Source organism: Sphingomonas floccifaciens (assembly GCF_042681125.1).
Taxonomy (GTDB): Bacteria; Pseudomonadota; Alphaproteobacteria; order Sphingomonadales; family Sphingomonadaceae; genus Sphingomonas; species Sphingomonas floccifaciens.
On record NZ_JBHUFC010000002.1, the window covers coordinates 223973 to 281006 of the forward strand.

General features: G+C 66.8%; 50 protein-coding genes and 2 tRNA genes (2 of these 52 cut by a window edge). 28 read left to right on the forward strand and 24 right to left on the reverse strand.

The window, feature by feature from the left end; genetic code table 11:
- The 4 genes from ggt to ACFSC3_RS03965 form a co-directional block, all read right to left on the reverse strand.
- Positions 1-1074, reverse strand: the 5' portion of a protein-coding gene (gene ggt, locus ACFSC3_RS03950; RefSeq protein ID WP_380938961.1) for a gamma-glutamyltransferase. Its footprint begins 648 nt before the window's first position; 1074 of the gene's 1722 nt are visible here — the first part of the coding sequence; it begins with the start codon at positions 1072-1074; its stop codon lies off the left edge, out of view.
- 100 nt (positions 1075-1174) lie between these two features.
- Positions 1175-4315, reverse strand: a complete 3141-nt coding sequence (locus ACFSC3_RS03955; protein WP_380938963.1) for a TonB-dependent receptor domain-containing protein — start codon at positions 4313-4315, stop codon at positions 1175-1177.
- A gap of 199 nt (positions 4316-4514) precedes the next feature.
- Positions 4515-6611 (reverse strand): RelA/SpoT family protein, encoded by a 2097-nt coding sequence (locus ACFSC3_RS03960; protein ID WP_380938965.1) that lies wholly within the window; start codon positions 6609-6611, stop codon positions 4515-4517.
- A gap of 164 nt (positions 6612-6775) precedes the next feature.
- Positions 6776-7075 (reverse strand): CC_3452 family protein, encoded by a 300-nt coding sequence (locus ACFSC3_RS03965; RefSeq protein WP_380938967.1) that lies wholly within the window; start codon positions 7073-7075, stop codon positions 6776-6778.
- Positions 7076-7212: 137 nt separating this feature from the next.
- Here ACFSC3_RS03965 and ACFSC3_RS03970 point away from each other — a divergent pair, with 137 nt between their 5' ends.
- The gene (locus ACFSC3_RS03970; RefSeq protein WP_380938969.1) at positions 7213-7698 is read left to right on the forward strand and encodes a winged helix-turn-helix transcriptional regulator; all 486 of its coding nucleotides are present in this window, start codon (positions 7213-7215) and stop codon (positions 7696-7698) included.
- Positions 7699-7850: 152 nt separating this feature from the next.
- On the opposite strand, the gene ACFSC3_RS03975 is transcribed toward ACFSC3_RS03970, so the two are convergent.
- The 5 genes from ACFSC3_RS03975 to ACFSC3_RS03995 form a co-directional block, all read right to left on the reverse strand.
- Positions 7851-8627 carry a sulfite exporter TauE/SafE family protein gene (locus ACFSC3_RS03975; protein WP_380938971.1) on the reverse strand — a complete coding sequence of 259 codons (777 nt, stop codon included), beginning with the start codon at positions 8625-8627 and terminating at the stop codon, positions 7851-7853.
- Positions 8628-8778: 151 nt separating this feature from the next.
- Positions 8779-10170, reverse strand: a complete 1392-nt coding sequence (locus tag ACFSC3_RS03980; protein ID WP_380938973.1) for a TolC family protein — start codon at positions 10168-10170, stop codon at positions 8779-8781.
- Positions 10167-11231, reverse strand: a complete 1065-nt coding sequence (locus tag ACFSC3_RS03985) for an efflux RND transporter periplasmic adaptor subunit (RefSeq protein WP_380938975.1) — start codon at positions 11229-11231, stop codon at positions 10167-10169. Before ACFSC3_RS03985 ends, ACFSC3_RS03980 begins: the two co-directional genes overlap by 4 nt.
- Positions 11215-12897, reverse strand: coding sequence for an ABC transporter transmembrane domain-containing protein (locus ACFSC3_RS03990; RefSeq protein WP_380938977.1), 1683 nt, complete (start codon positions 12895-12897; stop codon positions 11215-11217). Before ACFSC3_RS03990 ends, ACFSC3_RS03985 begins: the two co-directional genes overlap by 17 nt.
- Before the next feature lie 555 nt (positions 12898-13452).
- The gene (locus tag ACFSC3_RS03995) at positions 13453-14661 is read right to left on the reverse strand and encodes an LL-diaminopimelate aminotransferase (protein ID WP_380938979.1); all 1209 of its coding nucleotides are present in this window, start codon (positions 14659-14661) and stop codon (positions 13453-13455) included.
- 104 nt (positions 14662-14765) lie between these two features.
- On the opposite strand from ACFSC3_RS03995, the gene ACFSC3_RS04000 reads away from it, so the two are divergent.
- The 5 genes from ACFSC3_RS04000 to ACFSC3_RS04020 all read left to right on the forward strand — a co-directional run bounded on the left by ACFSC3_RS04000 (position 14766) and on the right by ACFSC3_RS04020 (position 19432).
- Positions 14766-16508: a PHA/PHB synthase family protein gene (locus ACFSC3_RS04000; RefSeq protein WP_380938981.1), complete on the forward strand. Its 1743-nt coding sequence runs from the start codon at positions 14766-14768 to the stop codon at positions 16506-16508.
- A gap of 113 nt (positions 16509-16621) precedes the next feature.
- The gene (locus tag ACFSC3_RS04005) at positions 16622-17395 is read left to right on the forward strand and encodes a phasin family protein (protein WP_380938983.1); all 774 of its coding nucleotides are present in this window, start codon (positions 16622-16624) and stop codon (positions 17393-17395) included.
- Between the two features lie 134 nt (positions 17396-17529).
- Positions 17530-17874, forward strand: coding sequence for an ATP-dependent Clp protease adapter ClpS (clpS, locus tag ACFSC3_RS04010; RefSeq protein ID WP_380939663.1), 345 nt, complete (start codon positions 17530-17532; stop codon positions 17872-17874).
- A gap of 479 nt (positions 17875-18353) precedes the next feature.
- Positions 18354-18587: a hypothetical protein gene (locus ACFSC3_RS04015; protein WP_380938985.1), complete on the forward strand. Its 234-nt coding sequence runs from the start codon at positions 18354-18356 to the stop codon at positions 18585-18587.
- 272 nt (positions 18588-18859) lie between these two features.
- Positions 18860-19432, forward strand: coding sequence for an FxDxF family PEP-CTERM protein (locus ACFSC3_RS04020; protein WP_380938987.1), 573 nt, complete (start codon positions 18860-18862; stop codon positions 19430-19432).
- Between the two features lie 203 nt (positions 19433-19635).
- Here the strand turns inward: ACFSC3_RS04020 and rlmB are convergent, their stop codons facing one another.
- Both rlmB and ACFSC3_RS04030 read right to left on the reverse strand, forming a co-directional pair.
- Complete coding sequence (gene rlmB / locus ACFSC3_RS04025) at positions 19636-20400, reverse strand: 23S rRNA (guanosine(2251)-2'-O)-methyltransferase RlmB (protein ID WP_380938989.1); 765 nt, start codon at positions 20398-20400, stop codon at positions 19636-19638.
- The gene (locus ACFSC3_RS04030; RefSeq protein ID WP_380938991.1) at positions 20397-22016 is read right to left on the reverse strand and encodes a M20/M25/M40 family metallo-hydrolase; all 1620 of its coding nucleotides are present in this window, start codon (positions 22014-22016) and stop codon (positions 20397-20399) included. Before ACFSC3_RS04030 ends, rlmB begins: the two co-directional genes overlap by 4 nt.
- Positions 22017-22177: 161 nt before the next feature.
- On the opposite strand from ACFSC3_RS04030, the gene ACFSC3_RS04035 reads away from it, so the two are divergent.
- Positions 22178-22264, forward strand: a tRNA-Tyr gene (locus ACFSC3_RS04035).
- 296 nt (positions 22265-22560) lie between these two features.
- Here ACFSC3_RS04035 and glf read toward each other — a convergent pair.
- On the reverse strand, positions 22561-24924 hold the full coding sequence (gene glf, locus ACFSC3_RS04040) for a UDP-galactopyranose mutase (RefSeq protein WP_380938993.1): 2364 nt from the start codon (positions 24922-24924) through the stop codon (positions 22561-22563).
- A gap of 94 nt (positions 24925-25018) precedes the next feature.
- Here glf and ACFSC3_RS04045 point away from each other — a divergent pair, with 94 nt between their 5' ends.
- From ACFSC3_RS04045 to ACFSC3_RS04070, 6 genes are all read left to right on the forward strand, one after another.
- Positions 25019-27265, forward strand: coding sequence for a sugar nucleotide-binding protein (locus tag ACFSC3_RS04045; protein WP_380938995.1), 2247 nt, complete (start codon positions 25019-25021; stop codon positions 27263-27265).
- A 125-nt stretch (positions 27266-27390) separates the two neighbouring features.
- Positions 27391-28245, forward strand: coding sequence for a manganese catalase family protein (locus tag ACFSC3_RS04050; protein WP_380938997.1), 855 nt, complete (start codon positions 27391-27393; stop codon positions 28243-28245).
- Positions 28246-28267: 22 nt separating this feature from the next.
- Positions 28268-28810, forward strand: a complete 543-nt coding sequence (locus ACFSC3_RS04055; protein WP_380938999.1) for a DUF4142 domain-containing protein — start codon at positions 28268-28270, stop codon at positions 28808-28810.
- Positions 28811-28864: 54 nt separating this feature from the next.
- A complete protein-coding gene (locus ACFSC3_RS04060; protein WP_380939001.1) occupies positions 28865-29719 on the forward strand; it encodes an MBL fold metallo-hydrolase in 855 nt (284 codons plus the stop codon).
- An 11-nt stretch (positions 29720-29730) separates the two neighbouring features.
- Positions 29731-30006: a hypothetical protein gene (locus ACFSC3_RS04065; RefSeq protein ID WP_380939003.1), complete on the forward strand. Its 276-nt coding sequence runs from the start codon at positions 29731-29733 to the stop codon at positions 30004-30006.
- A 217-nt stretch (positions 30007-30223) separates the two neighbouring features.
- The gene (locus ACFSC3_RS04070; protein ID WP_380939005.1) at positions 30224-30394 is read left to right on the forward strand and encodes a hypothetical protein; all 171 of its coding nucleotides are present in this window, start codon (positions 30224-30226) and stop codon (positions 30392-30394) included.
- A 7-nt stretch (positions 30395-30401) separates the two neighbouring features.
- On the opposite strand, the gene phhA is transcribed toward ACFSC3_RS04070, so the two are convergent.
- A complete protein-coding gene (phhA, locus tag ACFSC3_RS04075) occupies positions 30402-31271 on the reverse strand; it encodes a phenylalanine 4-monooxygenase (RefSeq protein ID WP_380939007.1) in 870 nt (289 codons plus the stop codon).
- Positions 31272-31295: 24 nt separating this feature from the next.
- Between phhA and ACFSC3_RS04080 the strand changes: the two genes are divergently transcribed.
- Both ACFSC3_RS04080 and ACFSC3_RS04085 read left to right on the forward strand, forming a co-directional pair.
- Positions 31296-31940, forward strand: coding sequence for a TIGR02117 family protein (locus ACFSC3_RS04080; RefSeq protein WP_380939009.1), 645 nt, complete (start codon positions 31296-31298; stop codon positions 31938-31940).
- On the forward strand, positions 31937-32677 hold the full coding sequence (locus ACFSC3_RS04085) for an esterase/lipase family protein (protein WP_380939011.1): 741 nt from the start codon (positions 31937-31939) through the stop codon (positions 32675-32677). The genes ACFSC3_RS04080 and ACFSC3_RS04085 overlap by 4 nt, the downstream gene beginning before the upstream one ends.
- A gap of 272 nt (positions 32678-32949) precedes the next feature.
- On the opposite strand, the gene ACFSC3_RS04090 is transcribed toward ACFSC3_RS04085, so the two are convergent.
- Both ACFSC3_RS04090 and ACFSC3_RS04095 read right to left on the reverse strand, forming a co-directional pair.
- Positions 32950-33240, reverse strand: a complete 291-nt coding sequence (locus ACFSC3_RS04090; protein ID WP_380939013.1) for a hypothetical protein — start codon at positions 33238-33240, stop codon at positions 32950-32952.
- Between the two features lie 21 nt (positions 33241-33261).
- Positions 33262-34272, reverse strand: coding sequence for a glycerophosphodiester phosphodiesterase (locus tag ACFSC3_RS04095; protein ID WP_380939015.1), 1011 nt, complete (start codon positions 34270-34272; stop codon positions 33262-33264).
- 70 nt (positions 34273-34342) lie between these two features.
- Here ACFSC3_RS04095 and ACFSC3_RS04100 point away from each other — a divergent pair, with 70 nt between their 5' ends.
- The 5 genes from ACFSC3_RS04100 (at position 34343) to ACFSC3_RS04120 (ending at position 39656) form a co-directional block, all read left to right on the forward strand.
- Entirely contained in the window at positions 34343-34843 is a 501-nt protein-coding gene (locus ACFSC3_RS04100) for a 2Fe-2S iron-sulfur cluster-binding protein (protein ID WP_380939017.1), read from the forward strand.
- Entirely contained in the window at positions 34840-35817 is a 978-nt protein-coding gene (locus ACFSC3_RS04105) for an FAD binding domain-containing protein (RefSeq protein WP_380939019.1), read from the forward strand. The genes ACFSC3_RS04100 and ACFSC3_RS04105 overlap by 4 nt, the downstream gene beginning before the upstream one ends.
- Entirely contained in the window at positions 35814-38033 is a 2220-nt protein-coding gene (locus tag ACFSC3_RS04110; RefSeq protein ID WP_380939021.1) for a xanthine dehydrogenase family protein molybdopterin-binding subunit, read from the forward strand. The genes ACFSC3_RS04105 and ACFSC3_RS04110 overlap by 4 nt, the downstream gene beginning before the upstream one ends.
- Before the next feature lie 101 nt (positions 38034-38134).
- On the forward strand, positions 38135-39058 hold the full coding sequence (locus ACFSC3_RS04115) for an XdhC family protein (protein ID WP_380939023.1): 924 nt from the start codon (positions 38135-38137) through the stop codon (positions 39056-39058).
- Positions 39045-39656, forward strand: a complete 612-nt coding sequence (locus ACFSC3_RS04120) for a nucleotidyltransferase family protein (RefSeq protein WP_380939025.1) — start codon at positions 39045-39047, stop codon at positions 39654-39656. Before ACFSC3_RS04115 ends, ACFSC3_RS04120 begins: the two co-directional genes overlap by 14 nt.
- A gap of 136 nt (positions 39657-39792) precedes the next feature.
- On the opposite strand, the gene ACFSC3_RS04125 is transcribed toward ACFSC3_RS04120, so the two are convergent.
- The 4 genes from ACFSC3_RS04125 to ACFSC3_RS04140 all read right to left on the reverse strand — a co-directional run bounded on the left by ACFSC3_RS04125 (position 39793) and on the right by ACFSC3_RS04140 (position 44882).
- Positions 39793-41001 (reverse strand): ABC transporter permease, encoded by a 1209-nt coding sequence (locus ACFSC3_RS04125; protein ID WP_380939027.1) that lies wholly within the window; start codon positions 40999-41001, stop codon positions 39793-39795.
- 210 nt (positions 41002-41211) lie between these two features.
- Positions 41212-41910: an ABC transporter ATP-binding protein gene (locus ACFSC3_RS04130; protein WP_380939029.1), complete on the reverse strand. Its 699-nt coding sequence runs from the start codon at positions 41908-41910 to the stop codon at positions 41212-41214.
- A 126-nt stretch (positions 41911-42036) separates the two neighbouring features.
- The gene (locus ACFSC3_RS04135) at positions 42037-43437 is read right to left on the reverse strand and encodes an efflux RND transporter periplasmic adaptor subunit (protein WP_380939031.1); all 1401 of its coding nucleotides are present in this window, start codon (positions 43435-43437) and stop codon (positions 42037-42039) included.
- Positions 43437-44882 carry an efflux transporter outer membrane subunit gene (locus ACFSC3_RS04140; RefSeq protein ID WP_380939033.1) on the reverse strand — a complete coding sequence of 482 codons (1446 nt, stop codon included), beginning with the start codon at positions 44880-44882 and terminating at the stop codon, positions 43437-43439. Before ACFSC3_RS04140 ends, ACFSC3_RS04135 begins: the two co-directional genes overlap by 1 nt.
- Before the next feature lie 155 nt (positions 44883-45037).
- On the opposite strand from ACFSC3_RS04140, the gene acs reads away from it, so the two are divergent.
- On the forward strand, positions 45038-46969 hold the full coding sequence (acs, locus tag ACFSC3_RS04145; protein ID WP_380939034.1) for an acetate--CoA ligase: 1932 nt from the start codon (positions 45038-45040) through the stop codon (positions 46967-46969).
- Between the two features lie 290 nt (positions 46970-47259).
- Here acs and ACFSC3_RS04150 read toward each other — a convergent pair whose 3' ends face one another.
- The 3 genes from ACFSC3_RS04150 to ACFSC3_RS04160 all read right to left on the reverse strand — a co-directional run bounded on the left by ACFSC3_RS04150 (position 47260) and on the right by ACFSC3_RS04160 (position 49900).
- The gene (locus ACFSC3_RS04150; protein ID WP_380939036.1) at positions 47260-48036 is read right to left on the reverse strand and encodes a MipA/OmpV family protein; all 777 of its coding nucleotides are present in this window, start codon (positions 48034-48036) and stop codon (positions 47260-47262) included.
- A complete protein-coding gene (locus ACFSC3_RS04155; protein WP_380939038.1) occupies positions 48026-48202 on the reverse strand; it encodes a hypothetical protein in 177 nt (58 codons plus the stop codon). Before ACFSC3_RS04155 ends, ACFSC3_RS04150 begins: the two co-directional genes overlap by 11 nt.
- Before the next feature lie 99 nt (positions 48203-48301).
- A complete protein-coding gene (locus ACFSC3_RS04160) occupies positions 48302-49900 on the reverse strand; it encodes a peptide MFS transporter (RefSeq protein WP_380939040.1) in 1599 nt (532 codons plus the stop codon).
- Between the two features lie 100 nt (positions 49901-50000).
- Between ACFSC3_RS04160 and ACFSC3_RS04165 the strand changes: the two genes are divergently transcribed.
- Together ACFSC3_RS04165 and ACFSC3_RS04170 are read left to right on the forward strand one after the other, a co-directional pair.
- Positions 50001-50579 carry a nitroreductase family protein gene (locus ACFSC3_RS04165; RefSeq protein ID WP_380939042.1) on the forward strand — a complete coding sequence of 193 codons (579 nt, stop codon included), beginning with the start codon at positions 50001-50003 and terminating at the stop codon, positions 50577-50579.
- A gap of 30 nt (positions 50580-50609) precedes the next feature.
- Positions 50610-50960, forward strand: a complete 351-nt coding sequence (locus ACFSC3_RS04170) for a GntR family transcriptional regulator (protein WP_380939044.1) — start codon at positions 50610-50612, stop codon at positions 50958-50960.
- Between the two features lie 127 nt (positions 50961-51087).
- Here the strand turns inward: ACFSC3_RS04170 and ACFSC3_RS04175 are convergent, their stop codons facing one another.
- Complete coding sequence (locus ACFSC3_RS04175; RefSeq protein ID WP_380939046.1) at positions 51088-51528, reverse strand: DUF2059 domain-containing protein; 441 nt, start codon at positions 51526-51528, stop codon at positions 51088-51090.
- Positions 51525-53594 carry a S9 family peptidase gene (locus tag ACFSC3_RS04180; protein WP_380939048.1) on the reverse strand — a complete coding sequence of 690 codons (2070 nt, stop codon included), beginning with the start codon at positions 53592-53594 and terminating at the stop codon, positions 51525-51527. Before ACFSC3_RS04180 ends, ACFSC3_RS04175 begins: the two co-directional genes overlap by 4 nt.
- A gap of 215 nt (positions 53595-53809) precedes the next feature.
- On the opposite strand from ACFSC3_RS04180, the gene ACFSC3_RS04185 reads away from it, so the two are divergent.
- The 5 genes from ACFSC3_RS04185 to ACFSC3_RS04205 all read left to right on the forward strand — a co-directional run.
- Positions 53810-55624, forward strand: coding sequence for an aminopeptidase P family protein (locus ACFSC3_RS04185; RefSeq protein ID WP_380939050.1), 1815 nt, complete (start codon positions 53810-53812; stop codon positions 55622-55624).
- Positions 55585-55725 (forward strand): hypothetical protein, encoded by a 141-nt coding sequence (locus ACFSC3_RS04190; RefSeq protein WP_380939052.1) that lies wholly within the window; start codon positions 55585-55587, stop codon positions 55723-55725. Before ACFSC3_RS04185 ends, ACFSC3_RS04190 begins: the two co-directional genes overlap by 40 nt.
- A 221-nt stretch (positions 55726-55946) precedes the next feature.
- Positions 55947-56021: transfer RNA gene (locus ACFSC3_RS04195), tRNA-Thr, on the forward strand.
- A gap of 208 nt (positions 56022-56229) precedes the next feature.
- Positions 56230-56508 (forward strand): hypothetical protein, encoded by a 279-nt coding sequence (locus ACFSC3_RS04200; RefSeq protein ID WP_380939054.1) that lies wholly within the window; start codon positions 56230-56232, stop codon positions 56506-56508.
- A gap of 101 nt (positions 56509-56609) precedes the next feature.
- Positions 56610-57034, forward strand: partial view of a glycoside hydrolase family 43 protein gene (locus tag ACFSC3_RS04205; protein WP_380939055.1) — the start only. It continues 616 nt past the right edge of the window; the window shows 425 of its 1041 coding nt (coding positions 1-425); it begins with the start codon at positions 56610-56612; the stop codon falls past the right edge of the window.

Below are 57034 nucleotides of genomic sequence, written 5' to 3' on the forward strand. Positions count from 1 at the left end.
TTTGCTGGCCAGCCCCTTGGTCGGCGAGCGCCAGTCGGGTCCGCCACCGACCAGGCGACGGTCGGCTGACACCAATTTCATCGTTTCCGACAAGAGGTGCAGGTTGGCGACGGAGCCCCAGCGCTGTTCCTTCACGGGGAAGCGTTCGAGGATGTTCATCGCCTCCGCGACCGACGCGCCCGACGCGGTGGGGGGCATGTAGGCGATCTGGTTGCCGCGATAGCTCGACCAGATCGGCGCGGACACGATGGCCTTGTAGTTCGCCAGATCCTGCGCATCGATCACGCCGCCGCCGGCCTTGATGCCGGCCGCCAGTTTCTGCGCGAACGGGCCGGTGTAGAAAGCGTCGCGGCCACCGGCGGCGATCAGCTTCAGCGTCGCGGCGAGGTCGGGCTGCTTCCACGTTTCGCCGGCGGCATAGGCGGTGCCGTCGGGTTTGAAGAACATCGCCATCGCCGCGGCATCGTCCGACATCGCCTTGCGTTGGGCGGCGTTGGCGGAGGCTTCGTCGTCGGACAGGGCGACGCCGTTCTCGGCCATCGCGATCGCTGGCGCGATCAGCGTGCCCCAGGGCAGCGAGCCGTAGAGCTTGTGCGCCGCCCATAGCCCCGCGACGGTGCCGGGAATGGCGACGCCCTTCATCGAATAGCCCTTGTCGGGGTCGACGCGGCCGTTGGCGCCTAGCAGCAGGTCGGGCGTCGTGTTGCGGCTGGCCTGGCCGTAATAGTCGATCGCGATGGTCGATGCCGGCTTGTCGCCACGCGGCGCCATGTGGATCAGCATATAGCCGCCGCCGCCGATGTTGCCCGCGCGCGGCAGAGTGACGGCGAGCGCGAAGCCCATCGCCACCGCCGCGTCGACGGCGTTGCCGCCCTTGCGCAAGATGTCGGCGCCGACTCGCGAGGCGATGGCGTTCTGGCTGACCACCATCCCGCCGCGGCCGACGGCGGGTTTGTGAATCTGGTCATAGGCGACGATGTCGCCGCCGCTCCCCCGGCGCGGGGGTGGGGCGGGGCCTTCCTCCTGCGCGGCAAGGGGACTTGCGAGCGTAAGGAGTAGAGTCGCAATTCCCATCCCCGTTCGCCCTGAGCTTGTCGAAGGGCCGTTCTTCTTTGCGAGGAAGTGCGGTGCTTCGACAAGCTCAGCACGAACGGCGGTGGGGGAGTTCATAACCTCAGAACCTCGACTGAATGTTGGCGTACCAATAGCGGCCATAGGGCTGGTACAGCGCGCCCAGGAAGCCGTCGGTGCTGAGTGGTGGCTGCTTGTCGGCGAGGTTGCGGACGCCCAGGCGGAAGCGGTGGCGGCCTTCGCCATCGGTGCGGCTGCCGAAGCTGACCTGACCGTAGAGGTTCACGGTCGTGCGCCCGTCGACGAACCACGGCACGCCGTTCACCGTCCCGCCGGTATCGTCGACGTCGCTGATGTAGCTGGTGAAGGTGCCGATCTGGAACGGCCCCTTCGACCAGGTCAGCGAGCCCGAGACGCGCCATTCGGGCTTTCCGTTCAGGCGCACCTGATCACCACCGTCGGAGATGACGGTATCCTTGTTGATCGTCCCTGCAGCGCGCGCGTCGATCAGCGTCTGGACGTCGGCCGAGGGGGTCAGAAAATAGGTCTTGAGATAGGCCGCGTTCACATTCGCCGAGATGCGGCCGATCCCGAAGTCGCGGACGCGCCAGTTGAAGCCGAAGTCCCAGCCCGACACCGTCTGCGGCTGAAGGTTGCGATACTGGTCCTTCACGAACAGCACGCGGCCGGCGGGCGCCAGGTTCGATCCCTGGAACAGCGCGATGTCGTCCGCGGTCGGATCGGCGCGGATTACGTTGGGATCGGTCTTCCCCTGAACGCGCAGCAGATAGTCGTTGATGAGCGCATTACCCTCACCAAAGATGCCGACGATGTCGCGCTGCTTAATGTGCCAATAATCGGCGGTCAGCGTGATGCGGCCGATCGACTGGTCAAGGAAATGCGGCTGAAGCACGATGCCGCCGGTGATGTTGGTCGACTGTTCGGGCCTCAGGTCCGGGTTGCCGGCACGCTGTGCGGTGGTCGCGAAGCTCTGCGTACAGGAGGTGAAAGCGGCGAGGTAGAGCGGATTGGCCGATCCGTTCGCCAGCAGTCGCGGCTGGCGAAGCTGTGCTTCGCAGCGGATCGGGTCGAGACGGGTGTTCGAGCGGGTGACGAGCCGCGCATTGACCTGTTCGAGGTTCGGCGCGCGGAAGCTTTCCGCATAGGACCCGCGCAGGCGGATGCCGTCCACGATGTCCCAGGCGCCGGCGATCTTGGGCTTCGCCACCGAGCCGGCGTCCGAATAATGTTCGGCGCGGCCTGCCAGCTGAAATTCCAGCCGGCTGACCAGCGGGATGTTCATGTCCGGCGAGACGACGGGCACTGCGAGTTCGATATAGGCGCTGTGGACATTGCGCCGGCCGCCGGTGTCGGGCGAGTTGCTGGTGCCGACCAGATCGGACGGGTTGACCGCGCCGGTCACGCTGTCGGTGAACTGGATCGTGCCGTCGACGCGGGGATCGCGATCATCGAGCTGCGTCTCGCGACGGACCTCGACCCCGAAGGCGATACCGAGATTGCCGCCGGGTAGGGCGAGCAGGTCACCCTTCGAGCCCTTCAAGTCGATCAGTGCCAGCGTCGCCTTGCTGCGTCGGATGGTGTTGATGCGAATGGCGTCGAGTGCGGCCAGGCTGGACGGCACGCTGTCACGCAGACTGGGGTTGGTGAGGTCCGCGCCGTTGAACGGATTATAGGCGTCGGGGGTGTTGAGCGCGAGCTGGCGCTGGAGCAACGTCGCGCTGATGCCGGTCGAATTGTCGATGACCTGCGCTTCCGAATAGAGCGCGGCCGATTCCCAGTCGATGCCGTAAGCCTTGAAGCGCAGACCCGCGAGCGCACGCCATTGGTCGTTGTCGACCTTTACGATGTTGGGGCCGAAATCGGAAAAGTTGTAGCTCGTCAGCGTGACGGGAAGTCCCGCGGCGGGCGTGTTCAGGCCCGGGATGCGGAACGCGCCGCCGGTGGGGCCGAACGGGTTGTAATAGTTGCTTGCGGGCACCGTGATCGGCTGCGACGCGAGGGTGCCGGGCGACCCCTGGATGCTGGTGGTCGAGGCCTTGTAATAGCCCGCTTCACCGAACAGCTGCACCTCGTCGGTCAGATCGTAATGGCCGTTGGCAAAGAAATTGTAGCGTTCGACCTGCGGCACGATGGTCCGGTTGTAGGCCTGGGTCGCGTCGAAGCGCAGGTTGCGGTCGGCAGCGGCGGTGTTGGTGCCGTCGTCGATGCAGATCGCTGAATTCGATGGGATGGAGGCCGAGCAGCCGCCGTTGGCGGTCGGCTGGATATGGAACACGCCGGCGCTGCTGGTGACCAGCGCGCCGCTGGTGCCCGTACCGGTACGCACCGCGGTGCCGCCGCGCGTGGTGAAGACGCCCCACGGCGTAATCGTCGAGCGGCCGTCGACCAGCGTCGAGCCCTCCAGCGCGGTGCCGACGAACAGCGGCTGCTTGTTGTCCGACGCGGTATAGTCCTGGTCCGCGGCGCGCTGCATCGTGCGGCTTTCGCGGCTGGCGTAGACGGTGATGTTGCCGCGTCCGCCGAGATTGGTGCCGGCCAGCAGGTTCAGGCTGGTTTCCAGCAGATTGGTGTCCTCGGCGAAACCGATCTGCCCCTCCAGCTGGACGCCCGAATAGTCGGACTGGAGCACGGTGTTGACCACGCCCGCGACCGCGTCGGAGCCGTAGATCGGGCCGGCGCCGTCGCGCAGTACTTCCAGCCGCTCGATGCCGAAGCTGGGGATGGTGTTGCTGTTGACGGTCAGGACGGGGACGAGGTTCTCGTTCGCGCGGCTGGTCGGGTGGTTGACGACGCGACGGCCGTTCAACAGCACCAGCGTGTTACCGACGCCTAAGTTGCGCAAATTGACCGAACCGACGTCGCCGCGCGCGGCGTTCGAGCTGTTGGGCAGGTAGCTGGCGTTGAACGTCACGTCGCCGAGCTGCGGGATCGCGCGAAGCAGGTCGTCGCCCGACGTCGCGCCGATCGCGGCGAGATCGTCCTGGCTGACGACGGTGACGGGCAGCGCGGCGGTGATCGAGCTGCCGCGGATCTGCGAGCCGACCACGACAACGTCGGTCGTCGCCGACTGCCCATCGCTAAGCGCCTGTTCGACCTGTTCGGTGCTGGGAGTGGGCGTCGAGCTTTCGGCCGGAACGGGCGATGCCGGGGCGGTCTGGGCCGACACCGGTGTCGCCGCCAACAGGGCGCTGCCGGCAACGGACAGCAACAGCATATGCTTCATGATCTTCCCCTCAGAATCTCTTTGGTTTCACCGCCCCCGCGGTGATGCGCGTTCGTGACGCGGGCGGAATCTTCCTCGCGCCGGTTGACGGTCAGGTCCAGAGCGGATGTGACGCTGCGCAGATATTTCAAATAGCTGCGTGGCTAAGCGGCAACAGTTTATTGCGCGAGGTTGCGCTGGAGCGTTCGAAATGATGCGGTCAGGCGCGCTGGGCGTCGCTGACCGCATCGGCGGCGCGCAATGCGGCGAGCAGCTTGGTCAGGTGCGCGGCGTTGCGGACTTCGACCTCGATCAGGTTGGTATGGAAGGTGGTGTCGCGGTCGTCCATCCGGAGGCCGAGGATGTTGGCCTTGTGCGCGCCGATGACGGTCGCGACTGCGCCCAGCGCGCCGGGTTCGTTCTTCAGCGTGACCGAGATGCGTGCGATGCCGCCCTCCGCCGTATCGCCCCAGGCGAGGTCGACCCAGTCGCCGCTGTCCTGACCATTCTCCTCGCCGATCTGGGGGCAGGCGATGTCGTGGACGGCGATGCCTTCGCCCTCGCGCCGGATGCCGACGATACGGTCGCCGGGGACGGGGCGGCAGCATTCGGCCAGGTCGAAGGCGACACCGGGCGTCAGGCCGGTGATGGTGATCGCGTGACGCTGCGGCGGAGCCTGGTGCGCGTCCTCGCCGCCGGCCGAGCCCGGCATCAGCGCTTCCATGACCTGCGCATCCGACAGCTTGCGAAGCGCGATCGCCTCCAGCAGCGCGTCCATGTCGGTCAGTTTCAGACGACGGATCGCGGCCGTCACCGCGTCCGCGCCGACCGGAACGGGCAGGCGCTGAATGATGTCGTCGTACAGCTTGCGCCCCAGCGCCAGCCGTTCGGCGCGCTCCTTCTGGCGCAAATGCCGGCGGATCGCGGCGCGCGCCTTGCCGGTCACGGCGAAGCTCATCCAGTTGGGTTGGGGAGTCTGCCCCTTGGAGCGCAGGATCTGGACGCTGTCGCCGTTCTGGATCTCGGTGCGCAAGGGGACCACGCGGCCGTTGATCTTGGCACCGACCGCCTGGTCGCCCAGATCGGTGTGCACGCCGTAAGCGAAGTCAATCGGTGTCGCGCCCTTGGGCAACTGGATCAGCTCGCCCTTGGGGCTGAACGCGAAGATGCGGTCGGCGTACATCGCCATCCGCGTGTGTTCGAGCAGTTCCTCCGGGCTTTCCGCCGCCTCCAGGATCTCGACGAGGTCGCTGATCCACGGCACCTGGGTGTCGGGTCGGACGGCGTCCTGCTTGTAGGCCCAATGGGCGGCGATGCCATATTCGGCCTGTGCGTGCATCGCATGGGTGCGGATCTGGATTTCGATGCGGGTATTCTCGCCGATGAACACCGAGGTGTGGAGCGAGCGATAGCCGTTGCGCTTGGGCGTCGAGATGTAATCCTTGAACCGCCCCGGCACGAGCGGCCATTTGCGGTGGATGACGCCCAGCGCGCGGTAACATTCCTCTTCGGTCGCGACGATCGCGCGGAAGGCCATGATGTCGGACAGCTGCTCCAGGCTGACGTGCCGCTCGAACATCTTCTTCCAGATGGAATAGGGATGTTTCTGGCGCCCGCCGACCTCCGCCTCGATCCCGGCGCGCTTGAGCAGGCCGTGGACGGTGTCGGCGATCTTCTCGATCCGGTGCCCCTCGTCCTCCAGCGCGGCGAGACGGCGGGTGATCGATTCATACGCCTCGGGCTCGATCTCGCGGAAGGCGAGCGTCTGCATCTCCTTCATGAACTCGTACATGCCGATCCGCTCGGCCAGCGGGGCGTAGATCTCCATCGTCTCGCGCGCGATGCGGCGGCGCTTCTCGGGCTTCGAGATGAAGTGCAGCGTGCGCATGTTGTGCAGCCGGTCGGCCAGCTTCACCAGCAGCACGCGGATGTCGTCCGACATCGCCAGCAGGAACTTGCGCAGGTTCTCGGCGGCCCGCTGGCTTTCGGTCTGCGCCTCGATCTTGCTGAGCTTGGTCACGCCGTCGACCATTCGCGCGACATTGCCGCCGAACAGTTTCTCGATCTCTTCGGACGTCGCGACGGTATCCTCGACCGTGTCGTGCAGGATCGCGGTCGTAATCGTTTCGTCGTCGAGGCGCAGGTCGGTCAGGATGCCGGCGACTTCGATCGGATGGCTGAAATAGGGGTCGCCGCTCGCGCGCTTCTGCGTACCATGGGCGTTGACGCTGAACACATAGGCGCGGTTCAGCATGGCCTCATCGGCCTGGGGATCGTAGCTCAGGACCCGATCGACAAGTTCATATTGGCGCAGCACGGGGTTCAAGATGGGATGGGCGGCCGCCGCATTGCAATGATTTTGTGTCGATGACGCAGATTAGCGCCCTTCTTCGTGCCGGGGGCGGGGGCAGGCCCCCTGGGGAGAGGGGCACGAAGAAGGGCCGTGCCGCAGGCCATAGGGCGCGGCACGAACTGAACGCGTTATTTTGCGCGGGCGTTGCACTTCGCGAGCGCTTCGTCGCCGAACGCGGTGCCGGCGACCGTGAAGCTGCTGAGCGCGCCGACGCGCTGGACGACCAGTTCGCACAACACCGCGTCACGCTCGCCGGCGCGCGGGGCGGTGCAGGTGCCCGCGGCGCACTTCCACATGGTGCTGCGAGTGATGAGATTCGTCTTTGTCAGCTCGGCCTTGGGCGTGGCCGTGTAATAGCCGGTCTGGGCAATGGCGGGTGCGGTTCCGGCGATGGCGAGGATGGCAGCGAGCCCGGCGAGCAGCTTCATGTTGGTTCCCTTTCACCCCTGATGGGTTTCGATTCGCCACCTAACTTACCCTGTTGTCAGTTGCAATGGAAAACCTATGCTGTGCTGCAATATGAGAAAGGCTTCGTCAGCCGCCAGTTTTGCGGTAGGTCGCGGAAATGGTCGCAAAAGTCCGAGAGCAGCTGCGCGAACTGGTCACGACGTGTAGCCTGCCCGCTGCGCTGGAGGCGATGGGCGAGCGCTGGGCGTTCCTGATCCTGCGCGCGGCGTTCAACGGCTATCATCACTTCGAGGAGTTCCAGTCGGAGCTCGGCATCGCGCGCAACATCCTGGCGAACCGGCTGGCCCGTTTCGTCGAGCATGGCATCCTCGAACGCCGCGCGATGGCGGACGACCGTCGCAAGATCGAATATCGCCTGACCGACAAGGGTCATGCACTGCTGCCGACGATGGTCGCGCTGCGCCAATGGGGCGAACGGTGGGAGACGGGCGTGCCGGCCGATCCGGTGCTGGTCGACACGCGCGACGGCAAGCCGATCCGCAGCGTCCGGGTGCTGAGCCACGACGGGCGGGAGCTGGAGAAGGAAGACCTGAAGTGGGTGCTTCGGGAGGATCTGGAGCGGGCGGCCGGCGATTTACGGTAGCAAATTGCGGACTCGCCACGGCGAGCTGACCCTTTCCCGTTCGTGCTGAGCCTGTCGAAGCACCGTTCTTCGGGCCGCAATCGGAAAGCGGGCGTATCGCAGTACGCCCTTCGACAGACTCAGGGCGAACGGGTGAGGGGCGATGCACCTCCTCACAGCATCAGGCGCACACCGACGATCGCCAGCACGGTCGCCAGCACCGGCGCCAGCGCGCGGTCGGACACGCGGCTGGCGATCAGGCTGCCGACGATAATACCGGGCACCGATCCGACCAGCAGCGAGGCGAGCAGCATCAGGTCGACCGAGCCGAGCAGCCAGTGCCCGATCCCGGCGACGAGCGTCAGCGGCACGGCATGGGCGATGTCGGACCCGACCAGCCGGTTCACCGGCAAATGGGGATAGAGCAACAGCAACGCGGTCATCCCGAGCGCGCCGGCGCCGACCGACGTCAGCGACACGAGCACGCCCAGCACGACGCCGACCGCTACGGTCAAGGCCGCGACGCGGGCCTCGCCGATCGGCGGGAATTGCGCGATCCAGGCGGTGATGCGGTGGCGGAGCAGCGTGCCGGCAGCCGAAAGAAGCAGCGTCGCGCCGAGCAGGATGCTGACGACATGGCCGGTGTCCGCCTGCTGCACCCCGGCGCGTTGCAGGAGGAACAGCGTCACGATCGTGGCGGGCAGGCTGCCGGTCGCCAGTCGCCGCACCACCCGCCAGTCGACCGTGCCGCGCCAGCCGTGGACGGCGGTGCCGACCGTCTTGGTCGCCGCGGCATAGAGAAGGTCGGTGCCGACCGCGGTGACCGGATGGAAGCCGAAGGCGAGCACCAGCAGCGGCGTCATAAGCGAACCGCCGCCGACCCCCGTCAGGCCGACGATCATGCCGACGGCGACGCCGGCAAGCGAATAGAGCGGGTCGATCGCGGTCATGCTTGCGCCGGTGTGGCGGAGCGGGGCACGGGGTGGAAGAGAGATTTTGTTTGTGGGGGTGGGGAGGGCGATCACACCCACCATGCTCCTGCAAAGTCCGTCGCACGGCTTCATTCCGGACGGCCGGCGCAGCCGGGGACGCCCGTTTTGGCTACAGTCCGAGTTGCGCCCTGTCGACCGTTGCTGCGATCAGTTCGGCGCGGGCCACCGACCGACGATATTCGGCATCGAGTTGGCGCAGGCGCGCGTCGGCGGCGCTTTCCTCGCGCAAGTTGACGACGAGGAAGTCGCTTGCTCCGAGCTGAAAGCGGCGGCGTTCGGCGTCCGCCATACGGTTGGCCAGGGCGGTTTCGTCGGCGGCCAGCGCGACGAGGCGGTCGGCGGTCGTCGCCTGGATGGCCAGGCCGTTCACTTCGACGAGGATCTGGTCCTCGATGAGCTTGCGGCGAAAGCGCAGCCCGTCGGCTTCGGCCGCCGCTTCGGCGATCTTGCCGCGTGCGGACCGGCGTTCGAGCGGAAGCGAGAAGCGCACGCCGACGATGCCTTCCGCAGGTGTGCGGTTCGGACCGCCGAGGCCGATCGGCCCGACGTCCTTCGCCGCCTCGGCCTTCACGTCGAGACGCGGGCGCAGTTCGTTCTCGGCCAGCAGGCGCTTCACCTCGACCTGATCGAGGCGGACGAGGATCGCTTCGAGATCCGGGCGTTCGATGCGGCGGGCGAGATCGGGACCGAGCGGCGGCAGGCGAAGGTCGGGAAAGCTCGTGGGCAAGCGCTCCGGTGCCGGGACCAGGCGCTCGCCGGACGAATCGCGCACGTAGAAGGACAGCCCGTTGGCCGCGGCGGCCAGCTCCTGCTCGGCACGAACCAGCAATGTCTGGCGGCGAACGATGTTCTGACGGTTCTCGGTCCCGAGGATGTCGGGGCGGGCGCCCAGCCGGATCTGTCGCTCGATCGACGCCTGCCGTTCGGTGGCGAGGCCCAGCAGGTCGCGATAGACCCGCACCCGCATACCCGCGACGACCCAGGCCTGATAGGCGTCGATGGCGCGACGCTGGACGCCGATCGCGACCATCTCGCGGTCGAGCCGCGCGAGTTGAACGTCGCCGCCGGCCAGGCCAAGCCGCCCGCGGCGGTCGTCGATCAGGCGGTCGCGCATCAGCGAAAAGACTGCGCCGACCTTCACCTCGCCCAGCCGGTTGGTGAACGATTTGTCCTCATAGACCGGGAAGGTGCCGCGCGAGACGCGATAGCCGCCGTAGAGCGCGCCGCCGTTGTTGGCGAGCGGACGGGTCGCGCGCGCCTCCGCGACCGTGCCGTCGTAGTAACCCAGCAGCCGCGACTGCGTATCGCCCTCAAACAACAGGTCGAAGGCGCCCTCGGCCGTCAGCCGGCGGCCATCGGCCTGCCGTTCCCGCGTGATCGCTTCCAGGATCGCCGGCGCATGCGTCGCCGATGATCGCAGCACCTCGTCCAGGGTCAGCGTCTGGGCGGCGGCCGGAGTAGCGGCGACCATCAGCGCGGCGATGGCGACGACGCGGATCATTTCTTCACCTTCGCGACAGGCTCGGGCGCCGCTGCCGCGCCCTTGCTTTCGTCGGCCGGGCGCCGGAATTCGAGTGGGAAGTCGTTGAGCTGCCGCCAGAGTTCATAGCCGACGCTGACCGTCTCCATCTGGATCCAGCCGCGCACCTTGCCGCCCAGGCGGACGTAATCGGCACTCGGCCAGGGCAGCTTGCCCGGCATCGGTTCGACGATGACGCGGAACAGGCCGGTCATCTGTGCCGACGGGTCGATCGAGCGGACGCGTCCGTCGAAAATGCCATGCGCGACCGAAGGCCAGCCGCTGAACTGAACCGCCGGCCAACCTTCGAAGGCAAGGCGGACCGGGCGGCCGGGCCGGATGACGGCGATGTCGCGGCCGTCGACCAGCAATTCGACGATGCGCACCGGTGTTTCGGGGGCGAGCGTCGCAAGCTGGGCGCCGGCCGCGACCAATGTCGCGCCGGCGGCGGCGTTGATCGACTGGATGCGGCCGTCGCGTGGCGCCCGCACGGTCTGTGCCGACTGGCGGTTGAGGGTTACGTCGACGCGGCTGAGCTTGGCCCGCGCCTCGGCCAATTTCGCACGCTGGTCCGCCACCTTGATCTGCGCGGCCTCGTAATCGCGCCGGGCCGCCAGCCCCTCCGCCAGCAGCTGGCCGGAGCGGCCGACGTCGATCTGCGACACCGCCATCGCCTGCTCCGCCGCAGCGATCTCGGCCAAGACCTGCGCGCGTTCGGCGGCCAGGCGGGCAAGCAGGTTGGGATCGTTGTCGACGATCCGCGCGATCGGCTGGCCGCGCCGCACGCGGTCACCGTCGCGGACATACCAGCGCTCGACCCGGCCGGGAACAAGGGCGGTAATGTCCTGCACCCGGTCTTCCGGGTCGAGCGCGGCGACCTGTCCGGCCCCGGCCGAGGTCTGGACCCAGGGCACCAGGAACAGGATGGCGATGACCACCGCGATGCCGATCGCGATCAGCCAGGCGATGACACGCGTCGCGCGTGGCGGCCGGATTCCCGCCAGCGTCGGGAAATGGCGTATATGGTCAGGCTGAAAGGGCATCGCGGCCTCCTTCGCTGGCAAGGGCGAGAAGTTCGGCTTCGCTCTCGCAGCGGCGTTGCTCCCGCGCGCCCATCCATAGCGCCCCGTCGCGCATCAGCCCCTGCGGGCGGCGGGTGAATTGAAGGACGGTCGTGCCGCCGCGCAACCGAGCGAGCACCGCATCGACGCGTTCGGGCGGCAACAGATCGTAGAGCGGCGACAGCACGAGCAGCTTGGGCCGGGCAAGCAGCGCAGCCGCCAGCTTCAGCGCCATCAATTCGCCGACCGACAGCGGCCAGCCCGACGTCGAGACGACGGTGTCGAGCCCGTCGTCCAGCCCGCCAAGCCGTTCGGTCAGGCCGACCGTTTCCAACACCTCGACCATCCTCGCGACGTCGCCCGATGCGGCGAGCGTCAGATAGTCGCGGATGGACATTTCGACGAAGCTGGGGCGATCGAGCACCATCACTTCGGCGCGCAGGTGATAGGTGTCGAACCCGCCGATGTCGCGCCCGCCGACGATCACCAGCCCACGCTCGGCGGTCGAGTGACGCTTCAGCAGCATCGACAGCACCCGATCGACGCCCGTCGCCGCGACGACCGCGAGATGCTCGCCCGCCGCGACCTCGAAATCGAAAAGATGGCCGTCATGCTCGACCCGCCTCAGGCGGATCGATCCGTCACCGGGACCGTCCCCCCGGACCTTGCCGGCTTCCTGCGGCACGTCCCAGAACAGCGACAATTCCTCCAGTCCGGCCGCGAGCTCGTACAGCGCTTCCAGATAGGTGCCGAACTGGGCGATGCCGTAGAAGACACCCGACAGGATCAGCTCGGCGGCGACGAGTTGCCCGATCGACAGCTGGCCCTGGATGATCAGCCAGCCGCCAAGCGCCAGCAGCGCGGCGCTGGCGGTCGCATAGACCAGCAGCAGCGCGCAGGTCTGGGCGAAGGTGTAGCGGAAATGCCGACGATAGGCGGCGACATAGTTCGCCGTCACTGCCTCCGACCGGTCCATCGCGAAGTTCAGGTGGCGGCTCGACTTGTAGAAGCCGTTCGACCCGCCGACGCTTTCCAGCCAGTGCGCAGCCGCGTGCTTGACGTGGCTCTTGGCGACCGCGGTCCGGATCGCGCCCGATGCCCAGATCTGCCAGATCAGGAACAGCGCCAGCACCAGCACGGCGTTGAAGGCGAGGAAGAAGGGGTGGTAAAAGCTCGTCACGACCAGCCCGACGAGCCCCTGCAACATGATGGTGAAGCCGCCGATCAACAGGCTCGGCAGCGCCTTCTGCACCGTGACCAGGTCGAAGAACCGGTTGAACAGGTCACCGCGCCGCGTGTCGGCGAAGAACGGGTTCTGGGCATGGACTGCGCGGATCGTGATTTCCGCGACGATCCGCGCGAACAGCCGCTGCTCGAACAGCGCGAGCAGATGGACGCGCAGCGCCGCGAGCACCCCGGCCATGCAGAGCAGCAGGAACAACAGGCCGGACAGCGTGAACAGCGGCGTCGGCAGCGCCGTGTTGGCAACCGAGTTGATCAGCAGCTGGACCGAGATCGGCGTCGCGAGCGACAGCAGCGAGATCGCGATACCGTACACGACCGCCAACCGAACGAAGGCGGCGTCCGGCGCCAGCACCAACCTAACCCAGCCCAAGAAGGCCCGGATACCCGGGCGCGTGTCCGCCATCGCCGTTTTCCCTGATGATCGGGCGTCTCGTGCAACCCAGATCAACGTCACAGCGTCGCGGTGGCTACAGGGTCAATATGATTCGTGTCACGCGAAACATTTCGTAACGCGCTGGCAAAAAGCGGGCGCGATAGGAACCAAATAGGTCTCTTTTAATCAAGGCCTCGCGTTCTTTTCTGAGGTCTTGGCGGCGCCGATTCAAATGCGATGTCAGGGGAAGGTTTCCATGACCGCGCGGTGATCAGGCCGAGCGCGTGCGCGACTTGGATCGATTTCAGCAAGCCATGTCGTGCCGATAGTAGCTTGCGCCAATTCACGACTGCGACTGGCGTACGGATGCTTTCGTCGTGTCAGAGCTTCGCCAGACCTTTGCTAAAGTCCGCTGGCTTCCTTTCGCCGTCATTCCGGCGAAAGCCGGAATCCAGGGTGTCTATGCCCACGGCCTTCATCCGTTTGGCCCTGAATCCTGACTTTCGTCAGGATGACGGTTTTCTTGAGGAGAGATCGGACCTTCGCCAGGGGCTCGCCTTCGCGGGAAGGCGGAAGGAGCGGAGCTTACCCCGCGGCCTTGCTCCCCGCATTCACCCCCATCGATTGCAGGTACTTCTTCACGTTCCGCGCCGCCTGGCGTAGGCGTTGCTCGTTCTCGACGAGCGCGATGCGGACATAGCCTTCGCCGTCTTCGCCATAGCCGACGCCCGGCGCCACCGCGACCTTGGCATGGGTCAGCAGTTGCTTGGAGAATTCGAGGCTGCCCATGTCCTTGAGCGCGGGGGGCAGGGGCGCCCAGGCGAACATCGATGCCTTGGGCGCCGGAATGTCCCAGCCGGCGCGGGCAAAGCTTTCGACGAGTACGTCACGGCGTTTGTGATAGAGTTCGCGGTTCTTGGCGACGATATCCTGCGGGCCGTTGAGCGCGGCACAGGCCGCCGCCTGGATCGGCGTGAAGGCGCCGTAGTCGAGATAGGACTTCACCCGCGTCAGCGCGGCGATCAGCTGGCGGTTGCCGACCGCGAAGCCGATGCGCCAGCCGGCCATCGAATAGGTCTTGCTGAGCGAGGTGAACTCGACCGCCACGTCCTTGGCACCCGGAACCTGGAGGATCGAGGGCGTCGGGTTGCCGTCGTAATAGAGCTCCGAATAGGCAAGGTCGGACAGAATCCAGACCTTGTTCTCCTTCGCCCAGGCGACCAGCCGCTCGTAGAAGGCGAGGTCCACCGTCTCCGCCGTCGGGTTCGACGGGTATCCGCAGACGAGGACGCTCGGGCGCGGCACGGTGAAAGCCATCGCGCGGTCGAGCGCTTCCCAATAGCGTTCATCGGGGGTCGTGGGCACGGAGCGGATCGTGGCGCCGGCGATGATGAAGCCGAACATGTGGATCGGGTAGGAGGGGTTGGGCGCGAGCACGACGTCGCCGGGTGCGGTGATCGCGGTCGCCAGGCTGGCGAGGCCTTCCTTCGACCCCATCGTGACGACGACTTCGGTTTCCGGATCGAGATCGACGCCGAAGCGGCGGCCGTAGTAATTCGCCTGGGCGCGGCGCAGGCCGGGAATGCCCTTCGACTGCGAATAGCCGTGCGCGTCGGGCTTCATCGCGACTTCGCACAGTTTCTCAAGTACATGCGCCGGTGGCGGCAGGTCGGGATTGCCCATGCCGAGGTCGATGATGTCCTCTCCCCCCGCACGCGCCGCTGCCCGCATCGCGTTCACTTCGGCGATGACATAGGGGGGCAGGCGCTTCATGCGGTAGAATTCTTCGGACATGGTTCTCCCTTTCGGTTGCGCTCCCCCTACGCCATTCGGACGCATCCGGGAATGACGGATGCGCGTGGCGCCGCTAGAAGGTGTCGACACACGGAGAGGACGCCATGCCCGACACGACCCAGCCGACCCTGCCGAGCCTGGCGGACATGCAGCATTGGACCTGGGTGCTGGGCCGCGCGCAGCAGATGATGCTGGAGGCGGGGATCGACGCCGCGCAGGCCGCGCCGAAGATCACGACGCCGGCCATTCCGGCGATGACGATCGACCCCGCGCAGATGATGCAGGCGTCGGCCGATTTCTGGACCGACACGATGAAGCTGTGGCAGCGCTTCCTCGACCCCGCCACGGCCGAGCCGTTCAACGAGACGCCCGAACAGGCCCGCGACAAGCGCTTCAAGGCGCCCGAGTGGCGCGAGCAGCCGGTGTTCGACTTCCTGCGCCAGAGCTATCTGACGATCGCCGATCATCTGCTGAAGAATGTCGAGCAGATGGACGGGCTGGACGCGGGCCAGCGCGAGAAGCTGCGCTTCGCGACACGCGGCTTCGTCGATGCGATGAGCCCGTCGAACTTCGCGGCGACCAATCCGCAGGCCATCGCCAAGGCGATCGAGACACGCGGCGAGAGCCTGTTGAAGGGGCTCCAGAACATGCTGGCCGACATCCAGCGTGGGCAGCTGACGCACACCGATACGGAAGCGTTCGAGGTCGGTCGCAACATCGCGACGACGCCGGGCAAGGTCGTGCATCGCACGCGACTGTACGAGCTGATCCATTATGCGCCGACGACCGAACGGGTGCTTGCCACGCCGCTGGTCATCTTTCCGCCGTGGATCAACCGCTTCTACATCCTCGACCTGACGCCGGAGAAGAGCTTCATCGGCTGGGCGGTGGCGCAGGGGCTGAGCGTGTTCGTCGTGTCGTGGAAGTCGGCGGACGCTACGCTCGCGGACGTGAAGTGGGACGATTACGTCGCCGCGCAAATCGATGCGATCGACACGATCCGCGATCTGCTCGACGTGCCGTCGGTCCATACGATCGGTTACTGCGTCGCGGGCACGACGCTGGCGGCGACGCTGGCCGTGCTGGCCGCGCGCGGAGAGGCGGAGAAGGCGGCGAGCGCAACCTTCTTCACCGCGCAGGTCGACTTCTCGGGCGCGGGCGAGTTGCAGCATTTCGTCGACGACGAACAGCTCGGCTTCATCAAGAGCCTGGCAACCGACGGCTATCTCGACGGGCGCTACATGGCGGCGACGTTCAACCTGCTGCGCGGGCGGGATCTGATCTGGAACTATGTCAGCAACAATTACCTGCTGGGGCAGGATTATACCCCGTTCGACCTGCTGCACTGGAACGGCGACGTCACCAACCTGCCGGCCAGCTGGCACCAGAGCTATCTGACCGACCTGTACCGCGACAACCGGCTGGTCGTGCCGGGCTCGCTCAGCGTGCTGGGCGTCCCGCTCGACCTGACGACGGTGAAGACGCCGACCTATGTCCAGGCGGGGCGCGAGGATCATATCGCGCCGGCCGAAAGCGTGTGGAAGGTAACGCATCACTTCGCCGGGCCGGTGAAGTTCGTGCTGGCCGGATCGGGCCATATAGCCGGCGTGGTCAATCCGCCGGCGGCGGGGAAATACCAGTATTGGACAAACGACGCGGCGGCGGAATCGCTAACTGAGTTCGTTTCGGGAGCAAAGGAAACCAAGGGTAGCTGGTGGCCGGACTGGATCGAGTGGGTCCGCGCACTGGGCGACGATACGGTGAAGGCGAAGGGCGCGCGGTTGCCAGGCAAAGGCAAACTCGCTGCGATCGTTGATGCACCGGGCGACTATGTCAGAGCCCGGTAATCGACGGTGGGGCGGGAACTTTTTCCACCGAGATTATGTTGCAGTGCACAAAATCGGCTTGCAATTGCCGCAACTCACGCGTAATTGTGCACCGCAACAAAATAGGTGCACTTATGGCGAGCAAGACTTCGAAGACCATGAAGCCCGCGCCGAAGGTGACGGGTGATATCGCAAAGGCTGCGGCGGACACCGTCGTCGCCGCCGCGACAGCGCCGACCGCAGCGACCAAATCCGCGATCGAAGCCGTAAAGCGCGCGCCGACCAAGCCGGTTCCCGCAGCGATCGCCGCTCCCGCGAAGGCCGCACAGACCGTCGCGAAGCAGGCGGTCGACGCCGCGGCGCCGGTCGTGGAAGCCGCGGCCGAAGCCGCTGCCATCGTGACCCAACCCATCCAACAGGCGGTTGAAACCGCCGTTACCGCGGCCCCGCAGGTCGCTCCCACCGTAGAGAAGGACGTGACGAAAATGGCTACCCAGTTCGAAACCCCGAAGATGTTCAACGACGCCGGCGAGCGCGCCCAGGCGATGCTGGCCAAAAGCCAGACGATGGTCGCCGACATGGGCGAATTCGGCAAGGGCAACGTCGAAGCGATGGTCGAAGCCGGCAAGATCGCCGCCAAGGGCCTGGAAACGCTCGGCCAGGACGCCGCCGACTACACCCGTCGTTCGTTCGAGGGCATGACGGCCGCGCTGAAGACCATGTCGTCGGTCAAGTCGCCGACCGAATTCTTCAAGCTGCAGAGCGAGTTCGTCCGCTCGGCGTTCGACCAGGCAGTCGCCCAGTCGTCGAAGACGACCGAAGCGATGATCAAGCTGACCAGCGATGCCGCCCAGCCGCTGTCGAACCGCTTCGCGGTCGCCGTCGAGAAGGTGAAGACCGCCGCGTAATGCTGCGGTCCCATCCGGGAAGAGATGAAAAGGGGCGGTCGCCAGCGTGCGGCCGCCCCTTTTTCATGGGTGATCGAGACGGCCAAGGGTTGTCCGCCGGGCCGCCTGCGCATATTTTACCGCGCGTGACGATCATCCTTCCCATCACCGCGACCGACGACAACCGTTCCGACGACGAGGACGGCACGACGACCGGCGTCGCGACAAAGACCCGCGCCAAGACCAAGAAGCCGACGCCGTACCGCGTGCTGATGCTGAACGACGACTATACCCCGATGGAGTTCGTCGTTCTGGTCCTCCAGCGCTTCTTCCGCATGGATATGGATCAGGCGACGCAGGTGATGCTGCACGTCCACCAGAGAGGCGTCGGCGTGTGCGGCACCTTCAGCTATGAAGTCGCGGAAACGAAAGTCGGGCAGGTCATGGACTTCGCGCGGCAGAACCAGCACCCGCTGCAATGCACGCTGGAGAAGGCGTGATCGGGGCAGCGGATAAGCATCGCTGATCCGCGTCGCGGCCCCGATCGTGGCCTGCGGGCAGAGCCCGACCGACGACGCGGCTTTGCCGCGGCGCGCTTCTTTTCCGCCGTTCGAGCCGAGCGCAGTCGAAGCACCGTTCTGCGATACGCGCATCCACAGGTTGCGGCACGAATGGAAGGGCGTGCTTCGCCTCCCTGAGCGTCGGCGCGGCGGGGGTGGTGCTTCTGCCAATATTCACCGGCGTCTGCTCGGTTATTCCGGTGAAAGCCGGAATCCAGGGTTGCTACGGCTAAAGCCTCCATCTCTTCGGTTCCTGATCCTGACTATCGTCAGCATGACGGATTTTGAGCGGAGATAAGGACGTTCGCCGAGATTTCGCGAAGGCGGACTTCCTTCGCTTCTGACGCAGCAAAACTCATTTGCCGTCGCGAAGCGGATTTCGGCCAGTAGAGCGCGTCTCGACCTGCCAGATTGTCTTCGTGTCTGTCTCAGTCGCACCAATTCACGCCGACTTGTGTTTCTTTTTGGGACTCCAGGCGCTTTGCTGGTCCGACGGCGCACCGATATGGGCTTTCAATCCGGCATTGCTGCTCGACTATCTGCCGCTTGCGTCATCACTTGGCTGCGGTTTGATCGAAACGATGTTCGCTTCCCGCCGCCATAAAAATCGACGTTATTACAACGTCTTATCGCAATTATCAGCGGGCCGCTGAGAAGCTGATCGACCCGGGTACAGCCGCATCCGAAATTAACATATGTAAGTGATATCGAGTTTCGGCGGAAGATTTGGCTGGCAAGCGATAGCTGCCGTTCTCACCAGATGAAGTTAATCTCGCCCCGCCAGAAATGCGATTTCCCAAACTATGTTAAAGTCACGAATCGACGAAAATGTTAATAAATTATTCATCGTCATGAATCGGCGATAACTTCACGTCGGAGACGCAGCGGTGTGGGGGAGGGTAGCTGCGTCAATTGGGGAATTATCATGAAGAAGGCGATGCTTTCGGCCGCCATTGCGTTCTCGGCGATGGTAGCGGTTCAACCTGCCCTTGCTGCGACGACGGTCCAGACCTGCGGCAGCGGTGCGGCCGGTTCGTGCAGCATTACGTTCAACGGAACGAACGGCGTGTACAGCAACCTGGCGGTGACCAATTCGCCGTTCACCGACACCTATCTGTTCGATCTGGGTACCGGTACGCTCAGCCTCGATCTGACGACCACCTATGCGAACGCCAGGCAGGACATCGACTTCAGCCTGGTCCGCGTCGGCACCACCGGTTCGATGGTCAACGTGCCCTTCGTGCTGGGGACCGACGAGACCTATCGTATCTCGAACCTCGCGGTGACCGCTGGCCAGTACATGCTGACCCTGACCGGTGCGCGTGACAGCGGCAATGCGAACAGTGCATTCAACGCATCCTACACCGGCAACATCAACTTCGCTGCCGGCAGCGCAGTGCCCGAGCCCGCCACCTGGGCGATGATGCTGCTCGGCTTCGGCCTGGTCGGCGCGACCATGCGTCGCCGTGCCGCCACCGCGCGCGTCACCTTCGCCTGACGTCCGATCCGTCCTCGGACGGGTGAATAAAGAGCCGCTGGCCCATCGGCCGGCGGCTCTTTTCATTCGCGGGCCGTGTTGGAGCGGCTAGCGATAAATCGGGCTCGACCAACCCCGTTCGTGCTGAGCGAAGTCGAAGCACAGGAGCCCCATGCCCTTCGACTTCGCTCAGGGCGAACGGACCTGGTCAAAGGCTTGGCGTCCTAGCGCGCCGCCGCCACCGCATAGAGCGCGATCGCCGCGGCATTGGAGACGTTGAGGCTCTCGACCTTGTCTGAGATCGGCAGGCGCGCGAGCAGGTCGCAATGCGCCTCGACATTCTGGCGCATGCCTTCACCTTCGGAGCCCAGCACCAGCGCGACCTTCTGCTTGCCCAGCGCCTCGCCCAGCGTGACGGTGCCGGCGCCGGTCAGGCCGATGCGCCAATAGCCGGCCTCCGCCATCTCCTCCAGCGCGCGCGACAGATTGACGACGCGCACCCACGGCACCGTTTCCAGCGTGCCGGAGGCCGAGCGGGCGAGGGCACCGCTTTCGGGCGGGGCATGGCGGTCCTGCGTGACGATGCCGAGCGCGTCGAACGCGGCGGCGGAGCGCAGGACTGCGCCGACATTATGCGGATCGGTCACCTGATCGAGCACGATGATCGGGCGGTCGTCGTCGCGGCCCTGCGCCAGCAGGTCGCCCAGCCAGATATCCTCCAGCGGATCGACCTCCGCCACCAGGCCCTGGTGCGGCGCGTCGCTGGGCACCAGGCGGGCGAGATCGGCAGCGTCGGCGATCAGCAGTGGAATCGTCGGGTCGGGCTTGCCGAGCAGGCCGACCGAATCGGGCGTCGCCCAGATCTTGCGGATGCGGCGTTCCGGATTGGCGAGCGCGGCGAGCACAGGGTGCCGCCCCCAGAAGCGCGGGCGCGTCGAGGCGGCCGACTTGCCGGGGCGGTGGCCGGTCTTGGGCGGGCGGCGGCTCACCGGTCGTCGTCCGGATCGCCGTAAGCGAACGGGTCGGTGACCTTGGGCTGTTGCGGCACCGGTCCACGCGGCAGCGGCTTTTCGGCATTGGCGGCCTGGAGCAGCATGCCGGCCAGCACGATCGATCCCTGGCGCATATCGTCGCCCTTCAGCTTGTCGAACGTGTCGGCGTTCGAATGGTGGGTGCGCGATTCGTAATCGAGCGGGTCCTGGATGAACTGGAAGCCCGGCACGGCGACCTGCTGCATGAAGACATGGTCGGTGCCGCCGGTCTTTGAGATCACGACGTCCTTGGCACCCATCGATGCGAAGGGGGCGAGCCATTCGCGCAGGATCGGTGCAGCGGCGATATTGTTCTCCGCATAGATGCCGCGCAGCTTGCCGCCGCCGTTGTCGATGTTGAAATAGGCGGCAAGGTCGCCGTAGCCCGGCTGCGGCGTCACCGGCCAGCGGTTCGACCAGCCCATGTAGCGGTTGAGCCCGGTCTGGGTGTTGGTCCCCGTCCCGCGCGTCGCCAGATGCTTCTCGACATAGGCCAGGCTGCCCAGGATGCCCTGTTCCTCGCCGGCCCAGAGCGCGAAGCGGATGGTGCGCTTGGGGCGAACGTTCATCTTGGCGAGGATGCGTGCGGCCTCCATCACCATCATCACGCCCGCGCCGTCGTCGGTCGCGCCGTCACCCGCGACCCAGCTGTCGAGATGCCCGCCGGCCATGACATAGCCGGCCTTTGGATCGGTGCCGGGGATCTCGGCAATGATGTTATAGGCGTTACGGTCACTGTCGTCGAAGCGGACGTCGCTCATGACCTCCAGCACCGGCGCCGCGCCGACTTTGGCGATGCGCGCGAGGCGGCGGTAATCCTCCGCCGCGATCTGGATGCCGGGGATGGGGGAGGTGTCGCCGACGCCGAACAGATAGCCTTCGCCGTGCAGCAACATGCCGTCGCGGTAGCTTTCCGTCGCAAAGGCGACCGCGCCCTCGGCCTTCAGGAAGGCGACGAGCTTCTTCTGGAAATCGTTGCGCTTCAGCCGCCGATCGGCGGCGACGGGATCGTAGCGCGGCTGGCGGAAGCTATCGAGCTTGGCGATCTGGTCGCCCGACAGCCGCTCGAACGGGGCGTCGGTTTCTTCCGAGCCGTTCGTCGGCCGCGAGATCATGACGATCTTTCCGGCGAGCTTGCCGCGCCACGCATCGAAATGCCGCTCAGCGGTCATCGGCGCGACGATAACCGGTGCGCTGATCGTGCCGTTGGTGCCCGGCGTCCAGGCGATGGGGATCGCGGTCAGCTGGATCGGGCGGGGGCTGACCATGCGGACGCTGGCGCGCTCGATCGACCAGCCGCGGCCGAAGTCGAATCCCTCCTTGTGGACGTTCGACAGGCCCCATTCGCGGAACTTCTTCTGCGTCCAGTCCTCCGCCTTGCGCATCCCCGGCGAGTTGGTGAGGCGCGGGCCGATCATGTCCATGAGATACTGGCTGTTGACCATCACCTCGGACTGGTTCGTGCCCTCGTCGATGATCCGGGCGATGACGGTGCGGTCGACGCTCTGCGCGCCGACGGGCGACGCGGCGACGAGCGCGGTGGTGGCGGCGAGGGCGAGGGCCAGGCGGCGCATTGATCTTCCCCTTTTTTTCGATTGCCCCCTGCTATGCGGCACCCGCGCGGGGCGCAAGCAGTCCATGTCATACAAAGGTGCGTTGACAGCACGCATCCGCTTGGGCATTGGGCGCGCCTCGCTTCACCACGAGCGACCGTCCTTCGGGGCGCAGACCTGATGGACAGGTGGCCGAGTGGTTAAAGGCAGCAGACTGTAAATCTGCCCGGGTTTCCCGTACGCTGGTTCGAATCCAGCCCTGTCCACCATCTCCGCGGATCGCGGTGTTTTCGTACATTCAGGGCCGACCGATTTGTCGGGATCGAGTCGTGCGGCATTCTTTGCCGATCGAGCCGATTGGCTTCCTCATATGCTTCGCTCACCGGATAGGCGCCAGGATCGGCGAGCGGGATGCGGGCGGCGCGAGGTACAGTTTCACGGCGGTCATTGCGAGCATCGTCGATACCGCGACCGACACGCGGAGTTGCCGTTGTACGTTGCTGGAGCCCGCAAGGAACGGTGTCGGATGGATGCTCGGACTGGCCGAGCACCCAAAGCCAAATGTCTATGCAGCGACCTCGGTCGGCATGGTGGCGAGACTGGGCTCTCCGCCGTCCATAGGCGTTGCCAGTCGCCGGACGAGCCGGCGGGCGGTCGCGAGGGCCTGGCCCACGACTTGGTCCATATTGTAATATCGGTACGTCGCCAGCCGGCCGACGAAGGTGACGTCGCCTTCCGCGATCGCTAGTGCCTCATAGCGTTTGTACAGCGCCTGGTTCTCCGCCCGCGGGATCGGGTAGTAGGGATCACCCTCGGCCGACGGATATTCATAGGTGACGCTGGTCGCCGGACCGGTTTCGCCGGTCAGATGCTTGTACTCGGTGATCCGGGTGTAGGGCGTCGCTTCGTCGGGGTAATTGACCGTCGCCACCCGCTGGACCTGCGGCTGCGGCAGCGTGCGGTGCTCGAAACGGAGCGAGCGGTAGGGTAGCTTGCCGTAGCGATGGCCGAAATATTCGTCGATCGGGCCGGTGAAGACCAGATGGTCATGGGGATAGGCATCGCGGATCTGGGCATAATCGACGCCCAGCAGCAGTTCGATGTTCGGATGGTCGAGCAGCCTCTCGAACATCCGCGTGTAGCCGTCCGCCGGCATCGCCTGATAGGTGTCGGTGAAATAGCGGTCGTCGGTGTCGGCGCGGGTCGGGACGCGGGCGGTGACCGACTTGTCGAGCTCGCTGGGGTCCAGCCCCCATTGCTTGCGCGTGTAGCCACGGAAGAAGGTCTCGTAGAGTTCGCGCCCCACACGCGACACGACGACATCGGCACTGGTGCGGATCGGATCGACCGGCTCGGCGCGGGCGGCGAGGAAAGCCTCGACATCCTCCTCGCTTTCCAGTCCCGCATCATAGAGCAGATTGAGCGTGGTGCGGTTGATCGGCATCGGCACCTGCTGGTCGCCAACCTGCGCCAGCACGCGGTGCTCGTAGGGCCGCCATTCGGTAAAGCGCGACAGATAGTCGAACACATCCGGCGAATTCGTGTGGAAGATGTGCGGACCATATTGGTGGATCAGCAGCCCCGCGGCATCGCGCCGGTCGTAGGCATTGCCGGCGATATGCGGGCGGCGGTCGACGACCAGCACTTTCAGCCCGGCCGACGCGAGCCGCTCGGCCATCACGCTGCCGGCAAAGCCTGCGCCGACCACCATCACGTCATGGTGCTGGGGCTCGGGCGGCCAGCCGTCGGGGGAGACGATCGCTTCGATCTTGCCGTGATTGTTGCGCGCAGCGGCGATCAGCGCGCCCATCGCGGTGACGGTCGCCGCCCAGCTGCCCTCCGCCAACTGGATGTCCGCCGCATCGCGCCACGCGGTCCCCGACCGCAGCGCGATGGCGCGGTCGCAGGCGGCGACGAAGGCTTCGGGCGTGTCCGCGATCTGCACCCCGGCCAGCGCACCATAGTGACGGACGACGTCGGTGATCGGCGTCGACACGACCGGCAGGCCGGCGGCGAGATATTCCGGGGTCTTGGTCGGGCTGATGAAGCGCGTCGCCTCGTTTAGGGCAAAGGGCATCAACGCCGCGGTCCAGCCGCTCATATAGGCCGGCAGCTCGTCATAGGACCGCCCGCCCAGGTAATGGAGGTTCGGTGCCTGCGGCAGCGTCGCGGGGTCGATCTTCACGACGGGGCCAATGACGACGACGGACACGTCGGGGCGTTGCTCGGCGAGCGCCTTCAGCAGGCCGAGGTCCATGCGTTCGTCGACCACGCCGCAGAAACCGAGGATCGGGCCGGAAATGCTTGCCTGATCGTCCGGTTCGATCGCGTCCTCACGCGCCTGGCCGAAATGCGCGGTGTCGATGCTGGAGGGGAAGAGGTGGACATTGTGATGCCGCCCGCGCTTCGCCTCGTACAGGCTCGATCCGCCGGTGAACACGACGTCGGCGGCAGCGAACAATTCGGTTTCACGCGCCAGCAGACCCGGCGGCGGATTCTGGAAATTCGCCAGTTCGTCCATGCAGTCATAGACGGTGCATTCGGCCGCGACGTGACGCGAGAAGCCGAGCATCATCGGCGTATAATACCATTTGACCGCGACCCGCCGGCCGGCGAGCGCATCGTCGAGCAACGCGCGCAGGGCCGCTTCCTCGTCCACGACATCCTCGGGCAGTTCGGGCACGAGGACGGTCACGCCGCGCGTTTCGTCCCGTGTCTCCGCCAGTCGTGGCGCCGAGAGGCCGGGGATGCGCACCGGCTCTTCCCAGAACATCACGTCATAATGCTGGGCGAGCCCGCTCATCAGATGCTGCGGCCGTTGAAAGACGAAGGACCAACGCAGATGGCTGAAACAGATCAACGTCGCGGGGGCAGAAGGAGTGTATGACGCGTCGGACGCGCCCTGAATGTCGCTGGACGTGATCGGCACGATTGGCTCCCTCGCGAACCTATGGAGCCAAGAGAACCGCGAAAACCAGCCGAAGTTCCGCTAAGATATTGATTATAAACGTATTTTAGTCGGTTTGCCGGCAACGCTTGTTGCGCTGCGATCGTTCTTCGCCGTGAACGGCTCGGGCGATGGCATGGCGCGATTGGAACGATGGTGCGGAGCGGAAGCGACGGCGGCTCGCCTGGGCGACGCACGGGTCGATCAACTGCGCCTGACCGGGCACCACGACCGTATCGACGACCTGGATCGGATGGCCGCGCTGGGGTTCACGGCGGTGCGTTTCCCGATCCTGTGGGAACGCGTCGTGCAGCCGGACGGACGCCATGACTGGACATGGACCGACAGTCGGTTGGCGCGAATGCGCAGGCTGGGGCTGCGGCCGATCGCAGGGTTGGTCCACCACGGGAGCGGCCCGGATGACACCAGCCTGATCGCCGACGACTTCGCGCCCCGCCTCGCCGACTTCGCGCGCGCGGTAGCGGAGCGCTATCCCTGGATCGCCGATTGGACGCCGGTGAACGAACCGGTCACGACGGCCCGCTTTTCCGCGCTATACGGCTATTGGTATCCGCATCTGCGTGACGAAGGCGCGTTCTGGCGCGCGTTGGTCAATCAGATCGACGGCGTCGCGCAGGCGATGACGGCGATCCGGGAGGTGATCCCGCACGCCCGGCTGATACAGACCGAGGACATGGGGCGCACCTGGGCGACTGCGCCGCTTGCCGACCAGGCCGCGTTCGACAACCAGCGACGCTGGGCGGGGTTCGACCTGCTATTCGGGCATGTCACGCCCGGCCATCCCCTGTGGCACAGGCTGTGCGCAGCCGGATTGGGCGAGGCGCTCGCTCGACTGTCCGACAAGCCCTGTCCGCCCGACATCATCGGCCTGCACTGCTATGCGACGAGCGATCGCTTCCTCGATCATCGCATCGAGCGGTTTGCTGAGCAGGATCGTGGCGGCAACGGCGTGCGGGCCTATGCGGACGTGCCGGCCGTCCGCGCTCTCGATCCCGCGCCGCCGCCGTTCGCCACCGCGCTCGCCGATGCCTGGGCCCGCTACGCGACGCCGCTCGCGCTGACCGAGGTGCATCTGGGCTGCACACGCGAGGAGCAGATGCGGTGGGTCCGCGCGGCCTGGGACGCCGCGACCGCGGCCCGCGCCTCGGGCATCGACGTTCGTGCCGTAACCGCCTGGGCGCTGTTCGGCTGCCATGGCTGGGACACGCTGCTCACCCGACCGGGACGATATGAGCCCGGAGCGTTCGATGTCGCGACCGGCATCCCGCGCGCGACGGGCGTGGCGCGGCAATGGGCGTCGCTCGACAAGCGGGATGCCGTGGAGGGCACCGGCTGGTGGCAACGCCCGGACCGGTTCGCCGTCCCCGCCGCCGCCCGCCCGGCCGGAGTCGACGCCTGGTGCCCTGCCACCTGGCCGGCGCGTCCGCTGCTGATCTGCGGCGCGACGGGTACGCTCGGGCGCGCATTGGCCCGGGCGTGCACGGCGCGGGGGCTCCCGCATCGGCTGACCGGCCGCGACACGATCGACCTGGGCGACGCCGACGCCATCGCGCGGGGACTCGACACGATCGAGCCCTGGGCCGTGATCGACGCGACCGGATGGGTTCGGGTCGACGATGCCGAGGACGCTCGCGACGCCTGCTTCGCCGCTAATTACACCAATGCCACGGCACTTGCCCGCGCCTGTGCGACGCGCGGCCTGCCGAGCGTGCATGTGTCGAGCGACCTGGTCTTCGACGGCGCGAAGGATGGCCCCTATGTCGAGGACGACGTGCCCAATCCGCTCGGCGTCTATGGCGCCAGCAAGCGGGCGATGGAGGATGCGTGCCTGGAGCAGGCGCACCGCCCCTTGATCATTCGAACCGCGGCGTTCTTCTCTCCCCACGACAGACATAATTTCGCGGTCCAGACCGTCGCTGCGCTGGCGCGGGGTGAGCGATTTGCTGCGGCCGACGACCTGTTCGTTTCGCCCAGCTATGTCCCCGCACTGACCGACGCGATGCTCGACCTGCTGATCGACGCCGAAACCGGCATTCGCCATCTGGCCGGCGATCGCGTCGTGAGTTGGGCGGAGTTCGCGCGCCGCATTGCCGCTGCCTGTGGGTTCGATCCGGGCGCGATATCCGGTGTGTCGGCAGCAGCCCTGTCGTTTCGAGCCCGGCGTCCGGCGCGATCGGGCCTTGCCAGCACTCATGTCGGTTCGCTCGGCGCGCTCGATGCGTCCATCGCCGACTTTGCAACGACGGCGAGCGGGCATCTGGTCGAAGGTAATCTTCTGAATCCTGTCAAAGTACTCACTTAGATAAATGATCAGGCTCTACAATATTTATCACCCAGATAAACTGCTATTTGAGAACGCCATCGCAACAACTTGTTCGGTGCATGAGAGTTTGTTCTTCATAGAAGAATTATAACTCGGAGACGAGCATGTATTATTACGACAAGCGCCTGCAATATCCGGTCGTAGTCGACCGGCCGGACCCCCGGTTTGCTCGAATGCTTCAGCAAGCGATCGGCGGGGTCGAGGGCGAAATCCGCGTGTGCATGCAGTATTTCTTCCAGGCCTGGGGCAATCGCGCGCCGACGACGAAGTATCGCGACATGCTGCTCCACACCGCGACCGAGGAGATCGGCCATATCGAGATGCTGGCGACCGCGGTCGCGCTGAACCTCGACCAGGCGCCGGCGTCCTTGCAGGAGGAGGGGGCGACGGACTCCATCGTCGGCGCGGTGATGGGCGGCGGCAGTGCGAAGGCCGGGATCGAGAGCCTCATCCACAAGAACCTGCTGTCGGGCGGTCTTGCGGCGATGCCGATGGATTCGGACGGTGTGCCGTTCGACATGAGCCACATCTACGCGAGCGGGAACGTCGCGGCGGACATGTATTGCAACGTGGCGGCGGAAAGCACCGGCCGCGTGCTGGCGGTGCGGCTGTTCAACGCGACCGACGACGACGGCATGAAGAAGATGCTGCACTACATGATCGCTCGCGACACGATGCACCAGCAGCAATGGCTGGCGGTGATCGAGGAACTCGGTGCCGAAGCCGGCAACCTGCCGATCCCGAACTCCTTCCCGCAGGAGCAGGAGGATCAGGCGAACAACTATAATTTCTACGCGACCTCGGTCGACGGGTCGGTGCCCGAAGGGCGCTGGACGACCGGTCCGACGCCGGACGGGCGCGGCGAGTTTACCGTGTTCCGCAACGAACCGCTGGGTGACGAACCCGTGCTCGGCCCGGCGCGGCCCGACAGCGGCGCCCAGGCCCAGCAGATCGCATGACATTCCCAGCAGGAGAGCAACGATGATGAAAACCCTGTCCCTATCCGTGGCGGTGGCGCTGGCCGGCACGACGCTGACGGCGGCCGCCCAGACTCCGCCCGCACCTCCGCCGCCCGCAGCGAAGGCGCAGGCGACGCCCTATGTCATGGCCGCCGGCAAGAGCGATCTGTACGAGATCGAATCGAGCCGCATCGCGATGCAGAAGTCGCGGACGCCTGCGGTCCGCAATTTCGCCGACATGCTCATCAAGCATCACCAGAAGACGACCGCCGCGACGATGGTGGCGGCGCGCAGGGCGGGCATGAAGCCGACGCCGCCGACGCTCGGCCCCGGTGCCGCGGCTTCGATCGCCGAATTGCGCGCGGCCGGCGCTGCGGACTTCGACCGAGTCTATCTGGCGCAGCAGCTACCTGCCCACCAGGCCGCCCTGGAACTCCACCAGAGCTATGGTGCGCGTGGTGACCAGGCGGCGCTCCGGACGTCGGCGAAGGCAGCAGTGCCGATCGTGCGCAGTCACCTTACTGCGGCCGAGCGGCTGCAGGCCAACCCGCGCAACGGCATGTGACGGGGCAGGGCCGGCGCCCGACACGGCGCGCCGGCCTGCCTTCGCTGAGCGATCATGCGGATCCATCATCTCAACTGCGGGGCCGATTGTCCGCTCGGCGGCGCGCTGTTCGACGGGAAGAGCATCGGGCCGCTCGGGCATATCGTCTGCCACTGTCTGCTCATAGAAACCGACGCGCACGGTCTGGTGCTGGTCGACACCGGCTACGGCCTGCGCGACGTCGCCCATCCCCATGCGCGACCGGACCCGCGCATCACGCTGCCGTGGCGGCTGATGCTCAACATCCGGCTGCGCGAGGCGGAAACCGCAGTGCGTCAGGTCGAGGCGCTCGGCTATGCCGCGGCGGACGTCCGGCATATCGTCGTCACCCACCTCGATTTCGACCATGCCGGCGGATTGGAGGATTTCCCGAACGCCGTCGTCCATGTCATGGCGCGCGAATATGATGACGCGACCGGCCCGCATGCGGGGATCGTCGCGCGCAACCGCTGGCGCCACCGGCAGTTGGACGGCGTCGGCGACTGGCGCCGCTACGGGGCGCGGGGCGAACCGTGGTTCGGGTTCGAGGCGGTGCGCGATCTCGATGGCCTGCCGCCCGAGATCCTGCTCGTGCCATTGCCCGGCCACACCTGGGGGCACGCCGGCGTCGCTGTCCGGCGCGACGACGGGCGCTGGCTGCTCCATGCGGGCGATGCCTATTTCTACCGTGGCGAGATCCGCGGTGCGCGGCGTCGCTGCACGCCGGGCCTGCGCGCCTATCAACGGCTGATGGAGGTCGATGCGACCAGCCGCCTGACGAACCAGGAACGGCTCCGCGCGTTGTCGGTCGCGCAGCGTGGTGCGATCGACGTGACCTGCACTCATGATCCCGTCGAGCTGGAACGCCTGCAAACCGGACGGCCGCTTTAGGAGAAGAACATATGACCGAAGATTCAGCCGATATCGGCCCCGATAACGGTCGCCGCCCAAGCTTCGTCAAACCCGAGCCGGCGAATGATGATCTGATCGGTCGCGGCGAGGGCTACTCCGGACAGGAATATGACAGCGCGAGCCAGGAGGCGTGGCGCCAGCAGGAACGCGATGCCCGCCTGCCGACCGACGGCCGACCGCGTGGCAGCGGTGCGGGGGCGGGTGGCGGTGCCGCGGGGGAGGATTTCGACGAAACCACTCCCGGCGGTGCGCGGCCTGGCGGATAACGCTTCCGTCGTTCGGACTTTAGGTCGCCGATCGCGGCCCCTTGCCGCGTCCGCTGACCTATCGTCAGTCGCGCGCTGGCGGCTGCACGAAGATCGATCCGATCGGCGACGTGTGACACCGGTCGTATGACCTCGCTGCGCGCGTCAATCGCGATCCCGACAACCTCGTAATATTGCGGTCATGCGTTGCACGTGTCGGAGCGTTTACAAGAGGCGGATGATCTATCCGACCGAGTCCGAACGCCGCGAATTCCGCGCTATGGCGGAGAGCATCCTGACGATGGGCGAGCTGGACTGGCCGCCGCCGACCGTGCTCGTCTTCAAGGACTGGCTGGACGAACTCGCGATATGGAACGCCGGGCCGCCGCCGGCTCCGCCGTTCGAATAGGACGGAATCAGCCCGCCTTGGCGCGGGCGTAGTCCTGAGTCCCCAGCGTCAGGACGTGATCGTCCGCCAGCACCGCGTCGACCGGGATCGCGGGGGCGTCGACGATCTCGTCGTAGAGCGGCGCGAAGTCGGTCTCGATCGTCTGGCGGAGCAGGTCGTCGAAGCTGTCGATGACGAAATAGGTCTGTTGGAAATCGTCGATCCGATAGTCGGTCTGCATCACGCGCTTCATGTCGAGCGCGATGCGGTTGGGGCTGGGGTCGTCGAGCGCGAATTGCGATTCGGCGAAGCTGGAGACGATGCCGGCACCATAGATGCGCAGACCCTCAGGCTCGGCGATCAGGCCGAATTCGACCGTGTACCAGTAGAGGCGGGCAAGCTGCTTGAGCGAGCCCAGCTCCAGCGCGCGCAAGCCGCCGCGGCCATAGGCGGCCAGATAGTCGGCGAACACCGGGTCGGCGAGCATCGGCACATGGCCGAACACGTCGTGGAAGACGTCGGGTTCCTGGAGATAATCGAGCTGGTCAGGGCGACGGATGAAATTGCCCGCGACGAAGCGGCGGTTCGCCATATGGTCGAAGAACACGTCGTCCGGGACCAGCCCCGGGACGGCGACGACGCTCCAGCCGGTCAGCCGGGTCAAGCGGTCGCTGAGTTCCTCGAAATCCGGGATGCCGGGCTTCGACAGCTTGAGCACGTCGAGCCCGCGCAGGAACGCCTCCGACGCACGACCGGGCAGGAGTTTCGCCTGGCGCGCGAACAGCGTATCCCAGGTCGCATGGTCCTCGGCCGTATAATGCGACCAGTCCTGCGGAATGGTCCAGTCGGCGTTGGCGCCCGGTGGCGGGGCGGCGAGTACATGGGTGTCGTCGGCCATGCCGGGGAGGTAGCATAGTTGCAAATGATACGATACCGCGCGTTTCGTCTGCTTCTGGCCGTGCCGCTGATCGTCATCGCGCTCTGGGCGGCGGCAGCGGCGGTCGGGAGCCTGTGGCCAGTGAACGGCGACTGGCGGCCGGCGGACGCGGGCGTTCGCATCTACGTCATCGATAACGGCATCCATACGGGGATCGTCGTGCCGGCAGCGGGGTGGGACGACATCGTGCGCCCCGGCGACTTTCGCGACCCGCGCTATGCCGGGCACGGCTGGCGCAGCTTCGGCTGGGGCGACCGCGCCTTCTATATCGAAACGCCGACGTGGCGCGACGTGCGGGTGGGAACGGTCCTGCGCGCGGCCCTTGGGAGCGAGCGGACGGTGATGCATGTCGACGCGCTGGCCGAGCCGCGGACAGGGCCGGACGTGCGATCGATCGTGCTGCGGCCCGACGAATTCGCCCGGCTGTCCGCCTTCATCCGCGCGAGCTTCGCCCAGGGCGGGGCGATCCCGGGCTATGGGCCGGACGACGTCTTCTATCCGGCGCGCGGGCGATACAGCGCCATCCGGACGTGCAATGCGTGGACGGGCGAGGCGCTGCGTTACGCCGGCGTTCGGATCGGCGCCTGGACGCCGACATCAGGCGGTGTCATGCGTTGGTTGCCCCGATGACCGCCCGCCTGCCGCCCCCGCCGCTCAACCTGACCTTCCGCGAATGGCCGCGCGCGGCAGTGACGGTGATGCGTCTGGCGATGCGCTGGCGCGGGCTGGGCGGCGCGCATGCCGGGGACGGGCGACCGGTGATGGTGTTGCCGGGGCTGTTCAATTCGGATCGCTCGAACGTGGCACTCCGCGCGTTCCTGCGGCGGGTGGGCTATGACGCGCGCGGCTGGGGGCTTGGGCGCAATCTGGGGTCGCGGACGATCGGGGCGCAGGCCGATGGGCTGATCGCCCGGGTCGCGGCGCTGGCGGCGGAGGCCGGGCAGCCGGTGACGTTGATCGGCGTGTCGCTCGGCGGAATCATGGCGCGGCTGGTGGCGCATCGCCGGCCCGACCTGGTGCGCGAAGTGATCACGATCAGCTCACCCTATGCCGCGCATCCGCACGCGACGCGGGTGTGGCGCGCGTTCGAGCTGTTCACCGGCGAGCGCGTCGACGATCCGCACGTGACCGAACTGGCGGCGGAGATCGTGAGGCCGCTGCCGGTGCCGGCGACCGCGATCTGGAGCGCGTCGGACGGCCTGGTCGCAGGCGAGGCGTGTCGGGGTGGGGACTGTGCGGACATCGAGGTGCGCAGCGGCCATCTGGGCGTGCAGTTGCATCCGGATGTGCTGATGGCGGTGGCGGGGGTGCTGGGGGACTCGCTCACCGACGTCATCCCCGCGCCGGCGGGGACTCATTCGGGCTGACCTATCCAGTCATGTCCGAAACCAGCGTCGGTGTCCGCCCGGCTTCATGAAACCGCTGCGAAAGTTCCGGTAGTGCTCCCGCGCAGGCGGGAGCCTAGGGTCACGAGCGACTCAAGCCGTTGTACAGCTTGACCCTGGGTTCCCGCCTGCGCGGGAACACCGATCGGATTTTGTCAGTCACAGGGGCTTGCGGAGAGGTTGCGCTTGCCCGGTAATGACGGAGGATACCCTGATCCCCGTAGAGCCCACAGAAGCATCACCAATACGAAACGTCACCGCACCTTCTTGTCATGCGCGGCGACATAGCCGTCATATTCGCCGCAGCCCTCCGGGTCCTTGCGGCAGCGTTTGGCCCATTCGCGGCGTTCCTTGCCCTCGCGGGCTTCGGCCCGGCGCATGCGGCGGCCGTAGTTGCGGTCGGCTTCGTCCTGGCTGGTGGTCGCCCAGTCGGCGACCTGGCCGACGGCCCGGACCGGCATGGTGACCACGTCCACCGCGGTCTTCGCGATGCAGCCCGACAGGCCGAGTGCGGCGACGGGCAACAGGATCAGGACTTTACGCATCGAACTTGCCCCACACACTCTTCAGCGCAGCCGGCGAGCGTCGCGGGCGCGCGATCCTTCTAGCGGGAAGTCGGTGAAGAAACCATCGACGCCGAGTTCGAGATAGCGCGCGATCTCGTCGCCCAGCCGCCCGTGCGCGCGCGGATCGATGCCGATGCGCAGCGACTTGGGCAGGAAATAGTTCTCCGCGCGGAAGGTCCATGGGTGAACCTTCAGCCCCGCGGCATGGGCGTCGGCGACGAGGCGCGAGGGGGCGGCGTCACCGTCGCGGATCATGGTCTTGTTCGGGCCGATGCCGTACGCATAGGCGGCGACCGCCTTCAGCCCGTCCGGCGTCGTCATCGCGGCATAGCTCGGCATCGCGCCATCGGCGGGCGCGCCCTTCGCTTCCATCAGCTGGATCAGGCGGACCTTCGTCATCGCATGCAGGCGCTTGAGGTTCGCGACCTCGAACGACTGGATGAAGACCGGCGCGTCGGCGCTGTCCCAGCCGGCCGCCCGCAACTGCGCGACGAGCGGCGTGTCGGTTTCCAGGCCGATCGAGGCGAAATAGGTCGGGTGCTTGGTCTCGGGATAGACGCCGACATGATGCGCCTTCGCGAGCGCGATGATCTCGGCGAAGGTCGGGATGTCGAACTGGCCGTCATATGCGGTGCCGCGCAGCAGGGGCAGGCGTTCCTTCGCGCGCAGCGTCTTCAGCTCGGCGAGCGTGAAATCCTCGGTGAACCAGCCGGTCACCTTGGCGCCGTCGATCGTCTTGGTCGCCTTGCGCGCGGCGAATTCAGGATGGGCGGCAACGTCGGTCGTTTCGGAAATCTCGTTCTCGTGCCGCGCGACGAGGACGCCGTCCCTCGTCGGCACCAAGTCGGGTTCGATGAAGTCGGCGCCCTGTTCGATCGCCAGCGTGTAGCCGGCGATGGTGTGTTCGGGACGCAGGCCGCTGGCGCCGCGATGGGCGATGACGATCGGGTCGGACATGGCGCCACCTTGGCCCAGCGTCGCGAGCAGAACCAGAGCCCATCCTGCCGACATTCTCGTCCCCCTCAGGAAACCTAGCGTCCCAAATGCGTTAGCCAGACAGCCACCATGGGACCAGCCTGACATGCACTTCACGATCAACGGCGAGCGGCACGAAGCCGCGCCGGATATCCGCGCCTCCCTGCTCGACGTACTGCGCGAGCATCTCCAGCTCACCGGCACGAAGAAGGGCTGCGACCACGGTCAATGCGGTGCCTGCACCGTTCTGGTGAACGGCCGGCGCATCAACAGTTGCCTGACGCTGGCGGTAATGCATCAGGATGACGAGATCGTGACGATCGAAGGGCTCGGCACCCCGGACGCGTTGCACCCGTTGCAGGCTGCGTTCGTCAGCCATGACGGGTTTCAGTGCGGCTATTGCACGCCGGGCCAGATCTGCTCCGCGGTCGGCATGATGGACGAGGCGAGCAAGGGTTGGCCGAGCCATGTCAGCGACGATCTGGACGGCGACGTCGTGTTGGCGGACGGCGAGATCGCCGAGCGGATGAGCGGCAATCTGTGCCGCTGTTCCGCCTATCCCAATATCCGCGATGCGATCCGCCAGGTTTGGGAGGGCGCGAAGTGAAGACATTCGACTACGCCCGCGCGGACACCCCCGAGGCGGCGGTACAGGAGACGGGCGCGCGTTTCATCGCCGGCGGGACCAACCTTCTCGACCTGATGAAATTGCAGGTCGAGACGCCGGCGAAGCTGGTCGATATCAGCCGGCTCGACCTGGCCGATGTCGAGGACACCGATGACGGCGGCCTCCGGATCGGCGCGCTGGTGCCCAATTCCGACCTCGCCGCCGAACCCAGGGTACGGGAGCGCTATCCAGTGCTCAGCCGCGCCTTGCTGGCGGGCGCGTCGGGGCAGCTGCGCAACAAGGCGACGACCGGCGGCAACCTGCTCCAGCGGACGCGGTGCGGCTATTTCTACGACACCCACGCGCGCTGCAACAAGCGCGAGCCGGGCAGCGGGTGCGACGGACGCGAGGGGTTCAACCGTATCCTCGCGATCCTCGGCACGTCGGAGGCGTGTATCGCAACGCATCCGAGCGACATGGCGGTCGCGATGCGGGCGCTGGATGCGGTCGTCCTGACGCTGGCGCCCGGCGGCGACCGGCGGCGGATTCCGCTCGGCGACTTTTATCGCTTGCCGGGCGACACGCCGGAGATCGAGACGGTGTTGCAGCCGGGTGAGCTGATCACCCATGTCGAACTGCCCGCGCCGGCCGCGGGTCGCCAGACCTATCGCAAGGTTCGCGACCGGGCGTCCTATGCCTTCGCCCTGGTGTCCGTCGCTGGCGTCGTGGCGGTCGAGGACGGCCGGATCGCCTCGGCCAGCCTCGCCTTCGGCGGGCTCGGCCCGATGCCGTGGCGCGACGCGGCGGTCGAGGCTGCGCTGGTCGGGCAGGCGCCCGGCGATGCGACGTTCGCGGCCGCGGCCGACGCCCTGCTCGCCGACGCGAAGGGTTACGGAGAGAATGATTTCAAGATTCCGCTCGTGCGCCGGACGCTGACCGTGGTGCTGCGCGAGCTGACGGAGGATGCGGCATGACCGATACCAAGACGCTGCAACTCGATGCGGCGATGCCGCACAGCCTGCTCGAAGGCGCGCCGCAGGGGCTGACCGGAAAGCCGCTCGATCGCGTGGACGGACCGCTGAAAGTGTCGGGCCGCGCGACCTATGCGGCGGAATATGCGATCGATGACCTCGCTTACGGCGTGCTCGTCAGTGCGCCCTTCGCCAAGGGGCGGTTGAACGCGGTCATCGCCGACGACGCGCTGGCGGTGCCCGGGGTGATCGACGTGGTCGTCGACCTCGACAGCTTCGCCCGCAACCCGCAGCAGGGCGGCGAGGAAAAGGCCCCGACGCAAGGCGTGCGCGACATCGACTATTTCGGCGAGCATGTCGCCGTGGTGGTTGCCGAGAGCTTCGAGATCGCCCGCGATGCTGCGCATCTCGTGCGGTTCGACTATGTCGAGGGCCTGCCCGACGCCGGCTTCGACGACCGGCTGGACGAGGCGGAGACGCCATCCGACAGCCAGATGCCGGCGCATCAGGAAGCGGGTGATCCCGACGCGGCGCTGGACGCCGCCGAACACACCGTCGATGCGGTGTGGACGACGCCCAGCCAGAACAGCGCGGCGATGGAGCCCCATGCCTCGATCGCGACATGGGACGCGGAGGGGCGGCTGACGCTCTACAGCTCGCTGCAGATGCCGTCGTCGGACAAGAAGCAGCTGATGGACGCGCTCGACCTGAAGGACGATCAGGTCCGGATCGTCGCGCGCTACATCGGTGGCGGCTTCGGGTCGAAGCTGGGCATTTCGACCGAGGGGATCGCGGCGGCGATCGCGGCGCGCGCGGTCGAGCGGCCGGTGAAGGTGGTGATGGCCCGCCAGCAGGTCTTCGACGCGACCGTGCGCCGGTCGAACACGTACCAGCGCCTCGCCCTGGGTGCCGACGCGTCGGGCAAGCTGACGACCGTGATCCACGAAAATATCGTCAGCAACCTGCCCGGCGAAGATTTCTTCGAGCCGGTCGGTATCGCCACGCAGTTCCTTTACGCGGGCGAGAACCGGCGGATTACCCATGACACGGTTCAGATGAACTGGCTGCTGGCGGGATCGATGCGCGCGCCCGGAGAGGCGGTCGGCATGCTCGCGCTGGAATGCGCGATGGACGAGCTAGCGGAGAAGGTCGGCGTCGACCCGGTCGAACTGCGCAAGCTGAACGATCCCGAGAAGGATCCGACGCAGGACGTGCCCTTTTCGACGCGCAACCTGTCGCACTGTCTGGACGAGGGGGCGAAGGCGTTCGGCTGGGCGCCGACCGCGCCCGCCAGCCGGCGCGAGGGCGACTGGCTGATTGGCACCGGCATGGCCGCCTCGACCCGGAGCAACATGACGATGGAATCGTCGGCGCGGGTGACGCTGACGCCTGCGGGCGGCGCGGTCGTCGAAACCGACATGACCGACATCGGAACCGGCACCTATACCATCCTGGCGCAGATCGCCGGCGACCTGCTGGGCCTGCCGATCGAGCAGGTCGAGGTGAAGCTGGGCGATACCGATCTGCCGCCGGGGGCTGGCTCGGGCGGGTCGTGGGGCGCAGGGTCGGCGGGCAGTTCGGTCTATCTGGCGGCGGAGAAGCTGCGCGAGAATATCTGCACGGCGATCGACTGCGAGCCGACCGGCCTGACGCTGAAGGACGGCCACGCCATCGCCGGCAACAATCGGGTGCCGCTGAGCGAGATCGTCGGCGAAGGCATGAGCGCCGTTGGCACGATCAAGCCCGGCCAGAACGACGAGACGCATACCCAGGCGTCCTATGGCGCGCATTTCTGCGAAGTGCGGGTGAATGCGGTGTCGGGCGAAGTCCGCGTGTCCCGCTGGCACTCGACGTTCGCCGCGGGGCGCATCCTGAACGAGAAGACCGCGCGGTCGCAGTGCATCGGCGGCATCGTGTTCGGCATCGGCGCGGCGCTGAGCGAAGAGCTGGTCCACGACCCCCGCGACGGGCGCGTGGTCAACAACGACTTGGCCGAATATCATGTGCCCGTGAACGCCGACGTGCCGATGATGGACATCCAGTTCCTGCCCGAGCGGGACGAATGGGCGAATCCGCTCCAAGCGAAGGGGATCGGCGAACTCGGCATCTCGGGCGCGGGCGCGGCGGTGGCGAATGCGATCTACAACGCAACCGGCGTGCGCGTGCGGGATTATCCGATCACGCTCGACAAGCTGTTGCCGGGGTTGCCGGAGGTATGATCCTTCCCCATTCGTGCTCCCGCGAAGGCGGGAGCCTAGGACCGCGAGCGACGTCCCTGGTAACCCTAGGCTCCCGCCTGCGCGGGAGCACAGGGAAATAAATGGCCGATAACGATAGCGTCCTCGCCGCCGCCCGTGCGTGGAAGGGCGAACCGCTCGCACTCGCCACCGTCGTCTCGACCTGGGGCTCCGCGCCACGCCCGCGCGGGAGCCATATGCTCGTCCATGCGGACGGCCGGTTCGAAGGTTCGGTGTCCGGCGGCTGCGTCGAAACCGACATCCTCGCGACCGCAGCCGAGGTGATCGCCGGCGCGCCTGCGGTCGTGAAGCGCTACGGCGTCGCCGATGCGGCGGCTTGGGAAGTCGGCCTGCCGTGCGGCGGCGAGATCGCGGTGCTGGTGCAGCCGGTGTCGGCGGAAGGGTTCGACCCCGAACTGTTCGACCGGATCGCCGCCGCGCGCGACGCGGGGAAGGCGCTGGTCGTCACCACCGACCTGGCGACCGGGCATAGCGACCTGCGGCCGCAGACGACGGGTGAGGCCTTCCTCAATCGCTACGATCCGCCGCGGATGTTGTTGATCGTGGGCGCGGTACAGATCGCACAGTCGCTCAGCGCGCTCGCCGCGACATTGGGCATCCGGACGGTCGTGATCGACCCACGCGCCCGGTTCCTGACCGAGGAGCGTTTTCCCGGCGTGACGCTCGACGATCGCTGGCCGGACGAGGCGGTCGCCGCCTATGCGCCCGGCCCGTCGACCGCGGTGGTGACGCTCAGCCACGACACCAAGATCGACGACCCCGCGCTGATCGCCGCGCTGGCGACCGACGCTGCCTATGTCGGCGCGCTCGGCAGCCGGCGCAGCCATGCGGCGCGGCGGGAGCGGCTGGCGGAGGCGGGGCTGTCGAGCGAACAGATCGACCGCATCGACGGGCCGGTCGGGCTCGACATCGGCGCGGTCGGCCCGGCCGAGATCGCGCTGTCGATCACCGCCGCGATGATAGGAGCGTTCAATGATCCGCGCTGAGGATACCGTCCTGATCCTGCTCGCCGCCGGCCGATCGTCGCGGTTCGAAGGGAGCAACAAGCTGGAGGCCGAATTCCTCGGCAAGCCGGTCGGGTTGCATGTCGTCACCGCGCTGGAGGACATTCCGTTCCAGGACCGCTTCGTCGTGCGCGACGGCTGCTCGCTCGACTTCAAGGGCTACCGCGTGATCCACAACGACCAGCCGGGCGAGGGCATGGCGCGGTCGGTGCGCATGGGGGTCGAGGCCGCGAAGGGCGCGGGCGCGGGCGCGAAAGCGGTGCTGATCGCGCTGGCCGACATGCCGCGCGTGACGGCGGCGCATATCTATCGCCTGCTCGATGCGGCGGACTCGGACGATGCGGTGGTCGCGTCCAGCGACGGCACCCAACCGCGCCCGCCGGCACTGTTCGGCCGCGCGCGGTTCGACTTTCTCATGACACTGGAGGGCGACGCGGGCGCGCGCGATCTGGTGCAGGCGGGCAAGCATGTCGTGACCTCTCCGGCGGAGCTGATCGACATCGATACGCCGGACGATCTGGAGGCGTTGCGGGCGCTGGTCCACGCGCCCGAACTGACGATCACGCGGCCGCAGGGGTGAAAGTTCCTCTCCCTTCGGGAGAGCGAGGGAGCGGCTAAGCCGCGGACAGGTGAGGGCAGGGCGCGGTTTCCCAGCCTGCCCTCACCTTCCCGCCGCCTTCGACGGCTCCTTTCCTCTTCCATTGGGAGAAGAAGTTTTACTCGTGCCTGAGCGCGTCGATCGGGTTCAGCGCTGCTGCCCGCCTGGCCGGGAAGAAGCCGAAGACCACGCCGATCACCGCCGAGATCGCAAAGGCGATCAGGTTGATCTGAAGGTCGAATGTCCACGGCACCTTCATCAGCGGGGTGATGCCCGCGATCGCCAGCTGCGCGATGGCCAGGCCGATCAGGCCGCCGAGCATCGACAGCACCACCGCCTCGACCAGGAATTGCAGCAGCACTTCGCTCGCCACCGCGCCGATCGCCAGGCGGATGCCGATCTCGCGGGTGCGTTCGGTCACGCTGACCAGCATGATGTTCATGATGCCGATGCCGCCGACGATCAGGCTGATCGCCGCCACCGCCGCGACGATGTTGGTCAGCATCGTCGTCGTGCCGGTCAACGTGTCGCTGATCTGCTTGGTGTCGAAGATGTTGAAATCGTCCTGCTTCCCGCCCGTGATGTTGCGGCGTTCGCGTAGCAGGTCCTCGATCCCCGACTGGACCGTGCCGGTCGAGAAGGCGGAATCGACGCCGACCAGCATCAGGCGGATGTCGCGGTTGCCGGTGAAGCGGCGCTGGACCGCCTTGATCGGCATGATGACGACATCGTCCTGATCGCCGCCGAACCCCTGTTGTCCACGCGTCGTCAATACGCCGATGACGTCGCAGCTGATCCCGTTGATCCGCATCCGCGTGCCCACCGCCTGCCCGCCGCGGTAGAGGTTGGTATAGACGGTATTGCCGATGATGCAGACGGCCTTACCCGCCGCTTCCTCGGCGGGCATGAACGCGCGCCCGGCGGTCAGCGGCCAGGGCTGGACCTGGAAATAGGCGGAGGTCGTGCCGTTGATCGTCGTCGACCAGTTGGAGCCTTCGTAAATCGCGGTTCCGGTCGCCTGCGCCTGCGGGGCGACCGCGGTGACGCCGGTGACCTGCCGGCGGATCGCCTCCACATCCTCCGGCTTGAAGTCGGGGGGACGCGGCCCGCCGCCGCCGCGGCCGAAACCCTGGCCGGGGCGGATCTGCAGGACGTTGGTACCGAGCGCGGAGATCTGCTGCTGGACGGCCGACGTGGTCGCCTTGCCCAAAGTCACCATCGTCACCACCGCGCCGACGCCGATGACGATGCCGAGGATGGTCAGGAACGAGCGCAGCAGGTGCCGGCGGATCGAGCGGATCGCAAGGATGAAGGTGGTGCCGAGCATGATCCTACTTTCCCTCCCCCCGGAGAGGGGGGAGGATAGCGAAGCTTACGCGCGTGCGCGTTAGCGTAGCTTGGAGAGGGGTCGAGCGCGCCATCGGCGCGCGCGGCGCGGTGCGCCGCCTCCCCCTCACCCAGCTTCGACTAGGCGGCATAGCCGCCAAGTCTGCGCAACCCTCTCCCCCCTTTGGGGGGCGAGGGAGCAAATGAGCGCTCACGCCGCCACCTCTGCGCTACGCTCGATCCGCTCCACCAAGCCATCCTTGAAATGCACGATCGTCCGCGCGAATGCGGCCATGTCGGGTTCGTGGGTGACCATCAGCACGGTGATCCCCGAATTGCGGTTCAGGTCGGTCAGCAATTCCATGATCTCGACCGAGCGTTCCGAATCCAGATTGCCGGTCGGTTCGTCCGCCAGCAGCACATCGGGCTGGGTGACGATCGCGCGAGCGATGGCGACGCGTTGTTGCTGGCCGCCGGACAGTTCGGCGGGGGTGTGGTCCCACCAGTCCTTCAGGCCGACCTTGTCGAGCGCGGCCATGCCGAGATCGGCCCGCGTCTTCTTGTCCTCGCCGCGGTAGAGCAGGGGGAGTTCGACATTCTCCAGCGCCGAAGTGCGCGAGAGGAGGTTGAAGCCCTGGAAGACGAAGCCGAGGTATTTGCGCCGCAACAGCGCGCGCTGGTCGCGGGTCAGCGTCTCGATATGATGACCGCGGAACAGGAAGGTGCCGCCGGTCGGCACGTCGAGACAGCCGAGGATGTTCATCGTCGTCGACTTGCCCGAGCCCGACGGACCCATGACGGCGACGAAATCGCCCGCTTCGATGTCGAGGTCGACGCCCTTCAGCGCCTGGAACATCGTCGCGCCGGCGCCATAGGTCTTGGTGACGTTGCGGAGTTGGATGATGCTCATATCTCCCTCTCCCCTCTGGGGAGCGGGCGGGGGAGAGGGGCAGGGGGCTCGCAGAGCAGGCGGTCTCGGTGAGACACCTGCCCCTTTCCCAACCCTCTCCCCAATGGGGAGAGGGCTATGGTCGCCTTACTGCCCACGGCCGCCTCCGCCGCCCGCGCCACCGCCGCCACCCTGGCGACGGCCCGAACCGCCACCCTTGGTCTGCGCGTCCGCCGCACTCGCCATCTGGCCGGTGATGACCTCCATGCCGGGCTTCAGGTCGCCGCCGATAACTTCGGTCATCTGGCCGTTGGTGTCGCCGGTGACGACGCGGACCTGTTGCGGCTGGCCGTCGCCGCCCTTCACATAAACGGTCTGCTGGGCACCACGGCGGGTCGAGACCTGGCGTTCGCTGCCGCCGCCGCGTCGCGGTCCGCGCATCACGAGCGATCCGGCGATGCCGCGGTCGCCGCTGCCCCCGGTCGAGGGGCGGAAACGCAGGGCGGCGTTGGGGACGAGCAGGACGTTCTGCTTCTGCGTCGTCACGATGTCCGCGGTCGCGGTCATGCCGGGGCGCAGCGTCAGGTCGGGGTTCGCGACGCTCAGGTCGGCGGCATAGGAGACGACCTGTCCGGTCGCCGACGTCGTGGTCGTGCTGCTCGTCGCCGATGCGCTGCTGACCGTCAGGTTGGAGCCCAGGTCGACCCGCGTGATCGCCGCCGGGAAGGTGCGGCCGGGGAAGGCGTCGACGGTGAAGCTCGCCTTCTGCCCGACCTTCACTTCGCCGACATCGGCCTCGTCGATCGAGACCTCCAGCTTCATCTTCGACAGATCCTCGGCGATGACGAACAATGTCGGCGTGTTGAACGACGCGGCGACCGTCTGGCCGGGATCGATCTGGCGCGCGAGCACGACGCCCGACACCGGCGATCGGATGATCGCGCGGTTGCGCTGGGTCTGCGACTGGGCGAGCTGTGCCTGCGCGGCGGCGACATTGGCCTGGGCGACGCGCAGGGCGGCGACCGCGCGGCTGTAATTGGCGCGACCGGTCTGGAGTTCGGTTTCGGACGGCACGCGCTTGTTCGACAGACGGTAGACTTCCTCCAGCCGGTTGAGCTGGGCCTGCGCCTCGGCGACCGTGGCGCGCGCCTGCGCGACCTGCGCCTGGTTGGCGTTGAGCGCGGCCTGACCGGCGCGGATCTGGTCGTCGATCTGTTCGGGGTCGATCAGCGCCAGCGCCTGTCCCGCGACCACGCGGTCGTTGACGTCGACCACCACGCGCGTGACGAGGCCCGAGAGCTGCGATCCGACCGTCACTTGGTTGGTCGGCGCAAGCTTGCCCGTCGCGGATACCGACACGGTCAGGTCGCCGCGCCTGGCCGCCTCGACCGAATATTCGGGCGGGGCATCGCCGGCGAAGCAGCGGCTGACCAGCAGGCCGAGCAGCACGATGCCAACGACGATCGCCGCCCATTTGGCATAGCGCCGCCATGGCTTGACCGGCTTCACGCCCAGGAAGTCGTCGATCGGTTCGAGTGTGGTGGCCATCAGCGGTCCTGCCGTTCGGGTGCTTGGGGCGCACCGGCCGCGGCATCCCAGCCGCCGCCGAGCGCAAGGTAGAGTTGGACGAGCGCGGTCGCCTCGTCCGATTGCGCGCTCGTCAGGCCGTTGCGGGCGCTCAGCAGCGCGCTTTCGGCCTGGGTCAGCGTGATGAAATCGGTCAGGCCCGATCGATACTGCAGCCGGGCGAGCAGCGCGGTCGCATTGGCCGCGTCCAGCGCTGCCGTGAACTCACGCTGGCGGGCGCGGGCGGTATCGAGCGCGACGACGGCATTCTCGACGTCTTCGAGCGCCGTCAGCACGGTGCCCTTGTAGGCGGCGAACGCGCCCTCCGCCGCGGCCTCGTTCGCGCGCACGACGGCACGCTGGCGGCCGGCGTCGAAGATCAGCTGGTTCAGCCCGGCGAACAGCGTGCCGATGACGGTATCGAACAGCCCGCTTACGGCGGCCGCATTGGTGTTGACGTTGCCGGTCAGCGAGAAGCGCGGATAGAGCTGCGCTTCCGCCACGCCGATCCTGGCGGTGGCGGCGGCCAGGCTGCGCTCGGCGGCCAGCACGTCGGGTCGCTGGCGCAGCACGTCGGCGGGGATGCCGGCGCCGACGATCGCCGGCCCCGTCGGAATCGGGCGCACGGCGGCGAGTTCGGTCTTGAGCGCACCCGGGGCCTGCCCGGTCAGGACACCCAGCCGCGATACGGCGCTGTTGTAGCTCGCCTCCAGCGTCGGGATAGTCGCGGCGGTCTGCGCGCGCTGCGACCGGGCCTGTTCCTGGTCGAGGCTGGAGACGAGCCCTGCCTGCACGCGAAACCCGGCGATCTCCAGATTGTCGTCCTGCAGCCCCAGGCTGGCGCGGGCATTCGCCAGCTGCGCCTGCGCGGCGCGCGCGAGGATATAGTTGCGCGCGATCTCGCCCTGCGTCGACAGGATGACGCTGGCCAACGTGTAGCCCGACGCCTGATAGTCCGCGCCGCTCGCCTCCACTGTCCGGCGAACCTCGCCGAAAAGGCCGAGCTGGTAGGAAACGCTCGCGCCCAGCTGGAAGTTGTTCGAATTGCCGCGCGAGATGTTGGTGACGGTCCCGTCCGGCAGCACGATCGCGGCGCTGCCGCCCAACAGATTCTGGTTGCGCGAATAGCCGCCCGATCCGGTGATGCCGGGCAACAGCTGCGCGCGCGATTGGACCAGCGCCTCGCGCGCCTGCCGCAGCCGGGCGACCGCTTGCGCGACGTCCAGGTTGGTGTCCGCGGCCGAGGCAACCAGCCGCTGGAGCAGCGGATCGTCGAACCGTGTCCACCACTGTGTCAGATCCTCGCGCGTGGGTGTCGCGGGGACGGAGAAGGTCGCGGGCACGCCGAGCTGCTCGGGCGTCCGCGGGCGATAGTCGGGGCCTACGGTACACGCCGAAACGCTCGCCGCGAGCAGGGCCGCTGTCATGCTACGCTTCATCGCCGCCAGATGTGCCGAGTGGTGCGGGCGCCGTCCAGCACGAAACTGTCGCGGTTTGTCGCAGCGACATATTCGAATTGTCTGAGGACTTGCTCCCGTAATCATGCTGCCGCACAAGCGCGTTCGATAACAAGGAGTGGGATGTGTCGGACGTTTACCGCGTTTCGCAGGATTGGGCGCGCCACGCGCATGTCGATGCGGAAAAATACGCCGCGCTCTACGACGCCGCCGCGAGCGACCCGACCGGTTTCTGGCTGGATCAGGCGCAGCGGCTCGACTGGATCGTCCCCCCGACCGTCGCCGACCAGAGCTCGTTCGACGAGGCCGATTTCGGCGTGCGCTGGTTCGCCGATGGCCGACTGAACGTCGCCGCCAACTGCCTCGACCGCCATCTTGCGAGCCGCGGCAACGATGTCGCGCTGATCTGGGAGCCCGACGCGCCTGAGGAGGAGCCGAAGCGCTTCACCTATCTGGAGCTGTTCCAGCACGTCTGCCGCTTCGCCAATGTGCTGAAGGCTGAAGGGGTCGCGAAGGGCGACCGCGTGACCATCTATATGCCGATGATCCCGGAAGCGGCGTTTGCGGTGCTCGCCTGCGCCCGCATTGGGGCGATCCATTCGGTGGTGTTCGGCGGCTTCTCGCCCGATGCGCTGGCAGGCCGCATCGAGGATTGCGATTCCAGACTCGTCGTGACCGCGGACTGCGGCCGGCGCGGTGGCAAGACAATACCGCTCAAGGCAAATGTCGACGCCGCGGCGGAGCGGGCGCCGAGCCTGAAGCGCGTCATCGTCGTGAAGGCGACCGGCGCCGACGTGCCGATGACCGGCCGCGACGTCTGGTATCACGAGGCCGCCGCCCAGGTCTCCGCCGACTGCCCGGCCGAGCCGATGGATGCGGAAGACCCGCTGTTCATCCTCTACACCTCGGGCTCGACCGGCAAGCCCAAGGGCGTGCTCCATTCGTCGGGCGGTTACCTGTTGTGGGCGAGTCTCACGCATCATTGGTGCTTCGACTATCGTCCGGGCGACGTCTGGTGGTGCGCGGCCGACATCGGCTGGGTGACCGGGCACAGCTATATCCTCTACGGCCCGCTCGCCAACGGCGCGACGACGCTGATGTACGAAGGCCTGCCCAACTGGCCCGACGCCAGCCGCATCTGGCAGGTGGTCGACCGACACAAGGTCCACACCATCTTCACTGCGCCGACGGCTCTCCGCGCGCTGATGAAGGAGGGCGATGCCTTCGTCGCCAAGACCGATCGCTCCAGTCTGAAACTGCTGGGCACGGTCGGCGAGCCGATCAATCCGGAGGCATGGCGCTGGTATAACGACGTGGTCGGCGAGGGGCGGTGTCCGATCGTCGATACCTGGTGGCAGACGGAGACGGGCGGGGCGATGATCGCTCCAATGCCGGGCGCGACCGATCTCAAGCCCGGCTCCGCGACGAAGCCGCTGCCCGGCGTCCACCCGCAACTGGTCGATGAGACGGGGAAGGTGCTCGACGGCGCGGTCAGCGGCAACCTGTGCATCACGCGGAGCTGGCCGGGGCAGATGCGCACGGTCTGGGGCGACCATGCGCGCTTCTTCCAAACCTATTTCACCACCTATCCGGGCAAATATTTCACCGGCGACGGCTGCCGGCGGGATGAGGACGGCTATTATTGGATCACCGGCCGCGTCGACGACGTCATCAACGTCAGCGGCCACCGCATGGGCACCGCCGAGGTCGAAAGTGCGCTGGTGCTGCACGCCAAGGTCGCCGAAGCAGCGGTCGTCGGCATGCCGCACGACGTGAAGGGGCAGGGCATCTACGCCTACGTTACCCTCAACGCCGGCGAGGCGGCGTCGGAGGAACTGCGCGCGGAGCTGCGCCAATGGGTCCGCACCGAAATCGGCCCGATCGCGACCCCCGACGCCATCCAGTTCGCGCCGGGCCTGCCCAAGACCCGTTCGGGCAAGATCATGCGCCGTATCCTGCGCAAGATCGCGGAAGGGGACGTGTCGTCGCTGGGCGATACGTCGACGCTGGCCGATCCGTCGGTGGTCGATGATCTGGTCGCGAACCGGGTAGGGTAGGAGAGGGCCTGCGGGGCGACGGTTCGTAGTTGAATAGGTCGAGGCACGGGCGTTCGGGTCGGTTTCGATCAGCATTATCCAACCGTTCGTGCTGAGCGAAGTCGAAGCACTTGGTGGAGGGCCGCCCTTCGACTTCGCTTAGCGCGAACGGGGTTGGGGTTATCAGCTGACCGGAAATAACCCGTGCTCCGGCGTAGGCCGGAGCCTTTGCCGCCGAGCCCTGGCGATCGCCAATGCTCCGGCCTGCGCCTGAACACGGCACAGAACGGGGCGGAAGGACGGAAACCGCTCTACCGAACGTCCCGCCCGAAGGTGTAGCTGATCCCGCCACCCGCCGACCATTGGTTGCGGCTGCCGAACAGGCGGGTCACCGGCGAGTCCGCCGCAGCGCCCACGATACGATCATATTTGCCGTATCCGAACGCGCCCCAGCGCGGCGTGAATTGGTAGAGCAGGCTGCTGGTGCCGCCGACCATCACCATCGATTCCGGCCGATAGGACGCGATGCCCGTCGCCAATGTCTCGCGTGGCGTCACCCCGAAATAGGCGCGGGCATATTTCGCATCGCCCAGCGTCACGCGCGGGCCGATCGACCATAGCCAGCGGTTGCCGTCGCGCTGGACGTAGTCAGCGCCGACCATGCCGGTGAAGCCGCTGTGCCCGGTGACCCCTCGACGCGCTTCCGCCGTCAGACGGAAGGATGGATCGAGCGACAATTGTGCGGAGGCACCGACTTCGACTGCGAAGCCAACCTCGTCCAGTCCGCCCGCGTCGCGCAGGCGGCGCTTGCCCTGGAAATTGATCGCCGGACCGATCGAGAAACCGTTGCTGCGATAGATGGAGATGCTGGTGCTCTCGTCCGGCGCCTCGAAGGTATAGTCGCGGTCGCCGCGGGTGCGCGACAGGTCGAGATAGGGCGTGACCTGTCCGCGGCTGGCGCCGGGGAAGGCCGGGCCGACCTGCGCGCCGACGATGACTCGCGTCCGGCGCGGGCCTTCGTCGTCCTGCGCGGAGGCGGGAAGGGCGATCGTCGCCAGTGCGACGCCGATGACGAGCTTATTGACCACGGTCGAGCGTATCGCTGGGGCTTCGGGCATCGCCATCCCTCTGGTGTTCGGTCGACAGATTGGGGCTCGGCTGGGTCTCGGTGCCGGGCTTGTCCGCGGCTGGCTTGTGGCCGGGTTCGGTCGAAATATTGGGCTTGGGCTGGGTGTCGGTATGTTCGTGCGCCACATCGGCTCTCCTTGTCACCGATGCGTAACGACTTGCCGCGTCACACGATCCATCGCGATGACGAGGGGGGTGTCGGCAGTCCGCCGACACCCGCGATCGTCAGTTGCGCATTTCGCCGGCGGGGCGCGTTCCCGCAGCGGCGGGTTCGGCCAGTTCGGCCTCGCCGGCCAGGCCGTGCCCGACCTCGTCACGCCCGATCGTGTCGAGGTGCATCAGCTTGGTAACCAGCCAGCTGACCGGGATCGCCACGATGCCGATGCCGATGATCCACCAGCCGATCGTCTGATAAACCTCCAGCACGCGCTCCGGCCCGACGCCTTCACCGCCGGTCGCCTGCGCGATCCTGGCCGCCAGGAAATTGCCGGCTGCGGTCGACAGGAACCAGGTGCCCATCATCAGCCCGACCATCGACGCAGTCGACAGGCGGGTCATGCTGGAGAGGCCGACCGGCGAGAAGCACAGCTCCGCCGTCGAGTGGAACAGGTAGAGCAGGATGACGAAGATCGCCGGCGTCAACGCACCGTTCTCGCCGGCGCCTGCAACGAGGACCAGGAAGCCGATCCCGATCTGGATGAAGCCCAGCGCGAATTTCAGCGGCGCACTCGGCTCCAGTCCGCGCTTGCCCAGCCACGTCCATAGCGCGCCGAACAGCGGAGCGAGCGTGATGATCCAGAAGCTGTTGACCGACTGGAACCACGACGCCGGCATCTCCCAGCCGAACAGCGTCCGGTCGACCGAACGGTCGGTGAAGACGTTGAGTGACGATCCGGCTTGTTCGAACAGTGCCCAGAACAGCGGGCACAGCGCGATCAGGTACAGCGCGGCGAAGATGCGATGGCGCTCGACCTTCGGCAGGGTGAAGGCGGCGCGGTAGAAGATGTAGAGGAAGGTCACGCCGACGCAGGCCAGTAGCAGCGTGCCGACGACGCTTTCGTCGCGGATCAGCAGCCAGGCGACGCCGACCATCAGCACCGAGCCGATGTAGATCAGCCATTCGCGCGACAGGCCGACCGGTGTCCGCTCCGTCAGCAGCGCCGGACTCACCGGCTCGCCAGCGCCGTGCAGCTCACGGCGGAACAGCACGAAGACGACGAGGCCGAGCAACATGCCGATCCCCGCCGCGCCGAAGCCCCAGGACCAGCCGACCCGCTCGCCGAGATAGCCGACCAGCAGCGGCCCGCTAAAGGCGCCCAGGTTGATCCCCATGTAGAAGATCGAGAAAGCCCCGTCGCGCCGCGTGTCGTCGCGGGGATAGAGCTGGCCCACCAGAACCGAGATGTTGGCCTTCAGGAAGCCGGTGCCGACGATGATGAAGGCGAGCCCCGCGTAGAAGCCGTTGAGGTAGAAGCCCTGCTCCCCGGTCGGTCCCTCGACCAGCGCGATCAGCAGATGGCCGATCGCGATCAGCACGCCGCCGGTCAGCACCGCCTTGCGCGCGCCGAGATATTTGTCGGCCAGATAGCCGCCCAGCACCGGCGTGATGTACACCATCGAGGTGTACGCGCCGTAGACCGCATAGGCTGGGTTTTCGTCGAACAGGAAGTGCTTGGTCAGGTAGAAGATCAGGATGGCACGCATGCCGTAATAGGAGAAACGCTCCCACATTTCGGCGAAGAACAGCATGAATAGGCCGCGCGGATGGCCAAGGAATTGCTTTGCGGTCGGCGGTACGCCGCCGCGCGCGATGGCATCGGACATGAACTCTCCGGGAATGTCTGGTGCCTTTCGGCAATGGCGCGGGAGACTAGCGACAAACGCACCGCTGTAAAGCGAGCGAAAACAGTCCTATGGCGCGGCCATGTTCAACGACCTGACCTCGCCGCTCTCCTTCCTCGCCAGCCGTCGCTCGGGCAAGCCGCGCGACATGGTGGCGCCGGGGCCGGACGATGCACAGCTCGCCGACATCGTCGCGCTGGCGAGCCGTGTGCCCGATCACGGCAAGCTCGCGCCCTGGCGGTTCGTCGTTGTCGGCGCGGAGCAGCGCGATGCCTTTGCCGCGCTGCTGCAGGACGCCTATCGCGACGAGAAGCCGGCGGCGGGGCGGCTGGAGGTCGAGGCGATCGAACAACTCGCGCGGCAGGCGCCGACTCTGGTGGTCGTCCTGTCCAGCCCGCGTGCCGAGAGCCATATCCCGCTGTGGGAGCAGGAGTTGTCGGCCGGGGCGGCGTGCATGCAGTTGCTTAACGCGACGACCGCGCATGGCTTCGTCGGCGGGTGGCTGACCGGCTGGGCGGCCTTTTCGCCGCGGGTGCGCGGCGCGTTTGGCGGACCGGGCGAGCGGATCGCCGGCTTCGTTTTCATCGGGACGCCGTCGCGCCCACTCGACGAACGGCCGCGGCCTGCGATCGACAATGTACTATCCCATTGGCGGATTTGACCTATCGGCGAAACGCTGTATTATGACAGCATGGCAGTATCCGACGAGAGCCCGGTCTATCTGAAACTGCGCGCGGGGATCGCCGCTGCGATCCTGCGCGGCGAGTATCGCGGCGGCGACCAATTGCCGTCGGTCCGCGCCTATGCGGCCGAACAGGGGGCCAACCCCCTGACCGTGGCCAAGGCGTACCAGAGCTTCCAGGACGACGGCTATGTCGAGGTCCGGCGCGGTGTCGGCATGTTCGTGCTGCCCGGCGCGTCCGACAAGCTGCGCGTTGCGGAGCGCGAACGCTTCCTGGCGGGCATGTGGCCGCGGGTGCGCGAGCATATCGAACTGCTGGGGCTGAGCGTCGAGGATTTGCTGGAGCGCGAGACGGCGTGAGCTGGCCTCTCGGCCGTCATCCCCGCGAAGGCGGGGATACATTCTGGCTGACCGAGATGAGACTCACGATCCTCAGCGACTATTGATCCCCGCCTTCGCGGGGATGACGAGGTTTGGGCGAGTGCCCCTACTTCCCGCAGCCCTTGCCCGTCTTCGCACAGAACGCCTTCAGCACGTCGCGCTTGAAGTCCATCCCGCCCATGCTCTGCGCCGCCGCGGCCATCGCGTTCGGTTCGGCCGCTCGGTAGCGGCGGGCGGCGTCGGTGCGGTTGAAGGCCAGGGTCGTACGCATATCCGCCTCCGACAGGGCGGAGGCATAGGCGACGCCCATGCGTTCGGTCACGCGCTCGATCATGGTGCGACCGGTCGCTGCGGCGATCTCGCGCAGCGCGGCCTGATCGGCGAGGGTCAGCTCCTTCGCATCGCGGACCAGTTCGTCGGTCTGCTGCTGCACCAGCGTCGGCGCGATCTGGCTGAACGTGCCCGATCGCGCGATGTCGGTGCCGAGCCGTGCAGCCTCCGCCGTTGGGGCGGGGGCCGCCTGGAGCAGGAGGGCGAGCAGGATCATGCCTCGACGTCCACCACGCCCAGCTGCCACAGGACGAACGCCATTTCCTCGGCGCCTTCCTTGAGACTCTCCCAGCGCCCCGACTTGCCGCCGTGGCCGGCGCCCATGTTGGTCTTGAGCAGCAGGATATTATCGTCGGTCTTGGTCGCGCGAAGCTTCGCCGCCCACTTCGCCGGTTCCCAATAGGTCACGCGCGGATCGTTAAGGCCGCCCGAAATGAATAGCGGGGGATAATCCTGCGCCTTTACATTGTCATAGGGCGAATAGCTGCGAATCAGTTCGAACGCGGCCTTGTCCTCGATCGGGTTGCCCCATTCGGGCCATTCGCCCGGCGTGAGGGGCAGCGAGGCGTCGAGCATGGTGTTCAGCACGTCGACGAACGGCACGTCGGCGACGACCGCGCCCCACAGATCGGGATCGGAATTGACCACCGCGCCCATCAGTTCGCCGCCTGCTGAGCCGCCCGCGATGGCGATGCCGCCCTTGTAAGAGAAGCGGCGCTCGATCAGCCCCTTCGCCACGTCGACGAAGTCGTTGAACGTGTTGGTGCGTTTGGTCAGCTTGCCGTCGTGATACCATTGCTGGCCAAGGTCGTCGCCGCCGCGGATGTGCGCGATCGCAAAGGCCATGCCGCGATCGAGATAGGACATGCGGCCCGTAGAGAAGCCCGGCGGAATCGCATGGCCATAGGCGCCGTACGCGTAGAGATAGACCTTGCCCGTGCCGTCCTTCGGGAAGTCGGCGGGGTAGACGATCGAGCAGGGCACCTCGACGCCGTCGCGAGCGACGATCTTCAGCCGCTCGGTGAGATACTTCGATGCGTCGTACCCGCTGGGGATCGTCTGCACCTTACGCACTGTCAGCGCGCCATCGCTGAGCGCATAGTCATAGACCGTGCCCGGCGTGACCATCGACTGATAGCTCAGCCGCAGCGTGTCGACGGCATATTCGGGATTGTCGCCCAGACCCGTGACGTAGCTCGCCTCCGGAAACTGGATGCGGCGCTTCGGGCGGCCATCGTAATAATGGATTTCGATCTGATCGAGTCCGTCCTCGCGCCCCTCGACCGTGAAGAAATCGGCGAAGGTCGCGACGCCGGTCATGTAGAAATGCGGGTCGGCCGGGATCAGCTCGGTCCAGGTGCCCGGATCGGTGATCGGCGCAGTTACCAGACGCCACATCGGGTCGGTGTCGTTGGTGTGAATGAACAAGGTGCCGTCATGCTCGTCCACGTCATATTCGCGGCCGGTCTGACGCGGGGCGACCAATACGGGTTCGGCGAAGACATCGTGGGCGGGCAGCAGGCGGATTTCGCTGGTGACATGATCGCCGGTCGAAATGACGATCCACTTCCGCGACGACGTCTCGCCGACGCCGACGCGATAGCCCTCGTCATCCTCGTGATACAGCTCGACATCGTCCTTGGGATCGGTGCCGAGCCGGTGGAAGCGCGCATTATCGGTGCGCCACTGGTCGTTGGCCAGGCCGTAAAGGAACCCCGTGTCGTCGGCGTTCCAGACGATGTCGCTCAGGATGCCGGGGATTTCGTCGGGCAGATGCTCGCCCGTCTCGAGGTCCTTCACGCGCAGCAGGAAGCGCTCCGAGCCGTTGTCGTCATAGGCATAGGCGAGCAGTCGCCCGTTGTTGCTGATCGACAGGCCGCCGAGCCGGAAATATTCCTTGCCCTTGGCGAGCGCGGGTTCGTCGAGGAACAGCTGGTCCTCGCCGCCTGCGACGGGGCGGCGCCACCAGCGACGATACTCGCCACCGGTCTCGTGGTCGCTCCAGTACAGGTAATCGCCGTCCTTCTGCGGCACGGTCGCATCGTCTTCCTTGATGCGGGCGCGCATTTCCTGGAACAGCGTGTCGGTCAGCGGCTTGAGCGGCGCCATGACCGCCTCGAAATAGGCGTTCTCCGCTTCCAGATAATCGAGCACCTCGCGGTCGGTGACCTTCGGATAGCCGGGGTCGCGCAGCCAGGCCCAGTCGTCCGAAATCTCGATGCCGTGGTGCGTGGTGGTCGATGGCAGCCGCTTGGCGACGGGAGGTGTGGGGAGGCTCGTCATGGGGTGAGCGTTAGCGGGCGTGGGGCGGGAAGGCGAGGGGGCTGTGCCGACTCACCCCGTTCGTGCTGAGCTTGTCGAAGCACTGCCCTTTTCTTCCGCACGACCGCCGTGTGGCGCGAAGAAGGGCAGCCCTTCGACAAGCTCAGGGCGAACGGGGAGGGTGAGGGGGAAGCCCGCCCTTCCCCCGCCGCCGCCCGAATGGCATGACGCGGGCCATGACCACGCATCACGACCGCCTGACCGCCTTCCGCGCGCATCTTGCCACCCAGTATCTAGACGGCTTCATCGTGCCGCTGACCGACGAACATATGTCGGAATATGTCGGCGCCTATGCCCGGCGGCTCGAATGGCTGACCGGCTTTCAGGGGTCGGCGGGCGGAGCGGTGGTGCTGGCCGACCGGGCGGGGATCTTCACCGACGGCCGCTATACCTTGCAGGTCCGCCAGCAGGTGTCGGGCGACGATTATGATTATGTGCTGGTGCCCGATACGTCGATGGCCGACTGGCTGGGCGCCAATGCGGCGGCGGGGGCGCGGATCGGCTATGATCCGTGGCTTCATACCCGCGCCTTCGTGCACGAAATGCGGGCCGCGCTGGCGGCAAAGGGTGCGGAACTGGTCGCGGTCGCGGCGAACCCGATCGATGCGGTTTGGTCTGACCATCCTCTGCCGTCCGACGCCACGCTGATCGTTCAGAGTGACGATCTCGCGGGCAAGTCGTCCGCGGCCAAGCGCGCCGAGATCGCCGACTGGCTGGGCGAGCAGGGCGCCGATGCTACGGTCCTGTCCGCGCTCGATTCGCTGGCCTGGACGTTCAACATCCGCGGCGCCGATGTCGCGCGCACGCCGGTCGCGCTGGCTTTCGCGCTCGCCCATGCCGATGGCACCGCCGACCTCTATGTCGCGCCCGAGAAGGTGACCGAGGCGGTGGCGCAGCATCTGGGCAATGCGGTGCGCATCCATTCGCGCGATGCCTTTGCGCCGGCGCTCCGGGCGCTGTCGGGCAAGCAGGTCGCGGTCGACCCGGACCGCGCGGTCGCCGCGATCTTCGAGGCGCTGGAGGCGGGTGGGGCGACCATCCTGCCGGTGCGCGATCCGACCGTGCTGCCGCGCGCGTTGAAGAATCCGGTCGAAATCTCCGGCCACCGCGCCGCCCAGTTGCGCGACGGCGTGGTCATGGCGAAGTTCCTCCGCTGGATCGAGACGGAGGCGCCCAAGGGCGAGCTGACCGAGATCGCGGCTTCGGATCACCTCCAGGCACTGCGCGAAGCGGCGGGCGCGGTCGACCTGTCGTTCGACGCCATCTCCGCGACCGGCGCCCATGGCGCGAGCCCGCATTACAAGGCCGATGCGGAGTCGAACGCGCGGATCGAGCCGGGTCACCTCTACCTGATCGATTCGGGCGGCCAGTGGCCCGATGGCACCACCGACATCACCCGCGTCGTGCCGGTCGGCACGCCGACCGCGGAAATGCGCGATCGCTTCACCCGCGTGCTTCAGGGGCACATCGGCATCGCGACCGCCGTCTTCCCCGAAGGCACGACCGGCGGGCAGATCGACAGCTTCGCGCGCCGTCCGCTGTGGGCGGCGGGTCTCGATTTCGCGCATGGCACTGGCCACGGCGTCGGTGCCTATCTGTCGGTCCACGAAGGGCCGCAGCGCATCGCCAAGCCCAACTACCCCGGCGGCGGCCCTTCCGAGCCGCTGCGCGCCGGCATGTTCCTGTCGAACGAGCCCGGTTATTATAAGGCCGGCGAATATGGCATTCGCATCGAGAACCTGATCCTGGTCGAGCGGCGGGACATCCCCGGCGGCACCGAACCCATGCTCGGCTTCGAGACGCTGACCTTCGCCCCCATCGAACGCGAGCTGATCGACGTCAGCATCTTGACGGAGGCCGAGCTGTCGTGGCTCAATGCCTATCACGCCGAGGTCGTCGAGAAGATCGGCCCGGCGCTGGATGGAGAGGATAGAGCATGGCTTATCGCCAAATGCGCACCACTCGGACGTGCACCGTCAGGGAATCGCTGACTCACATATCCTGTGCGATCGCCGTCGTGGTGATCGTCTATCTGATCGCGGGCCTGATCGGCGACGGCGCGGTCGCGGCGACGCGTTACTTCTCGGGCTGATCTGGTCCGTCCGCCGGAGCCGGTGAGGGCTCGCCGCCGTCCTCCGCCACGGCCGACGCCCGGGCCTGCGCCTTGCGCCGGCGCAGGTTTGCCCTGAGTTCCGCGGCCAGCCGCGCCTTCCTGTCGTCCGTCGTCGCCATAACAAACGCATAATCCGCCGCATGCCGGCTTGACAACGCCCGCCCGATCCGCTCTTGAGCCGCCTCCCGCACGGGACGAGTGCTGCCGTAGCTCAGTGGTAGAGCGCATCCTTGGTAAGGCTGAGGTCGTGAGTTCAATCCTCACCGGCAGCACCATTCGTCCCAGTCAGGCGGGTATCCTCGAATTCTCTATCCTGCCCGCTTTCGTCATTCCGGCGAAAGCCGGAATCCAGGGTTTCTCTGCCCGAGCGTTTGTCTTGCTCGGCTCTGGATCCTGACCTTCGTCAGGATGACGGCTGGATGGCGCCCGTTCCCTGGTACGGCAGCGCTTCTCTTCCCCGCCGTCACCCTCTACACAGCGGCGATGGATTTTGATCAGCTGCTCGTCCGCTTCTTCAACACCACCGAGATTCAGGACCTGCCGCCCGAACAGGTCGCGGCCGGTGTCGACCGGTTGCGGTTGCAGTTCGGGCTGGAAAAGGACTCGGGGCGGCGATTCGCTTTGTGGTGCCTGATGTTCATGCTGGGCATCGCACCGGATATTGCCGACGCCTTCGACGATGAAGAGGACCGCGAGGCGGCGCGCGACTTCATGGACGCGGCCGAGCAGGAAATGGAAGACGAGGACGACGACGCGGAGTGAGCGTATCGGACTGGTCCATCGTTCGCCCTGAGTGACGTTCAGACGCGGCCCGCTCCCAGCGCTCCGAACGAACGGTTTGAAGTGAGGAGGAAAAGGGCGGGATGACACAGGGGGTGATCGACCGCCGCGGGCTGATCATGGGCGGCGCAGCGGTGCTGGCGTGCCCCGCCGCCGCCCGGCGTCGCGAACCCCGCGGCGAGCGCGTGCCGAACCCGCTGATTCGCCAGCGCGCCGATCCGCAGATCGTGCGGCAGGCAGACGGCAGCTATACCTTCACCGCCTCCGTACCCGAATATGATCGCGTTATCCTGCGTCGCGCGCCGACTATCGCCGCCTTGGCGACCGCGCCCGAAGTCGTGCTGTGGCGGCGGCCCGCAGCCGGACGGATGGCGGGGCATATCTGGGCGCCCGAGCTGCACCGGATCGACGGGCGCTGGTATGTCTATGTCGCGGCGGGCGACGGCGATGCGCGCTTCCGCATCCGCACCTATGTGCTGGAGTGTGAAGGGCCTGATCCGATGGCGGG

Coding starts and splice junctions, on each gene's coding strand:
- ACFSC3_RS04135 (WP_380939031.1), bottom strand. CDS start 43,437: ATGGCCACCACACTCGAACCGATCGACGACTTCCTGGGCGTGAAGCCG.
- ACFSC3_RS03985 (WP_380938975.1), bottom strand. CDS start 11,231: ATGCCCTTTCAGCCTGACCATATACGCCATTTCCCGACGCTGGCGGGA.
- ACFSC3_RS04180 (WP_380939048.1), bottom strand. CDS start 53,594: ATGACGAGCCTCCCCACACCTCCCGTCGCCAAGCGGCTGCCATCGACC.
- ACFSC3_RS04200 (WP_380939054.1), top strand. CDS start 56,230: ATGGATTTTGATCAGCTGCTCGTCCGCTTCTTCAACACCACCGAGATT.
- ACFSC3_RS04060 (WP_380939001.1), top strand. CDS start 28,865: ATGCGGATCCATCATCTCAACTGCGGGGCCGATTGTCCGCTCGGCGGC.
- ACFSC3_RS04065 (WP_380939003.1), top strand. CDS start 29,731: ATGACCGAAGATTCAGCCGATATCGGCCCCGATAACGGTCGCCGCCCA.
- ACFSC3_RS03970 (WP_380938969.1), top strand. CDS start 7,213: ATGGTCGCAAAAGTCCGAGAGCAGCTGCGCGAACTGGTCACGACGTGT.
- ACFSC3_RS04070 (WP_380939005.1), top strand. CDS start 30,224: ATGATCTATCCGACCGAGTCCGAACGCCGCGAATTCCGCGCTATGGCG.
- ACFSC3_RS04175 (WP_380939046.1), bottom strand. CDS start 51,528: ATGATCCTGCTCGCCCTCCTGCTCCAGGCGGCCCCCGCCCCAACGGCG.
- ACFSC3_RS04160 (WP_380939040.1), bottom strand. CDS start 49,900: ATGTCCGATGCCATCGCGCGCGGCGGCGTACCGCCGACCGCAAAGCAA.
- ACFSC3_RS04120 (WP_380939025.1), top strand. CDS start 39,045: ATGATCCGCGCTGAGGATACCGTCCTGATCCTGCTCGCCGCCGGCCGA.
- ACFSC3_RS04095 (WP_380939015.1), bottom strand. CDS start 34,272: ATGTCGGCAGGATGGGCTCTGGTTCTGCTCGCGACGCTGGGCCAAGGT.
- ACFSC3_RS03980 (WP_380938973.1), bottom strand. CDS start 10,170: ATGATCCGCGTCGTCGCCATCGCCGCGCTGATGGTCGCCGCTACTCCG.
- ACFSC3_RS04050 (WP_380938997.1), top strand. CDS start 27,391: ATGTATTATTACGACAAGCGCCTGCAATATCCGGTCGTAGTCGACCGG.
- ACFSC3_RS04090 (WP_380939013.1), bottom strand. CDS start 33,240: ATGCGTAAAGTCCTGATCCTGTTGCCCGTCGCCGCACTCGGCCTGTCG.
- ACFSC3_RS04130 (WP_380939029.1), bottom strand. CDS start 41,910: ATGAGCATCATCCAACTCCGCAACGTCACCAAGACCTATGGCGCCGGC.
- ACFSC3_RS04110 (WP_380939021.1), top strand. CDS start 35,814: ATGACCGATACCAAGACGCTGCAACTCGATGCGGCGATGCCGCACAGC.
- ACFSC3_RS03990 (WP_380938977.1), bottom strand. CDS start 12,897: ATGGCGGACACGCGCCCGGGTATCCGGGCCTTCTTGGGCTGGGTTAGG.
- ACFSC3_RS04185 (WP_380939050.1), top strand. CDS start 53,810: ATGACCACGCATCACGACCGCCTGACCGCCTTCCGCGCGCATCTTGCC.
- ACFSC3_RS04190 (WP_380939052.1), top strand. CDS start 55,585: ATGCGCACCACTCGGACGTGCACCGTCAGGGAATCGCTGACTCACATA.
- ACFSC3_RS04125 (WP_380939027.1), bottom strand. CDS start 41,001: ATGCTCGGCACCACCTTCATCCTTGCGATCCGCTCGATCCGCCGGCAC.
- ACFSC3_RS04080 (WP_380939009.1), top strand. CDS start 31,296: ATGATACGATACCGCGCGTTTCGTCTGCTTCTGGCCGTGCCGCTGATC.
- ACFSC3_RS04030 (WP_380938991.1), bottom strand. CDS start 22,016: ATGCGCCGCCTGGCCCTCGCCCTCGCCGCCACCACCGCGCTCGTCGCC.
- ACFSC3_RS04085 (WP_380939011.1), top strand. CDS start 31,937: ATGACCGCCCGCCTGCCGCCCCCGCCGCTCAACCTGACCTTCCGCGAA.
- ACFSC3_RS04140 (WP_380939033.1), bottom strand. CDS start 44,882: ATGACAGCGGCCCTGCTCGCGGCGAGCGTTTCGGCGTGTACCGTAGGC.
- ACFSC3_RS04020 (WP_380938987.1), top strand. CDS start 18,860: ATGAAGAAGGCGATGCTTTCGGCCGCCATTGCGTTCTCGGCGATGGTA.
- ACFSC3_RS04005 (WP_380938983.1), top strand. CDS start 16,622: ATGGCGAGCAAGACTTCGAAGACCATGAAGCCCGCGCCGAAGGTGACG.
- ACFSC3_RS03995 (WP_380938979.1), bottom strand. CDS start 14,661: ATGTCCGAAGAATTCTACCGCATGAAGCGCCTGCCCCCCTATGTCATC.
- ACFSC3_RS04000 (WP_380938981.1), top strand. CDS start 14,766: ATGCCCGACACGACCCAGCCGACCCTGCCGAGCCTGGCGGACATGCAG.
- ACFSC3_RS04170 (WP_380939044.1), top strand. CDS start 50,610: ATGGCAGTATCCGACGAGAGCCCGGTCTATCTGAAACTGCGCGCGGGG.
- ACFSC3_RS04055 (WP_380938999.1), top strand. CDS start 28,268: ATGATGAAAACCCTGTCCCTATCCGTGGCGGTGGCGCTGGCCGGCACG.
- ACFSC3_RS03975 (WP_380938971.1), bottom strand. CDS start 8,627: ATGACCGCGATCGACCCGCTCTATTCGCTTGCCGGCGTCGCCGTCGGC.
- phhA (WP_380939007.1), bottom strand. CDS start 31,271: ATGGCCGACGACACCCATGTACTCGCCGCCCCGCCACCGGGCGCCAAC.
- ACFSC3_RS03955 (WP_380938963.1), bottom strand. CDS start 4,315: ATGAAGCATATGCTGTTGCTGTCCGTTGCCGGCAGCGCCCTGTTGGCG.
- ACFSC3_RS04100 (WP_380939017.1), top strand. CDS start 34,343: ATGCACTTCACGATCAACGGCGAGCGGCACGAAGCCGCGCCGGATATC.
- ACFSC3_RS04115 (WP_380939023.1), top strand. CDS start 38,135: ATGGCCGATAACGATAGCGTCCTCGCCGCCGCCCGTGCGTGGAAGGGC.
- ACFSC3_RS04165 (WP_380939042.1), top strand. CDS start 50,001: ATGTTCAACGACCTGACCTCGCCGCTCTCCTTCCTCGCCAGCCGTCGC.
- ACFSC3_RS03965 (WP_380938967.1), bottom strand. CDS start 7,075: ATGAAGCTGCTCGCCGGGCTCGCTGCCATCCTCGCCATCGCCGGAACC.